The organism is Muricoccus nepalensis (assembly GCF_006438825.1).
GTDB classification, from domain to species: Bacteria; Pseudomonadota; Alphaproteobacteria; order Acetobacterales; family Acetobacteraceae; genus Roseomonas; species Roseomonas nepalensis.
This window is the reverse complement of record NZ_RCZP01000034.1, coordinates 1-55,721: the sequence shown is the minus strand read 5'-3', so window position 1 is coordinate 55,721 and position 55,721 is coordinate 1. Positions and strand designations below refer to the sequence as shown.

The 55,721-nt window shown below is 71.9% G+C and carries 51 protein-coding genes and 1 pseudogene; 34 read left to right on the top strand and 18 right to left on the bottom strand.

Annotation, left to right across the window (positions count from 1 at the left end; all coding sequences use genetic code 11):
* Nucleotides 1–788 precede the first annotated feature (788 nt).
* From infB to EAH89_RS23495, 5 genes are all read left to right on the top strand, one after another.
* Nucleotides 789–2,708, top strand: a complete 1,920-nt coding sequence (gene infB / locus EAH89_RS23515) for a translation initiation factor IF-2 (protein ID WP_408906317.1) — start codon at nt 789–791, stop codon at nt 2,706–2,708.
* Between the two features lie 108 nt (nt 2,709–2,816).
* Entirely contained in the window at nt 2,817–3,257 is a 441-nt protein-coding gene (gene rbfA, locus EAH89_RS23510) for a 30S ribosome-binding factor RbfA (protein ID WP_140886145.1), read from the top strand.
* 23 nt (nt 3,258–3,280) lie between these two features.
* Nucleotides 3,281–3,649 carry an acyl-CoA thioesterase gene (locus EAH89_RS23505; protein ID WP_140886154.1) on the top strand — a complete coding sequence of 123 codons (369 nt, stop codon included), beginning with the start codon at nt 3,281–3,283 and terminating at the stop codon, nt 3,647–3,649.
* A 46-nt stretch (nt 3,650–3,695) separates the two neighbouring features.
* Nucleotides 3,696–4,715, top strand: a complete 1,020-nt coding sequence (locus EAH89_RS23500) for an apurinic/apyrimidinic endonuclease family protein (RefSeq protein WP_140886144.1) — start codon at nt 3,696–3,698, stop codon at nt 4,713–4,715.
* Nucleotides 4,716–4,802: 87 nt separating this feature from the next.
* Entirely contained in the window at nt 4,803–5,306 is a 504-nt protein-coding gene (locus EAH89_RS23495; RefSeq protein WP_206667657.1) for a hypothetical protein, read from the top strand.
* 3 nt (nt 5,307–5,309) lie between these two features.
* Here the strand turns inward: EAH89_RS23495 and EAH89_RS23490 are convergent, their stop codons facing one another.
* The 4 genes from EAH89_RS23490 to sppA all read right to left on the bottom strand — a co-directional run bounded on the left by EAH89_RS23490 (nt 5,310) and on the right by sppA (nt 8,320).
* Nucleotides 5,310–6,500: a fumarylacetoacetate hydrolase family protein gene (locus EAH89_RS23490; protein ID WP_140886143.1), complete on the bottom strand. Its 1,191-nt coding sequence runs from the start codon at nt 6,498–6,500 to the stop codon at nt 5,310–5,312.
* A gap of 10 nt (nt 6,501–6,510) precedes the next feature.
* Nucleotides 6,511–6,870 (bottom strand): lipopolysaccharide assembly protein LapA domain-containing protein, encoded by a 360-nt coding sequence (locus EAH89_RS23485; RefSeq protein WP_140886142.1) that lies wholly within the window; start codon nt 6,868–6,870, stop codon nt 6,511–6,513.
* Between the two features lie 64 nt (nt 6,871–6,934).
* Entirely contained in the window at nt 6,935–7,255 is a 321-nt protein-coding gene (gene ihfB, locus EAH89_RS23480) for an integration host factor subunit beta (RefSeq protein ID WP_140886141.1), read from the bottom strand.
* 45 nt (nt 7,256–7,300) lie between these two features.
* Complete coding sequence (sppA, locus tag EAH89_RS23475) at nt 7,301–8,320, bottom strand: signal peptide peptidase SppA (RefSeq protein WP_140886140.1); 1,020 nt, start codon at nt 8,318–8,320, stop codon at nt 7,301–7,303.
* A 160-nt stretch (nt 8,321–8,480) separates the two neighbouring features.
* Between sppA and EAH89_RS23470 the strand changes: the two genes are divergently transcribed.
* Nucleotides 8,481–8,924: a hypothetical protein gene (locus tag EAH89_RS23470; RefSeq protein ID WP_140886139.1), complete on the top strand. Its 444-nt coding sequence runs from the start codon at nt 8,481–8,483 to the stop codon at nt 8,922–8,924.
* Nucleotides 8,925–9,033: 109 nt separating this feature from the next.
* Here the strand turns inward: EAH89_RS23470 and rpsO are convergent, their stop codons facing one another.
* Together rpsO and truB are read right to left on the bottom strand one after the other, a co-directional pair.
* Nucleotides 9,034–9,300, bottom strand: coding sequence for a 30S ribosomal protein S15 (gene rpsO, locus EAH89_RS23465; protein ID WP_456306530.1), 267 nt, complete (start codon nt 9,298–9,300; stop codon nt 9,034–9,036).
* A gap of 29 nt (nt 9,301–9,329) precedes the next feature.
* Nucleotides 9,330–10,415 (bottom strand): tRNA pseudouridine(55) synthase TruB, encoded by a 1,086-nt coding sequence (gene truB, locus EAH89_RS23460; protein ID WP_194152362.1) that lies wholly within the window; start codon nt 10,413–10,415, stop codon nt 9,330–9,332.
* A 227-nt stretch (nt 10,416–10,642) separates the two neighbouring features.
* Here truB and EAH89_RS23455 point away from each other — a divergent pair, with 227 nt between their 5' ends.
* The 6 genes from EAH89_RS23455 (at nt 10,643) to EAH89_RS23425 (ending at nt 16,690) form a co-directional block, all read left to right on the top strand.
* The gene (locus EAH89_RS23455; RefSeq protein ID WP_140886137.1) at nt 10,643–12,982 is read left to right on the top strand and encodes a mechanosensitive ion channel domain-containing protein; all 2,340 of its coding nucleotides are present in this window, start codon (nt 10,643–10,645) and stop codon (nt 12,980–12,982) included.
* A gap of 219 nt (nt 12,983–13,201) precedes the next feature.
* Nucleotides 13,202–13,519, top strand: coding sequence for a hypothetical protein (locus EAH89_RS23450; protein ID WP_241667174.1), 318 nt, complete (start codon nt 13,202–13,204; stop codon nt 13,517–13,519).
* Nucleotides 13,520–13,606: 87 nt separating this feature from the next.
* Nucleotides 13,607–15,202, top strand: coding sequence for a cytochrome ubiquinol oxidase subunit I (locus EAH89_RS32740; RefSeq protein WP_241667173.1), 1,596 nt, complete (start codon nt 13,607–13,609; stop codon nt 15,200–15,202).
* 4 nt (nt 15,203–15,206) lie between these two features.
* Nucleotides 15,207–16,259: a cytochrome d ubiquinol oxidase subunit II gene (gene cydB, locus EAH89_RS23435; RefSeq protein WP_277753884.1), complete on the top strand. Its 1,053-nt coding sequence runs from the start codon at nt 15,207–15,209 to the stop codon at nt 16,257–16,259.
* Nucleotides 16,260–16,275: 16 nt separating this feature from the next.
* Nucleotides 16,276–16,380 (top strand): DUF2474 family protein, encoded by a 105-nt coding sequence (locus EAH89_RS23430; protein ID WP_140886136.1) that lies wholly within the window; start codon nt 16,276–16,278, stop codon nt 16,378–16,380.
* Between the two features lie 100 nt (nt 16,381–16,480).
* Entirely contained in the window at nt 16,481–16,690 is a 210-nt protein-coding gene (locus EAH89_RS23425; RefSeq protein WP_140886135.1) for a DUF4287 domain-containing protein, read from the top strand.
* A gap of 105 nt (nt 16,691–16,795) precedes the next feature.
* Here EAH89_RS23425 and EAH89_RS23420 read toward each other — a convergent pair whose 3' ends face one another.
* Nucleotides 16,796–17,587 carry a helix-turn-helix domain-containing protein gene (locus tag EAH89_RS23420; protein ID WP_140886134.1) on the bottom strand — a complete coding sequence of 264 codons (792 nt, stop codon included), beginning with the start codon at nt 17,585–17,587 and terminating at the stop codon, nt 16,796–16,798.
* 54 nt (nt 17,588–17,641) lie between these two features.
* Between EAH89_RS23420 and EAH89_RS23415 the strand changes: the two genes are divergently transcribed.
* Entirely contained in the window at nt 17,642–18,880 is a 1,239-nt protein-coding gene (locus EAH89_RS23415; protein ID WP_140886133.1) for an MFS transporter, read from the top strand.
* A gap of 24 nt (nt 18,881–18,904) precedes the next feature.
* Here the strand turns inward: EAH89_RS23415 and EAH89_RS23410 are convergent, their stop codons facing one another.
* Nucleotides 18,905–21,433: a polysaccharide biosynthesis/export family protein gene (locus EAH89_RS23410; protein WP_140886132.1), complete on the bottom strand. Its 2,529-nt coding sequence runs from the start codon at nt 21,431–21,433 to the stop codon at nt 18,905–18,907.
* Between the two features lie 1,022 nt (nt 21,434–22,455).
* On the opposite strand from EAH89_RS23410, the pseudogene EAH89_RS23405 reads away from it, so the two are divergent.
* Both EAH89_RS23405 and EAH89_RS33775 read left to right on the top strand, forming a co-directional pair.
* Nucleotides 22,456–23,423, top strand: a pseudogene (locus tag EAH89_RS23405) (ISNCY family transposase); the annotation flags it as partial.
* Between the two features lie 13 nt (nt 23,424–23,436).
* Nucleotides 23,437–23,766 carry a hypothetical protein gene (locus tag EAH89_RS33775; RefSeq protein WP_456306531.1) on the top strand — a complete coding sequence of 110 codons (330 nt, stop codon included), beginning with the start codon at nt 23,437–23,439 and terminating at the stop codon, nt 23,764–23,766.
* Nucleotides 23,767–23,815: 49 nt separating this feature from the next.
* Here EAH89_RS33775 and EAH89_RS32735 read toward each other — a convergent pair whose 3' ends face one another.
* From EAH89_RS32735 to EAH89_RS23380, 4 genes are read right to left on the bottom strand one after another with little or no spacing between them, the layout of a single operon-like run.
* A complete protein-coding gene (locus tag EAH89_RS32735; RefSeq protein WP_241667172.1) occupies nt 23,816–27,529 on the bottom strand; it encodes a hydantoinase B/oxoprolinase family protein in 3,714 nt (1,237 codons plus the stop codon).
* 60 nt (nt 27,530–27,589) lie between these two features.
* On the bottom strand, nt 27,590–28,954 hold the full coding sequence (locus EAH89_RS23390) for a TRAP transporter large permease (protein WP_140886131.1): 1,365 nt from the start codon (nt 28,952–28,954) through the stop codon (nt 27,590–27,592).
* Nucleotides 28,951–29,571: a TRAP transporter small permease subunit gene (locus EAH89_RS23385; RefSeq protein WP_140886130.1), complete on the bottom strand. Its 621-nt coding sequence runs from the start codon at nt 29,569–29,571 to the stop codon at nt 28,951–28,953. The genes EAH89_RS23390 and EAH89_RS23385 overlap by 4 nt, the downstream gene beginning before the upstream one ends.
* Entirely contained in the window at nt 29,568–30,668 is a 1,101-nt protein-coding gene (locus tag EAH89_RS23380) for a TRAP transporter substrate-binding protein (RefSeq protein ID WP_161993723.1), read from the bottom strand. Before EAH89_RS23380 ends, EAH89_RS23385 begins: the two co-directional genes overlap by 4 nt.
* A gap of 724 nt (nt 30,669–31,392) precedes the next feature.
* Here EAH89_RS23380 and EAH89_RS23375 point away from each other — a divergent pair.
* The 8 genes from EAH89_RS23375 (at nt 31,393) to EAH89_RS23340 (ending at nt 41,654) form a co-directional block, all read left to right on the top strand.
* Entirely contained in the window at nt 31,393–32,889 is a 1,497-nt protein-coding gene (locus EAH89_RS23375; RefSeq protein ID WP_140886128.1) for a CYTH and CHAD domain-containing protein, read from the top strand.
* A 155-nt stretch (nt 32,890–33,044) separates the two neighbouring features.
* Nucleotides 33,045–34,583: a phosphoric/sulfuric ester hydrolase PehA gene (gene pehA, locus EAH89_RS23370; RefSeq protein WP_140886127.1), complete on the top strand. Its 1,539-nt coding sequence runs from the start codon at nt 33,045–33,047 to the stop codon at nt 34,581–34,583.
* Entirely contained in the window at nt 34,580–36,208 is a 1,629-nt protein-coding gene (locus tag EAH89_RS23365) for an ABC transporter substrate-binding protein (protein ID WP_140886126.1), read from the top strand. The genes pehA and EAH89_RS23365 overlap by 4 nt, the downstream gene beginning before the upstream one ends.
* Nucleotides 36,208–37,839, top strand: a complete 1,632-nt coding sequence (locus tag EAH89_RS23360) for an ABC transporter substrate-binding protein (RefSeq protein WP_140886125.1) — start codon at nt 36,208–36,210, stop codon at nt 37,837–37,839. The genes EAH89_RS23365 and EAH89_RS23360 overlap by 1 nt, the downstream gene beginning before the upstream one ends.
* On the top strand, nt 37,839–38,819 hold the full coding sequence (locus EAH89_RS23355; RefSeq protein WP_140886124.1) for an ABC transporter ATP-binding protein: 981 nt from the start codon (nt 37,839–37,841) through the stop codon (nt 38,817–38,819). Before EAH89_RS23360 ends, EAH89_RS23355 begins: the two co-directional genes overlap by 1 nt.
* On the top strand, nt 38,816–39,838 hold the full coding sequence (locus EAH89_RS23350; protein WP_140886123.1) for an ABC transporter ATP-binding protein: 1,023 nt from the start codon (nt 38,816–38,818) through the stop codon (nt 39,836–39,838). Before EAH89_RS23355 ends, EAH89_RS23350 begins: the two co-directional genes overlap by 4 nt.
* The gene (locus tag EAH89_RS23345; RefSeq protein ID WP_161993722.1) at nt 39,838–40,773 is read left to right on the top strand and encodes an ABC transporter permease; all 936 of its coding nucleotides are present in this window, start codon (nt 39,838–39,840) and stop codon (nt 40,771–40,773) included. The genes EAH89_RS23350 and EAH89_RS23345 overlap by 1 nt, the downstream gene beginning before the upstream one ends.
* The gene (locus EAH89_RS23340) at nt 40,773–41,654 is read left to right on the top strand and encodes an ABC transporter permease (RefSeq protein WP_140886121.1); all 882 of its coding nucleotides are present in this window, start codon (nt 40,773–40,775) and stop codon (nt 41,652–41,654) included. Before EAH89_RS23345 ends, EAH89_RS23340 begins: the two co-directional genes overlap by 1 nt.
* A 47-nt stretch (nt 41,655–41,701) precedes the next feature.
* Here EAH89_RS23340 and EAH89_RS23335 read toward each other — a convergent pair whose 3' ends face one another.
* Together EAH89_RS23335 and EAH89_RS23330 are read right to left on the bottom strand one after the other, a co-directional pair.
* Nucleotides 41,702–43,147: an alkaline phosphatase family protein gene (locus EAH89_RS23335; protein ID WP_140886120.1), complete on the bottom strand. Its 1,446-nt coding sequence runs from the start codon at nt 43,145–43,147 to the stop codon at nt 41,702–41,704.
* A gap of 23 nt (nt 43,148–43,170) precedes the next feature.
* On the bottom strand, nt 43,171–43,845 hold the full coding sequence (locus EAH89_RS23330) for an LbetaH domain-containing protein (RefSeq protein WP_241667171.1): 675 nt from the start codon (nt 43,843–43,845) through the stop codon (nt 43,171–43,173).
* Nucleotides 43,846–44,101: 256 nt separating this feature from the next.
* Here EAH89_RS23330 and phnF point away from each other — a divergent pair, with 256 nt between their 5' ends.
* From phnF to phnN, 9 genes are read left to right on the top strand one after another with little or no spacing between them, the layout of a single operon-like run.
* A complete protein-coding gene (phnF, locus tag EAH89_RS23325) occupies nt 44,102–44,878 on the top strand; it encodes a phosphonate metabolism transcriptional regulator PhnF (protein ID WP_206667656.1) in 777 nt (258 codons plus the stop codon).
* Nucleotides 44,865–46,031 (top strand): alpha-D-ribose 1-methylphosphonate 5-triphosphate diphosphatase, encoded by a 1,167-nt coding sequence (locus tag EAH89_RS23320; RefSeq protein WP_140886118.1) that lies wholly within the window; start codon nt 44,865–44,867, stop codon nt 46,029–46,031. The genes phnF and EAH89_RS23320 overlap by 14 nt, the downstream gene beginning before the upstream one ends.
* Nucleotides 46,028–46,498, top strand: a complete 471-nt coding sequence (phnG, locus tag EAH89_RS23315; protein WP_241667170.1) for a phosphonate C-P lyase system protein PhnG — start codon at nt 46,028–46,030, stop codon at nt 46,496–46,498. Before EAH89_RS23320 ends, phnG begins: the two co-directional genes overlap by 4 nt.
* Nucleotides 46,495–47,070 carry a phosphonate C-P lyase system protein PhnH gene (gene phnH, locus EAH89_RS23310; RefSeq protein WP_140886117.1) on the top strand — a complete coding sequence of 192 codons (576 nt, stop codon included), beginning with the start codon at nt 46,495–46,497 and terminating at the stop codon, nt 47,068–47,070. The genes phnG and phnH overlap by 4 nt, the downstream gene beginning before the upstream one ends.
* A gap of 4 nt (nt 47,071–47,074) precedes the next feature.
* Nucleotides 47,075–48,193 (top strand): carbon-phosphorus lyase complex subunit PhnI, encoded by a 1,119-nt coding sequence (locus EAH89_RS23305; protein ID WP_140886116.1) that lies wholly within the window; start codon nt 47,075–47,077, stop codon nt 48,191–48,193.
* Nucleotides 48,190–49,035, top strand: coding sequence for an alpha-D-ribose 1-methylphosphonate 5-phosphate C-P-lyase PhnJ (locus EAH89_RS23300; protein ID WP_140886115.1), 846 nt, complete (start codon nt 48,190–48,192; stop codon nt 49,033–49,035). The genes EAH89_RS23305 and EAH89_RS23300 overlap by 4 nt, the downstream gene beginning before the upstream one ends.
* Complete coding sequence (gene phnK / locus EAH89_RS23295; protein WP_140886114.1) at nt 49,032–49,808, top strand: phosphonate C-P lyase system protein PhnK; 777 nt, start codon at nt 49,032–49,034, stop codon at nt 49,806–49,808. The genes EAH89_RS23300 and phnK overlap by 4 nt, the downstream gene beginning before the upstream one ends.
* Complete coding sequence (phnL, locus tag EAH89_RS23290; protein WP_140886113.1) at nt 49,805–50,506, top strand: phosphonate C-P lyase system protein PhnL; 702 nt, start codon at nt 49,805–49,807, stop codon at nt 50,504–50,506. The genes phnK and phnL overlap by 4 nt, the downstream gene beginning before the upstream one ends.
* The gene (phnN, locus tag EAH89_RS23285) at nt 50,503–51,051 is read left to right on the top strand and encodes a phosphonate metabolism protein/1,5-bisphosphokinase (PRPP-forming) PhnN (RefSeq protein ID WP_140886112.1); all 549 of its coding nucleotides are present in this window, start codon (nt 50,503–50,505) and stop codon (nt 51,049–51,051) included. Before phnL ends, phnN begins: the two co-directional genes overlap by 4 nt.
* 9 nt (nt 51,052–51,060) lie before the next feature.
* Here phnN and phnE (EAH89_RS23280) read toward each other — a convergent pair whose 3' ends face one another.
* The 4 genes from phnE (EAH89_RS23280) to phnC all read right to left on the bottom strand — a co-directional run bounded on the left by phnE (EAH89_RS23280) (nt 51,061) and on the right by phnC (nt 54,634).
* Entirely contained in the window at nt 51,061–51,924 is an 864-nt protein-coding gene (gene phnE / locus EAH89_RS23280) for a phosphonate ABC transporter, permease protein PhnE (protein WP_140886111.1), read from the bottom strand.
* On the bottom strand, nt 51,921–52,763 hold the full coding sequence (gene phnE / locus EAH89_RS23275; RefSeq protein WP_277753885.1) for a phosphonate ABC transporter, permease protein PhnE: 843 nt from the start codon (nt 52,761–52,763) through the stop codon (nt 51,921–51,923). The genes phnE (EAH89_RS23280) and phnE (EAH89_RS23275) overlap by 4 nt, the downstream gene beginning before the upstream one ends.
* Before the next feature lie 109 nt (nt 52,764–52,872).
* Nucleotides 52,873–53,790, bottom strand: a complete 918-nt coding sequence (gene phnD, locus EAH89_RS23270; protein ID WP_140886109.1) for a phosphonate ABC transporter substrate-binding protein — start codon at nt 53,788–53,790, stop codon at nt 52,873–52,875.
* A 37-nt stretch (nt 53,791–53,827) separates the two neighbouring features.
* Nucleotides 53,828–54,634 carry a phosphonate ABC transporter ATP-binding protein gene (gene phnC, locus EAH89_RS23265; RefSeq protein WP_140886108.1) on the bottom strand — a complete coding sequence of 269 codons (807 nt, stop codon included), beginning with the start codon at nt 54,632–54,634 and terminating at the stop codon, nt 53,828–53,830.
* A gap of 491 nt (nt 54,635–55,125) precedes the next feature.
* Here phnC and EAH89_RS23260 point away from each other — a divergent pair, with 491 nt between their 5' ends.
* Entirely contained in the window at nt 55,126–55,440 is a 315-nt protein-coding gene (locus EAH89_RS23260) for a nucleotidyltransferase domain-containing protein (protein ID WP_140886107.1), read from the top strand.
* A 49-nt stretch (nt 55,441–55,489) separates the two neighbouring features.
* The coding region (locus EAH89_RS23255; protein WP_140886106.1) for a transposase at nt 55,490–55,721 on the top strand (232 nt) is incomplete at its 3' end.

Genomic DNA, 55,721 nt, shown 5'->3' with positions numbered 1-55,721 from the left:
AAGCGCGCGTGCGCCATGCCGAGCACGCGGAGGATGCCGGGCGTGGTCACCGCGCGGTGGCCGATCTCGTTCACCTTGCCGCGGACGATGTAGCCGAAGCCGTCCGGGCACTCGCCCTCGTAGAGGTCCGCCCACATGCCCTCGGTGCAGGCGGCGACCGCTCCTACGTGCAGCGTCCGGCGGCCCCGAGCGGCGACCGCGGCTACGTGCAGCCGCGCCCGCCCGCGGCCCCGTCCGGCGACCGCTCCTACGTGCAGCGCCCGGCCGCCCCGAGCGGTGACCGCGGCTACGTGCAGCCGCGCCCGCCCGCCGGCCCGTCCGGCGACCGCGGCTACGTGCAGCGCCCGGCGGCCGGTCCGTCCGGCGACCGTGGCTACGCGCCGCGCCCGGCCGGTGGCCCGGGTGGCGACCGCGGCTATGCGCCGCGCCCGGCCGGTGGTCCCGGCGGTGATCGCGGCTACGCCCCGCGTCCGGCCGGTGGCCCGGGCGGGGACCGCGGCTACGCGCCGCGCCCGGCCGGTGGTGCCGGCGGCTACCCGCCGCGGGCCGGCGGCCCCGGCGGCTTCGGCCCCGGTGCCGGCGCGCCGCTGGCGGCCCGCCGCCCCGGCCCCGTGCCGAGCAGCCTGCCCGCCGGCGGCCCCAAGCTGACGCTGCGCCCGCGCGGCCCCAGCGAGGGCCCGCAGCCCGGGAGCATGGAGGACGAGAACCGTCGTCCGCCGCCGCGGCGCCTCGGCGGGCCCAGCCCGCTCGCGGCCCGCAAGCCCGTTCCCGCCCCCGCGAAGAAGGGCATGAACCCCTCTGACCGGAAGCGCGAGGGGCGGATCGACGTCCAGGCGGCGATCGAGGGCGATGACGACCGCGGCCGCAGCCTCGCCTCCGTCCGCCGCGCCCGCGAGCGCGAGCGGCGCCAGGCGGAGCTTGCCCGGCTGCGCTCGGGCCAGGAGCGCGTCGTCCGCGACGTGATCATCCCCGACGTCATCACCGTGCAGGAGCTGGCGAACCGCATGGCCGCCCGCGCCGGCGAGGTGGTGAAGGCCCTGTTCCGCATGGGCGTGATGGCGACCATCACCCAGTCCATCGACGCCGACACGGCGGAGCTGGTCGCGACCGAGTTCGGCCACCGCGTGCGCCGCATCTCCGAGAGCGACGTGGAGCAGGGGCTCGAGGGCGAGGCCGACACCGAGGAGGCGCTGGAGCCGCGCCCGCCGGTCGTCACGATCATGGGCCACGTCGACCACGGCAAGACCAGCCTGCTGGACGCGCTGCGGAAGACCGACGTGGCGGGCCGGGAGGCGGGTGGCATCACCCAGCACATCGGCGCCTACATGATCCAGATCCCCAGCGGGGACCGGGTCACCTTCATCGACACGCCGGGCCACGAGGCCTTCACCTCCATGCGCGCCCGCGGCGCGTCGGTGACGGACATGGTGGTGCTGGTGGTGGCCGCCGACGACGGCGTGATGCCGCAGACGATCGAGGCCATCCGCCACGCCCGCGCGGCGGCGGTGCCGATGATCGTGGCGGTCAACAAGATCGACAAGCAGGGCGTGAACCTCGACCGCGTGCGGCAGGAGCTGCTGCAGCACGAGGTGGTCGTGGAGTCCCTGGGCGGCGACGTCCAGGAGATCCAGGTCTCGGCGACGAAGGGCACCAACCTCGACAAGCTGCTCGAGGCGATCATCCTTCAGGCCGAGATCCTCGACCTGAAGGCGAACCCGAACCGCGCCGCCGAGGGCACGGTGCTGGAAAGCAAGCTCGACAAGGGGCGCGGCCCGGTGGCCACGGTTCTCGTGCAGAAGGGCACGCTCAACCAGGGCGACATCGTCGTGGCCGGCGCCGAGTGGGGCCGGGTGCGCGCGATCATCGACGACATGGGCATCCCGCTGACCGGCGCGGAGCCCTCGGAGCCGGTGGAGATCCTCGGCCTGTCCGGCGTGCCGGGCGCGGGCGAGACCTTCGTCGCCGTCGAGGACGAGACGCGGGCGCGCGAGATCACCGAGTTCCGCCAGCGCAAGGCGCGGGAGAAGGTGACGGCCGCGGCCGGCGCCGCGCGCGGCACGCTGAACGACATGCTGGCGCGCATCCAGGCGGGCGAGCAGAAGGAGGTGGCCGTCGTCGTCAAGGCGGACGTGCAGGGCTCCTCCGAGGCGCTCGGCGTCACGCTCGGCAAGCTGTCGCGCGACGAGGTCAAGGTGCGGGTGCTGCACTCGGCGGTCGGCCAGATCACCGAGAGCGACATCCAGCTCGCCAAGGCCTCCAACGCGGTGGTCGTCGCCTTCAACGTCCGCGCCACGGTGCAGGCGCGGGAGCTGGCGGTGCGGGACGGCGTCGAGATCCGCTACTACTCGATCATCTACGAGGTGGCCGACGACATCGAGAAGCTGGTCCGCGGCAAGCTCGCCCCGATCCAGCGCGAGAAGTTCCTCGGCTACGCGCAGATCCTGCAGGTCTTCGAGGTCAAGAAGCTCGGCAACATCGCGGGCTGCCGCGTGACCGAGGGCGTGGTCAAGCGCGGCGCGGGCGTCCGCCTGCTCCGCAACGGCGTGGTCATCCACCAGGGCACGCTCTCCACGCTGCGTCGCTTCAAGGATGACGTGAAGGAGGTCGCGAACGGCTACGAGTGCGGCATGTCCTTCGCGAACTACAACGACATCCGCGTCGACGACCAGATCGAGTGCTACGAGACGGAGACGGTGGCGGCGGTCTGATCCGCGCCATCCCTTCGGGGTGATCATCTCGCCGCGTCCCTTCGGGACGACCACCCCGCCGCGCCCGGTGAACGCCGGGCGCGGCGGACCCTTTTCGAGGCTCCCTCCATGCCGAAGCACATCAGCAAGACCGCGGCGCCCTCCCAGCGGATGCTCCGCGTGGCCGAGGAGGTGCGGCACGCCCTCTCCGGCGTCCTCGCCCGCGGCGACCTGCGCGACCCCGAGCTGGCGGACACGCGGGTGACGGTGACCGAGGTGCGGGCCTCGCCCGACCTCAAGCACATGACCGTCTTCGTCTCCCGCCTCGGGCAGACCGCGGACAAGGCGCTGCTCGACCTGCTGCGGCGGAACCAGCCGGACCTGCGCAAGCAGGTGGCGCGCTCCGTGCGGCTGAAGTTCGCGCCCGAGCTGCACTTCCAGGCGGACACGGCGCTCGACCACGCGATGCACATCGACGCGCTGATGCGCCGCCCGGAGGTCGCGCGCGACCTCGGCCCGCGCGCGCCGGAAGCCGAGGCTGAGGCCGGGCCGGACGACGCCGCGCCGTGAACGAGCCGCACCAGCCGCCCGAGATGGCGCCGATGATCCGCACCATCGCCATGCCCGCCGACACGAACCCGGCGGGCGACATCTTCGGCGGCTGGCTGATGGCGCAGATGGACCTCGCCGCCGGCAACGCGGCCTCCCGCCGGGCGCGCGGGCGCTGCGCGACGGTCGCGGTGGAGGGGATGACCTTCCACCGGCCGGTGCATGTGGGCGACGAGGTGAGCCTCTACGCGCGCATCCTCTCGGTGGGGCGGACCTCGCTGCGCGTGCAGGTGGAGGCCTGGCGGCGGGAGCGGCATTCTGATCTGCGCGAGCGCGTGACGGAGGCGGCCTTCACCTTCGTGGCGCTCGACACCGACGGGCGGCCGCGGCCGCTGCCGGCGGAGGGGAGCTGACCGGCGGGGGGCAAACCTTCCCCTCTCGTCCCCCGTTGGGGTGGTCATGGACACGCCTCGCATCGCCTGGGTCTGCAACTGGCTCGACCCCTCCCTGCCCGTGAAGGAGCAGGCCGCGCTGAACCTGCGCGACACGACCGTGACCGCGCTGCAGCGGCTGGAGCCGACCGCCGCGATCGACAAGCTCATCGGCCTCGTGCGGGTGAACGGGGAGACGCTGCTAGGGCAGGTCTCGCGCACCGCGCAGCTTCCGCCGGGGCAGCGGGCCATGCGGATGGCGAGCAACGTGCTGCCCGCCTACAGCCACCCGGCCATCCGCCCCCTCTACGACGAGCCCGTGCTGCGGCGGCTGGTGGAGACGAGCCTGGCGCCGGCCGGGGAGGCCGCGCGGCGCGGCGGCGTGCGGCTCTCGCTCCACCCCGGGCAGTACACGGTGCTGGCGACGGAGCGCGAGGGAACGCAACGGGCGGCGGTGGCGGACCTCGAGTACCACACGGAGGTGATGCGCCTGCTCGGCCACGCCGGGGGATGGCACCCCCATGGCGCGCACATCAACGTCCACGCGGGCGCGCGGGCGGCGGGGATCGAGGCCTTCCGGGAGGGGCTGAAGCTTCTCTCGGCCGAGGCGCGCGGGCTGCTGACGGTGGAGAACGAGGAGACCGCCTACGGGCTGGAGGACCTCCTGCCGCTGGCGGACGCGCTGCCAATCGTCCTCGACCTGCACCACCACTGGGTGGTGACGGGGGAGTACATCCAGCCGGAGGACCCGCGCGTCGCGCGCGTGATCGAATCCTGGCGCGGCACGCGGCCGGTGCTGCACGTCAGCGCCCCGCGGCCGGAGCTGACGCCGGGGCAGGACCCCGACGTGCTGCCGGACCGGGACGCGCTGATCGCGGCGGGCTGCACCGCGCGGGACCTGCGCGCGCACGCGACACGGCTGTGGAACCGCGCGCACGCCGCCTGGGCCGCGCGGCACCTCGCCTGGGGGGACATCGAGGTGGAGGCGAAGGACAAGAACCTGGCGAGCGCGGAGTTCGCCGGGGTCTGCTTTCCCGTGATGGCCTGAGCGCGGCGCGGCCGAAACCCCGGCCGCGCCGGGCGTGTTTGGAACGCGGGACGTCCGTTGCGACGAACAGAACGCGAGGGAAGCGGCATGGCGGGTGAACAGGACGAGGGCGCGGCCGGGCTGGTGCTGCGGGGGTTGCTCGCGGGGCTGGCCGGCGTCGCCGCCATGACGGCGGCGGAGAAGATCGAGCAGGCCCTCACCGGGCGTCCGAACTCCTACGTGCCCGCGCACACGTTGGAGCGGGTGCTGGGCCTGCCGCACCGTCCCGACCGGGAGCGGCTCGGGCTGAACTGGGCGATGCACTGGGGGCAGGGAATTGCGCTCGGCGTCGCGCGGGCGGTGATGGCCAGGGGCGGGCTGCGGGGGCCGATGGGGTCCTTCCTGTTCCTCAACCTGCGGCTGCTGAACGACCAGTCGCTCGAGAACGCGACGGGCGTGGGGGCGCCGCCCTGGACCTGGCCGGTGGGGGAGCAGGTCGTCGACCTCCTCCACAAGGGGGTCTACGCCTTCGCGGCCGGCGCCGTCGCGGACCGGCTGGTGCAAGGCGGGCGGCACGCCGGCGGGTCCCCGGAGCGGGGACCCTACCGGTAGTCGCTAGCGCGCGGCGCCGAGCAGGCCGCGGCGGGCGAGGGCGCGCATGAGCTGGCCCGCGCCGAAGGTCCAGGGCTCGCACTCGTTCGTCGCGCGCATGCGGTTGATCAGGGCGCCGAGCTCGGGCGCGGCGATGGTCACGCGGTCGCCATGGGCGTGGGTGAAGCCCTTGCCGGGGGCGCCGCGGTCCTCGACGGGGGCGAACATGGTGCCGAGGAAGAGCACGGCGCCGTCCGGATACTGATGGTGCGGCCCGATCATCTGGCCGACGAGGTCGGCGGGGTCGCGGCTGATCCGCGCGATGGAGGAGGAGCCCTCCATCCGGAAGCCGTCGTCGCCCTCCACCACCAGCGTGACGGTCGTCTGGCGGATGGTGTCGAGCGTGAAGGCGCCGTCGAAGAGGCGGAGGAAGGGGCCGAGGACGCAGGCGGCGTTGTTGTCCTTCGCCTTGCCCAGCAGCAGGGCGGAGCGCCCCTCCACGTCGCGAAGGTTCACGTCGTTGCCCAGCGTCGCGCCGACGATGGCGCCGCGCGAGGAGACGGCGAGCGCCACCTCCGGCTCCGGGTTGTTCCAGGAGGAGGCGGGGTGCAGGCCCGCGTCCATGCCGGTGCCGACGGCGGACATGGGGGGCGCCTTGGTGAAGATCTCGGCGTCCGGGCCGATGCCGACCTCCAGGTACTGGCTCCAGGCGCCCTGGGCGACGAGGACCTCCTTCAGCCGCATCGCCTCGGGCGATCCGGGGCGGAGGCGGGAGAGGTCGTCGCCAACGAGGCGCACCACCTCCTCGCGGATGGCCGCGGCGGCGGCGGGGTTGCCGCGGGCGCGCTCCTCGATGACGCGCTCGAGCATGGAGACGGCGAAGGTGACGCCGGCGGCCTTGATCGCCTGCAGGTCCAGGGGGGCGAGCAGCCAGGGGCGGGCGGGGTCACGCGCGTCGGGCGGCGTGTTGGCGAGGAGGTCGGCGAGGGTGCCGACGCGCTCGCCATCCGCCGCGGCGAGGGCGGCGGCAGGGTCGGCCTCCTCGCAGAGGGCGGAGACGGTGAGGAAGCGGGGGGTGACGTCGATGACGTCCTCGCCGCGAAGGGCCACGACGGCGGGGCCCTCGTGCTCGGGGCGCCAGGCGCGGCCGACGAGGGCGGCGCGGGCGTGGTCGGCGGGAAGGACGCGGGCGGGATCGAGCCGGACGGCGGGCATGGGGCGGCCCCTAGCCGGCGACGCGGACGGCGCGGCTGCCGGTGCCGGAATACATGGCCTCGTCGCGGGCGACGGTCTCGGCCTCCACGCGGCGCGCCTCGCGGGCGCGGAGGGTGTTGAGCTCGGCCTGGGCGATCTCGCCCTCCCGGATGCGGGCCCGCGCCCGGGCGCGACCCCGCCCGCCGGCCGCCCAGGAAACGAGGGCGCCGAGGAGGAAGGCGAGGGCCGCGAAGAGAAGCACCACGGTGGCGAGCGGCGCCTGCCAGGTGAGGTCGAAGGGCCAGAGGGAGACCCCGGCCGGCTGCTGGTTGGACAGCGCGAAGAGGATCAGCACGACGAGGAGCGGCAGGATCAGCAGCCAGCGCAGCATGGGGTCTCTCCCAAGGTGAGGGCCGCCGCTGGCGGCGGGTGGTGGCCGCCGCGGTCGGCGGGTGTCAGTCGCGCGCCGCGGCGGTGCGGCGGGATTGCTGGAGGGGGCCGCCGTTGACCCGCTCGCGCAGCTCCTTGCCGGGCTTGAAGTAGGGAACGGCCTTGCCGGAGACCGCAACGGACTCGCCGGTGCGGGGGTTGCGGCCGGTGCGGGGGTCGCGCTTCTTGGCGGAGAAGGCGCCGAAGCCGCGCAGCTCCACGCGGTCGCCGCGGGAGAGGGCGGCGGTGATCTCCTCGAAGATCGTCGCCACGATCAGCTCCACGTCGGGCTGGCGCAGGTGCGGGTTGGCGGCCGCGAGCGCCGCGATGAGTTCCGACTTCGTCATCCAGGCCTGGTCATCACACGGTTTCTCCCGGCCCGGATCGGGGGCTCAGCGGCCGGAAGGCTGCCAAACCGCCCGGGCGCCGTCAACGCCAAGTCCTTCTGAAACCACGCTTTTCAGGACTTGGCCGAGCGCTGTGGCCAGGCTGGCGCCGAGCGCCTCCCCGAAGGTCGCGCCGAAGGCCCGCTCGCGCAGGTCGCGGGCGCGGAGGTCGCGCACCGGCATGTCCGCCGGGATGTTGTGGGCGGCGGCGAGGTGGGCGCGGGCCTCGGGCTCGCCGCCGATGGCGTCCACGAGGCCGGCGGCGACGGCTTGGCGGCCGGTCATGATGCGGCCGTCGGCGAGGGCGCGGACGCGGTCCTCGGGCAGGCGGCGGCCCTCGGCGACCATGCGGATGAACATGGCGTGCAGGTCCGACACCACGGCCGTGAGGGCGGCGCGGCCCTCCTCGCTCAGCGGGCGGAAGGGGCTGGGCTGGTCCTTCAGCGGGCCGGAGGCGATGGTCTCGGCGCGGACGCCGAGGCGCTCCAGGATTTCGTGGGCGTCGAAGGACTGCAGCAGCACGCCGATCGAGCCGGTGACGCTGCTCTCCCGCGCCAGGATGCGCTCGGCGGGCATGGCGATCATGTAGCCGGCCGAGGCCGCGGTGCCGCCGAAGAGGGCGACCACGGGCTTGCCGGCGTCGCGGAAGCGGGTGAGGGCGGCGTGCAGCGATTCGCCGCCGGCCACGGTGCCGCCGGGGCTGTCCACCGCGAGCAGCATGCCGCGGACCGAGGCGGACTTCGCCGCCCGGTCGATCGCCTCCAGCAGGGGGCGGTCGTCGGTGATGGTGCCGGAGACCGTCAGGCGCAGGAGATGGGGGCCGCCGAGGCCGAGCCCGGCCAGGGCCGGGGGGGTGTCGTCCCGCGTGCCGGCGAAGGCGAGGGCGCCGGCGGCGAGCACCACGAGGACCGCGAGCGCCCGCCAGAGGCCGCGGCTGCGCTTGAGGCGCCGGCGGTCGAGCAGGAGGTCCGCCTCCAGCCCGCCGGGGGACGCGGCGGGGGCGGGGGTGGGAAGGGGATCGGCCATCCGCCGCGTATGCGCGACCTCGGGCACGGGCGCCAGGGGCGTTGCGGGCCGGGGTTCGACGGGGGGGATTGTTGCGTGACGGGAGCGGGCCGCGGCCCTAGGATGCGCTCTCTTTCCCGCGAGCCGCCCCGCGCGCCGGCGAAGCCAACGGAACCCCCCGATGCGTCCCTCTCTCCCCCTCCTGGCCGCCCTGGTGCTGGCCGCCCCCGGCGTCCTGGCGCAGGGCACGGGCCCGACACCGGGCGGTGCCCAGCTTCGCTCGCGCGCGATCGCCAACGCGGTGACGCCGCCCTCCACGGGGAACGCGACCTGCGACGACGCGGTGGCGGCCTGGCGGGCCTGCATCGCCGCCTCGCCCAAGGCGCCGGCGGACCGGGCGCAGGCGAACACCGAGGTGGACAAGTTCGTGCGCGACGTCTTCGACGCGCGGGGCTCGGCGCGGGACGATCTCGTCCGGGCCTGCGGGCCGACGGCCTCGGGCTACCGGCAGATGGTGGAGAACGGAACCTGTGGCGCGAACATCACGGGCGCGCGGGACGACCAGGCGACGCGGGTGGGGGCGCCGGCCGCGGCGGTCGCGGCGCAGCGGCGGGCGCAGCGCTGAGGCGGCGGCACCCGGGCGGCGAACAGGGCAGCGGCCGGGCGTGAAAAGCCGGGCATGAAAAAAGGGAGGGCACCGCCCTCCCCCTTTCAGTCCGATTCGGCGCGTGGCCTCAGCGGCGCAGGCCGAGGCGCCCGATGAGGCTCTCGTAGCGCTGGTGGTTCTTGCGCTTGACGTAGTCCAGCAGCCCGCGGCGCTGGCCGACGAGCACGAGGAGGCCGCGGCGCGAGTGGAAGTCCTTCGGGTGGGCCTTCATGTGCTCGGTGAGCGAGGTGATGCGCTCGGAGAGCAGGGCGACCTGGACCTCGGGCGAGCCGGTGTCGCCGGGGACGGTCGCGTATTCCTTGATGAGCGCCGTGCGGCGCTCGGGGGAGATCATCGACATCGGGATATCCTAGGTACGGGGCTTCAGGATCCGCCGCGGGCGAGCCAACGCTCGGGATGGAGCAATCCATCCCCGAGCCTGCACAGTCCCATCAGGCGCTCCCCCACCAACACGCGAACGAGGCCACCATCGGGCCGGGCCGCCTGAGGAACCCGGCCCATGAATTCCACCAGGGAGATCTCCTGGCCGAACGAGAGACGGGCGGCTTCGGCGTCGGTGACGGCCAGGGCCGGGATGTCGTCCAGCGCGGTCGTCACCGGCAGCAGAAGCGCCGGGGAAGGGGGCGGGGTATCCCCCGTAACGATGAGGCTGTCCAGCGGAATCGCGTGCTCCTCGCGGAAGGGGCCGACCCGCAGCCGCCGGAGGGCGGCGATGTGGCCCACCGTGCCGGCGGCGCGGGCGAGGTCGCGGGCGAGACTCCGCATGTAGACGCCCTTGCCGCTCTCGACGTGGAAGACCGCGGTGTCGTCGTCCAGGCGCTCGACCAGCTCGAAGCGATCAACGCGCGCGGGGCGGGCGGCGAGCTCCACCGCCTGGCCCTCCCGCGCGAGGTCGTAGGCGCGCTCGCCGGCGACCTTGATGGCGGAGTAGATGGGCGGGACCTGCATGATGTCGCCGCGGAAGGCGGGCAGGGCCGCCTCGATCTGCTCGTTCGTCGGGCGGTAGGCGGAGGTCGCGATGGTGCGGCCGTCGGCGTCGTCCGAATCGCGCTCGTCGCCCATGCGCAGCGTGAAGCGGTAGATCTTCGTGCTGTCCATCACGTAGGGCACGGCCTTGGTGGCGGCGCCGAAGGCGATGGGCAGCAGGCCGGTGGCCAGCGGGTCCAGCGTGCCGCCGTGGCCGACCTTCTGGGCGTCGAAGGCGCGCTTGAGCTTCGTGACGACGTCGGTGGAGCCCATGCCCGTGGGCTTGTCGATGATCAGCCAGCCGTCCAGCGGGCGGCCCTTGGGGACGCGGTTGCGCCCGCGCGGGCCACCCTTGGGCCCTCGGGGGCCGCCGCCCTTCGGGCCCTTGCCGCCGCCCTTGCCGCGATCACCGCCGCTTCCCGGGGCGAAGCCGTGGCGCCCGCCGTTCCCCGCACCGTCCTTCGCCGCATCCCCGCCCGTCATGCGCGACCTGCCCCTTCCGTCATTCGGACCGGCGCGAACGCGGCCACCACCCTGTCTCCCCGGCCGGGGAGGGCGGCCCTCTAGCACCGGGCGCGGCCGGGCGCACGCGGCGATGCGCGCGGGAGAGGGTTGCGCGCGGCGGCCCGGCCGGGGGCGGGCCCTGTCCGGGGCGCGGTAACGTCACGGAACTTGACCTCGGTGGTTGCGCTGGGGTCCAAACCCGGCCCATGCGCTTCCCCTCCCTGATCCTGCTCGCCCTCCTCCTCGGCGGGCCGGCCCTCGCGCAGGCGCCGGCCCGGCCTGCCTCGGTTCCTGCTCCGGCCGCGGCCAGCCCGGCGGAGGCGGAACGGCTGCTCGGCCTGCTGCGGGACGATGCCCGGCGGGGGGAGCTGATCCGGAACCTCGAGGCCCTCTCGGCCGCCTCGCGCGCGGCGCCGGCGGGGGCCCCGGCGGCCGCGCCCGCCGCGGCGGAGGCGGGGGGCGGCACGGCCGCGGCCCCCACGCCGGCGGCCGCGGGCGCCCCGACCGCCCCGGCGGAGGCGCCGGCCGAGGCCGGGATCCTCGCGCCCAACACGCTCGGCGCGCAGCTCATGATGGGGGCCTCGCAGCGGCTGGCGCTGCTGTCGGACCAGGTCGTCTCGGGCGTGCAGGCGGTGACGGACCTGCCGAACATCGTCTCCTGGGCCTCGGGCGTCGCGCGGGACCCGGTGACGCAGGCGCGGGTGGTGGATGCCTCCTGGAAGCTCGTGCTGCTCTTCGGGCTCGGGCTGCTGGCGGAATGGCTCGTCTGGCGGGGGCTCTCGCGCTGGCGGGACCGGCTGGACGCGCGGGCGCCGGACGCGCCCAAGCCCGGCCGCGCGACGGTGTGGAACTGGCTGCGGCGCTTCCCCTTCGTGCTCGCGCGGCTCGCGCTCGACCTGCTGCCCGTCGGCGCCTTCGCGGTGATCTCCTACGGGCTGATCCGCGCGGTGCAGCCGCTGCCGACGACGGAGCTCGTGCTGCTGCTGGCGAACAACGCCTACATCGCCATCCGCGCGGTGATGCTGGCGTCCCGCATGCTGTTCTCGCCCAACTCCGCGCACCTGCGGCTCGTGCCGATGCACGACGAGACGGCGGCCTACATCACGGTCTGGCTGCGCCGCATCGTGGCGGTGCTGGTGGTGGGCTGGGCGGTGGCGGAGGCCGGGCTGCTGTTCGGCGTGCCCTGGGCCGTCTACGACGCGATCACGCGGCTCTCGCTGCTCATCGTGTCGCTGTTCCTCATCATCGTGGTCATGCAGAACCGGCACGTGGTGGCCGACAAGCTGCGCGCGCCGGACCTGAAGCCGGGGGACCATCCCGACCGCTCGCGCCGGATGTTCCGGGCGCTGCGGGACCGGCTGGCGGAGATCTGGCACGTGCTCGCCATCCTCTACCTCCTCGCGCTCTGGGGGGTCTGGGCGCTGGAGGTGCGGGACGGCTTCCCCCGCCTGCTGAAGGCGAGCGCGGTGACGCTGGCCGTGCTCGGCGTCGCCAAGCTGGTGGACGAGGGGCTGCGGCGGCTGCTGCACCGGGGCTTCCGCATCACGCCGGACCTGGCCAAGCGCTACCCGGGGCTGGAGGGGCGGGCGAACCGCTACCTGCCGGTGCTGAAGGGCGTCGTCTCGACCGTGGTGACGCTGGTGGCCTTCCTCTTCCTGCTGGAGACCTGGGGGATCGACGCCTTCGCCTGGTTCCGGCGCGGGCAGCTCGGCGCCCGGCTGATCGGCAGCCTGGTTTCCATCGGGCTGACGGTGCTGGCGGCGGTGACGGTGTGGGAGGTGGCGAACGCGGCCATCCAGCGGCGGCTGACGAAGCTTTCCCGCGACACCCAGGCCGCGCGCTCGGCCCGCATCCGCACGCTGCTGCCGATGCTCCGCACCGCGCTGCTGATCGTCATCATGATCTTCGTGGCGCTGAACATCCTCAGCGAGATCGGGGTGAACGTGGCGCCGCTGATCGCCGGCGCCGGCGTGGTCGGCGTCGCCATCGGCTTCGGCTCGCAGACGCTGGTGAAGGACGTCATCACCGGCATGTTCCTGCTGCTGGAGGACGCGGTCGCGGTCGGTGACACCGTGCAGATCGCGACGATGACGGGGGTGGTGGAGCAGCTCTCGATCCGCAGCATCCGGCTGCGCGCGCTCGACGGGTCGCTGCACATCATTCCCTTCAGCACCGTCACCTCGGTGACGAACATGACGCGCGACTTCGCCTTTGCGGTGGTCGAGCTCTCGCTCGCCTACGGCGAGGACACGGACCGGGTGGTGCGCGTGCTGAAGGAGATCTCGGCCGAGATGCGGGCGGAGCCGCGCTGGGGCGGGGTGGTGCGCGACGACATCGACGTGATGGGCGTGGACAAGCTGCTCGAGACCGGCGTGGTGATGCGGGCGCGGATGAAGACCGATCCCTCCCAGCGCAACCCGGTGGCGCGGGAGCTCTACCGCCGCATCCAGGCGCGCTTCGACGCGGAGGGCATCCAGATCAACTCGCCCTGGCGGAAGGCGCCGGAGGCGACGCCGGAGGAGGACGCGGCGGCGATCGCGGCGTGAGGGCGGGCCGCGCCGCGCGCATGGCTGCCCCCCGGATGGGCGCTTGCGTTCGGCCGCGCCTGCCATAGGGTTCCTCCCATGACCTTCTTCCGAATGCAGGGGGGGCGCCCGATGCCCCGAATTACCCTCCCGGTCGCCTGACCGGCACGCGGGCGTTGCCCCGCGTCGCGGGCGGGCGGCCGGGCCAGAGCCCCCGCCCCTCCCTCGGAAGACACCCCCATGTTCGATGCCGTTCCCGGCGCCCTTCTCGCGGCGACCGTTCCCTCCGACGACACGGGGGAGCGCGTGCTGGCCGTCCGCTACCTCCTGCGGGCCGAGCCCTCGCCCGGGCTGCTGCCGCGCCTGCTGCAGCCGCTCGCCAAGCGCGACGTGACGCCCGAGCGCTTCCGCGCGGCGCGCGAGGGGGAGGCGATGCGGGTGGAGATCGCGGTGGCGGTGCCCGAGGGCATGGTGCACCTTGTCGCGGGCAACCTGCGCTCGGTCATCGGCGTGACGCGGCTGGAGGTGGAGCACGGGAGGGTGCGGCCACTGGGCTGAGGAGGGCCGGAGGGGGCCAAGCGGGGCGCAAAACCGCTTGTGTGCGGCGCAGCAATGCCCATTTCCCGTCATGGAAGGTGTACCCCCATGATCGACGCCCTGCTGCCCAGCGCCCTCGACCTCGCGCGCTTCCAGTTCGCCTTCACGGTCGTCTGGCACTTCCTCTTTCCCGCCTTCACCATCGGGCTGGCCAGCTACCTGGCCGTGCTGGAGGGGCTGTGGCTGTGGACGGGCAAGGCCGTCTACCTCGACACCTTCCGCTACTGGCTGAAGATCTTCGCGGTGGCCTTCGCCATGGGCGTCGTGTCGGGGATCGTGATGTCCTACCAGTTCGGCACGAACTGGGCGGTGCTGTCGGACAAGGCGGGGGCGGTGATCGGGCCGCTGATGGGCTACGAGGTGCTGACGGCCTTCTTCCTCGAGGCCGGCTTCCTCGGCGTGATGCTGTTCGGCATGGACCGGGTGGGCAAGGGGCTGCACATGCTGGCCACCGCGCTGGTGGCGACGGGCACCTTCTTCTCGGCCTTCTGGATCCTCTCGGCGAATTCCTGGCTGCACACGCCGGCCGGCTACGCGCTGCTGCCGGACGGGCGCTTCGTGCCCGAGGACTGGTGGGCGGTGATCTTCAACCCCTCCTTCCCCTACCGGCTCGCGCACACCGTCACGGGCGCCTACCTGACGACGGCGCTGATCGTCGGCGCGGTGGGCGCCTGGCACCTGCTGCGGGAGCGCCAGGGGCGGCTCGCGGTGCGGGACGCGGGAATGGAGAGCGCCTCCTCCGCCCGGCGGGGCGCGGCCTTCACCTCGGAGGACGCGGTGGACGGCGAGGCGGCGGCGGTGCGGCCCGCGCCCGGCAGCGCCGGCGCCGAGCGCGGGGCCGAGGCGAGCGAGACGGGGCCCAACCCGCGCGCGCGGCTGATGTTCTCGATGGCGATGTGGATGCTGCTCATCGTCGCGCCCATCCAGGCCGTGCTGGGCGACCTGCACGGGGGCAACACCCACGAGCACCAGCCCGCCAAGGTGGCGGCGATGGAGGGGCACTTCCCGACCGAGCGCGGCGCGCCCGCCATCCTGTTCGGCCTGCCCGACGCGGCGGCCGGCGAGACGCGGATGCAGGTGGCGATCCCGAACCTCGCCAGCCTCTACCTCACGCATGACTGGAACGGCGAGGTGCGCGGGCTGAACGACATCCCGCGCGACCAGTGGCCGACGAACATCCCGCTGGTGTTCTGGTCCTTCCGGGTGATGGTGGGGCTCGGGCTGCTGATGATCACGCTCGGCGTCGCGGGCGGCGTGATGCGGTGGCGCGGGCGGCTCGACAGCACGCCCTGGCTGCTGCGCGCCGCGATCGCGATGGGGCCCGCGGGGCTGGTGGCCGTGACGGCCGGCTGGATCGTCACCGAGGCGGGGCGGCAGCCCTTCACGATCTACGGGATGCTGCGCACGGCCGACAGCGCCTCGCCGGTCGCGCTGCCGGCGGTCGCGACCTCGCTTGCGGCCTTCGTGGTGGTCTACTTCGTCGTCTTCGGGGCGGGCATCTGGTACCTGTTCAAGCTGTTCCAGCAGACGCCGCGCCCGCAGGAGGGCGCGCCGCCGCAGGGCCAGCCGATCCGCACCGCGGGGATCACGCCGATCTCCTCCTCCAAGCCGGGCGCCGCGCCCGAGCTGCAGCCGGCGGAGTAGGGCGATGGACCCGATGCTGCTCACCGGCTGGGCCTTCTGGCTGCCGCTGATCTGGGCGGTGCTGATTGCGCTGGCCGTGTTCCTCTACGTCTGCATGGACGGCTTCGACCTCGGCATCGGGATCCTGTTCCCCTTCCTGCCGGAGAAGGCGGAGCGGGACGTCGCCGTGAACACGGTGGCGCCCGTCTGGGACGGCAACGAGACCTGGCTGGTGCTGGGCGGCGGCGGGCTGCTGGCGGTGTTCCCGCTGGCCTACGCCGTGGTGCTGCCCGCGCTCTACATGCCGCTCATCCTCATGCTGCTCGCGCTCGTGTTCCGGGGCGTCGCTTTCGAGATGCGCTTCCGGGCGGAGAACGGGACGCAGCAGCTCTGGTGGGACCGGGCCTTCTCCTGGGGGTCGATGGTCGCGGCCTTCACGCAGGGGATCGCGCTCGGCGCCTTCGTGCAGGGGATCGAGGTGAGCGGCCGCTCCTATGCCGGGGGGTGGTGGGACTGGCTCTCGCCCTTCTCGGTGCTGACGGGCGGGGCGCTCATGGCGGGCTACGCGCTGCTCGGCGCCTGCTGGCTGCTGTGGAAGACGGAGGGGCCGCTGCACGCGCGCGCGGCCACGCTTGCCTGGCGCTTCGCGCTGGCGACGGTGGCGGCGATCGCGCTCGTCTCCGCCATCATGCCCTTCCTGCAGCCGGCCTTCGCGGCACGTTGGCTGACCTTCCCGAACCTGTTGTTCGCGGCGCCCGTGCCCGTGCTGGTGGCCTTCCTCATCTGGCGCTTCTTCCACGCGCTGGCGGAGGACACGGGGCATGGCGGGATGGTAGACGCGCGGCCTTTCCTGCTCGCGCTCGGGCTCTTCGCCCTGTCCTATGCCGGGCTCGGCGTGTCGATGTGGCCGATGATCGTGCCGCCGGCCTTCAGCATCTGGGAGGCCGCGGCGCCGCCGGCCTCGCAGGGCTTCCTGCTGGTGGGCGCGGCGGTGCTGATCCCGGTGATCCTCGCCTACACGGGCTACGTCTACTGGCTGTTCCGCGGCAAGGTCACGCACGAGAGCGGCTACCATTAGAGGATGGGGCACTAAGATGTGGGGGCGGCGGCTGCTCTGGTTCGTGGGGATCTGGGCCGCGAGCATCCTCGCGCTCGGGGTGGTCGCGATGATCCTGCGGGCGGTGCTGAAGGGGGTCTGATCTCCCCTCGGGACCGGCCCCCGCACGCTCCGTCCTTGCCGGGCCCCGGGGAACGAGGCAACCCTGGCGCCGACGCGAACAACAGGGACCGGCACCCGCCATGGCCGACGAACGAACCCGGGGGCCGGCCTCCTACTTCCCGTCGATCGAGAAGGCCTACGGGAAGCCCATTTCCGTCTGGCAGGACCTGATCCGCCAGCGGCTGCCGGCCCGGCACATGGAGCTGGTGGCCATGCTGAAGGCGGAGCACGGGATGGGGCACGGCCACGCCAACGCGCTCGTGGCGCATACCCTGGCAACCGGCCGCTAGACCGGTCGGCCCGGAAGGGGGCCGGGGCTGCATCCTCGCCCCGGCGATAGTTCCGCAACACGCGGGGCCGCCCGGCATGGAGGAGGCGACACCGTCGAGGCGGCCCTAGCGCCGCCCGGCGGTGGCCGGCGTGACCCCGAAGGCCGCGCGGAAGGCCGCCCCGAAGGCGGGGGCGGAGGCGTAGCCCACCGCGGCGCCGGCGCGCGCCGGGGGCACGCCCTGGGCGAGGAGGGCGGCGGCTTCCGCGAGGCGCAGCGCCTGGCGCCAGGCGCCGAAGGAGAGGCCGGTCTCGGCCCGGAACAGGCGGGACAGGCTGCGCGGCGAGGCGCCGATGCGCGCCGCCCAGTCCTCGAGCGAGAGGGGGCAGGCGGGGTCCTGCCGCAGGGCCGCGGCCAGGCGGGCCAAGCGGGGCTCGCGCGGCTCGGGCACGCCGAAGGGCAGGGCGGGGGCGCGGCGGATCTCCTCGATCAGCAGGGCCGCGAGATGGCCGCCGCGGCCGCGCTCGTCCCATTCCAGCGGTTCTTCGCAGGCCGCGAGGATGAGCTCCCGCAGCAGGGGCGAGGCGGCCATGACGGTGACCTCCGCCGGGCCCGCGCGCGCCGCGTCCTCCCGCAGGAAGAGCGCGCGCATCTGCACGAGCCCCGCGATGAGGACGCTGTGCGGCTCGCCGGCGGGCACCCAGAGGGCGCGGCCGGGCGGGACGACGAAGCTGGCGCCGTCGGTTAGGACGCGCATGACGCCGCGGAGCGAGAAGAGGAGCTGCGCGCGGGCGTGGCTGTGGCGCCCCGTCGATTCGCCGTCCCGGTAGTCGCGCCGGAAGGCGGCGAGCGGGCGGTCCACGGCGTCCTGCGGCAGGGGCAGGCGGGGGCTGGGGCTTTGGCCGGTTCGCGACAGCATATGGCCGAACGTCTCCTTCCGGCCAGGATAGGCTGGAGTCCAGGGAGAACGCCAATGCCCCATGACCCCGCCACGCGGCAGATCTGGTTCATCAACGCCGCGCATGTCGTGTGCCACTACACGCTGCTGATCCTGGCCACCGCCGTGCTCGGCATGGTGCTGCACGACGGCGCCACCTTCGGCGCGGAGTACGGGCCGGTGCTCGCGCTCGGCACGGGGATGTTCGTGCTCTACGGCGCGGGGTCGCTGCCGATGGGGTGGTTGGCGGAGAAGGTGGGGCGGCACGCGCTGATGGGGGCCTTCTTCCTCGGCGTCGGCGGGTCGCTCGTGCTGGCGGGCGCGGTGTCGGGGCCCTGGGGGCTGGCGGCGGCGCTGGCGATGGCCGGGCTGTTCAACGCCATCTACCACCCGATCGGGACTGCGATGCTGGTGGAGGCCGCCGGCGACCGCGTGGGCCGCGCGATGGGCAATAACGGCGTCTTCGGCAACATGGGCGTGTCCTTCGCGCCGATCCTGACGGCGGTGCTGGTGGCGCAGGGGGGGTGGCGCTGGGCCTTCATCGTGCCGGGGCTGGCGGCCATCGGCCTGGGCGTCCTCTGGCTGCGCGAGGCGCCCTACGACGCGCGGCTTCACGCGCGGGGCGCGAAGCCCTTTCCCGAGATCCCGCGCGCGGTGGTGCGGCAGGCCGTGGTGTCGCTGCTGCTGATGGCGGTCTCCTCCGGCTTCGTCTTCAACGCCTTCACGCTGCTCGTGCCGAAGCTCATGCAGGAGCGGATGGCGGACAGCCCGGGGCTGCTGCCGCTGGTGGGCGCGCTGGCTTTCGCGGCGACGCTGTTCGGGGGGCTCACGCAGTTCACGGTGGGGCGGATGGTGGACCGCATGACGCTCAAGCGCGTCTTCATGCCGCTGGCCATCGCGCTGGTGCCGGCGCTGCTCGCGCTGTCCTTCCTGCAGGGCTGGGTGGTGCTGCCGGTGGCGGCGGTGGCGGCGGCCGCGATCTTCGGCCAGGTGACGGTGAACGAGACGATGACGGCGCGCTACGTGGCGCCGGCGCTGCGGGCGAAGCTCTACTCCGTGCGGTTCTTCGTGGGCTTCCTAGGCGCCGCGGCGGCGTCCCCGGTCATCGGGTACCTCCACGACGCCTCCGGCAACCTCGGCGTGGTGATGGTCGTGCTGGCGGCCTTCGGGGCGATCACCCTCGTCTGCGCGCTGCTCTTCCCGAACCGGCCGGAGGAGCTGCGGCCGGAGCTCTGGTCGCGGGAGGCCGCGCCCGTGGCGGTGGCGGCGGAGTAGCCGCCCCGCTCCTCGCGGCCCGCCCTACCGGCCCTGGCGCGCGATGACGGCGAGCGCCGCGGAGCTGATCGAGAGCTGGCCGAGCACGCCCGCGAGGTCGCGGATGAGGCCCCAGGTCTCGTAGGGCGAGGGGTCCTGCGGCACGACGACGAGGCTGCCGGGCGGGATGGGCGGGCCGCCCGCCTGCCAGCTGCCGAGGCCGGCCGGGACGGTCTGGCCGTTGGGCAGCACGATGAAGGCGCGGGAGATGTCGGCGAAGCGCTGCTCGCCGCCCGCCGCGCGCACATACTGGATGGCGCGCCAGCCGCTCGCGAACTGCAGGCTGCCCGGGTTCAGCACGGCGCCGACCACCGTCACCTCGTTCGGACGCTTGGGCACCACCAGCAGGTCGCCGGGCTCGAGCAGCACGTCGAGGTCGGGGCGGGAGGCGAGGACGACGGGGTTGGCCTCCACAACCATGCGCCCGGCCGCGCGGGCCTCGCGCAGCGATCCGGCCAGGGCCTGGCCGGCGTTGATGGCGCCGCCGATGTCGAGGTTCCCCGCGCGGCTGCCGGCCACCGCCTGGCCGGCCGCGACCTGGATGAGGCTCGTCTCCAGTTCGCGCGCGGTGCGCTGGAAGCCCTCCTGCTGGCGCTGGCGCACGCTCTCGCGCGTGAAGACGGCGCCGTAGGGGTAGGCCTGGGCGGTGAGGCCGCCGGCGCGGGCGAGGAGCTCCGACAGGCGCTCGCCGCGGCGGATGTCGTAGGTGCCGGGGCGCAGGAACTCGCCCACCAGGGCCACGGGGCCGGTGTCGCGGTCGCCGAAGCCGCGGGGGACGCGGACGGCGTCGCGCGGGGAGAGGCGGATCGCCGCGAAGTTGCGAGAGCGGAGGTCGAGCTGCACGCGCGACAGCGGGATGGCGCCCGCGCCCTCCAGCGGCTCGCGCGCGAATTCCACGGCCGAGAGGTCGGCGGTGTCGGCCGTGCCGCCCGCCGCGGCGAGGACCATGTCGAGGCCGGTGTCCTCCAGCACGGGGTAGAGGCCGGGCAGGCGCACCTCGCCCGCCAGCAGCACGGCCTGGTCGAGCAGGAAGGGCAGGAGGGTGGGGTAGTCGACGAAGAGCTGCGGGCAGCCGCCGGGCCCGAGGTCGGGGAAGCCGGCGCTGCGGGCATGGGCGAAGCGGAGCGGGCTGGAGCGCGCGGCGACGGCGAGCGCGGTCAGCGCCGGGCAGTCGCCGGCCGCCGCGCCCGCCGGGGCCAGGGGGGGAGTCGAGGCCGCGGGCGTGGCCCCGGCCGGCGCGTTGGCTTGGGCCAGCGCCGCCTGGGTGGCGGGCGCGCCCGGGAGGCCGGCGGGCGGCGGCGGCGCCAGCGGCGCGGGCGACAGCTCGCCGCGAAGCGCGCGCTGCACGGGCGGGGAGGCGAGCCAGAGCACGTCGGCCTGGGAGAGGAGAATGACCTCGTCGCCCTCCTGCAGCGGCAGCTCCGCCTGGCCCTGCATGACGCGGCCGAGGTCGAAGGCGATGAAGCGGCGCACGCGCGTGCGCTCGTCCATCCGCCAGGCGACGCCCAGGCGCACATAGGGGTCCGGGCGGATCACGCGGGGGTCGGAGAGAAGGGCGCGCAGCCCGGCCCCGCGCGGGCCGACGCCGCGCGTGACGGGGGCGACGACGTGGCCCGTAAGGCGCAGCCCGCCCGCCATGGCGTCGACGCCGGGGAGGACGACCACCGCGTCGCCCCGCCGCACGGTGGAGCGGGGCGAGAGCTCCGACATGGCGCGGCGCCCGCCGGCGTCGGTGCCGGTCGAGAGAAAGCGGTTGCCCGCCGGGCGGAGGGCGCCGCCGGCGAGGGCGAGCAGGGCCGGGAGGGGGGCGTTGGCGGCCCCGGCCGGCAGCTCGTAGATGCCGGGTCGCGTGACGTCGCCGCCGATCGCGACGACGGCGCCGAGCGGCGGGACCACGACGCGCTCGCCCTCGCGCAGCGAGAGGTTGGGGTTGCCGGGCGCGCCGGCGATGGCGGCGTAGAGGTCCACCATGCGGGTGCCCTCCGGGCCCTCCACCCGGATGGCGCGGAGGCTGCCGCTGCGCCGGATGCCGCCCGCGGAGCCAAGGGCGTCGAGGAGGGAGGCCAGCGCCGGAAGGGGCACGAGGCCGGGGCGCAGGACCTCGCCGGCGACGAAGATGCCGATCTGGCGGGTCTGGCCGAGGGAGACGAAGGCCTCGGAGCCGCCGAGCTCCCGCGCGACCCGTGCCTCGATGTCGGCGCGCAGGTCGCGCAGCGTGCGGCCGGCGGCCGCGAAGGGCGGCAGGTCGGGGAGCGCGATCATGCCGTCCCGCCCGACGCGGAGCGAGACGGACTGGCGGGAGCGGCCCCGGATGGAGATGACGACCTCGTCGTCGCGGCCGAGCACGTAGCTGTCGGGCAGGGCGCCGACGACCGCGGAGGGGCCGCCCCCGCTCGGGGCGAGGTTACGGAAGGTGTCGTAGCCGAACTGGCGGAGCGGCGGCTGCTGGTCGGGCAGGCGGGCTGGATTCGAACAATCCAGCGTGTACCTAGCAAATAACGATGTACCTAACAAAAAGGCTTATACTCAGACTCGAAACGGTTTTTATTCCTTTGAATGTGACAGGGCTGTACCGCACAAATTAAAAGGTAAGGACAAAACCTCCTAATCTGGCGCAGGCAGATGACGGCGCAGGCGAGGGTTCTCAGGGCGTATTCCGAGACAATTATTACGCTTTTGCCGTTTTAAACCTTTCGCTCAGTTGCAACATCTTTAGCTAGTCGAATAGCCGTCTTTGTGGCGGAAGCCAGGCGGGACGGTGAGGTGCGGTTTGTCGGGGAGATCCCCAACGAGCTGGCGGCGTTGGACAAGTTGGTGGTCCGGCTCGGCCGGGGAGGTCGAACCCTGCGCGTTACGTATGAGGCCGGACCATGCGGCTACGGGGTCAATCGGCACCTCCGTAACTGCGGCCACGACTGTGTGGTGGTCGCACCGAGTCTGATCCCGCGCAAGCCGGGCGAGCGGATCAAGATGGAACGGCGGGACGCGACAGCATTTGCCCGCCTGCACTGCACCGGCGAGTTGACGCCGGTCTGGATGCGGGACCCTGAGCCATGAAGCCATGCGAGACCTGGTCAGGGCGCGAGCCGACATGGTGGAGGCGCTCAGCAAGGCACGGCAGCGGCTTATAAGGTTCCTGCTCCGGCATAGACGGAGTTACGACCCCAAGCGTTGGACCTGGCCGCACCGGAAATGGCTGATGGAGCAGACTTTCCTGCACCCGGCCCAGCAGGTGGCCTGCCAGGATGGTCCCTGCGAAAAAACCCGTTACCAACCAAAGAAATCCCGCACCAACTAAAGAAAGTCTGCACCAAATTTCGGCGTGAGATTGCCTCGTTGCGCAATGCGGGCGAGAGTCGCGGTCCAGCAGTCTTTTTTTCTAGGCCAGCAAAGTTAGCTGGTGTGAGGCGTTGCTGGAGAGTTCCTTTGATGAGCTCTGGAGGCGCGGGATGGCCAGGCTGTTAGCGCGAGCGCAGCCCGCACGGGAGCGGGTGCTGGTTCCCCTCCGGCAGGACTGCCCGGGCTGTGGCGGGCACATGCGACTGCGCTACGAGAACCGCCGGACCCTGGTGACGCTGTCGGGGCCGGTAAGGCTGCGGCTGAAGATCCGCCGCTGCGAGCGCGAGGGCTGTGCGCGTCATCGTGTGCCGTACCGCCCCGAGGCGGAGGGCGCGGTGGCGCTGCCCCAGCACGAGTTCGGCCTGGACGTGGTGGCGCTGGTAGGGGTGCTGCGTCACCAGGAACACCGCAGCGTGCCGGAGATCCATGCCGTCCTGCTTGGGCGCGGGGTGGAGATCGCCGAGCGCAGCGTCACCAACCTGCTGGACCGCTACGACGAGTTGCTGGCCACCTCGCTGACCGATGCCCGGCGGCTGCGTCGGGTGCTGGCCCGGCAAGGGCGGGCGATCCTGGCGCTGGACGGCATGCAGCCGGACGTGGGCCATGAGGTGCTCTGGGTGGTGCGCGAGTGCCTCTCGGGCGAGGTACTGCTGGCGCGTAGCCTGCTGTCGGGCACGGCCGAGGACCTGGCGCCCTTGCTGGCCGAGGTGGCGCAGGCGATCGGGGTGCCGGTGGAGGGGGTGATCAGCGACGGGCAGACCTCGATCCGGCGGGCGGTGGAACGGGCTCTGCCGGGCGTGCCGCACCAGCTCTGCCAGTTCCACTTCCTGCGGGAGGCAGCCAACCCGGTCTACGAGGCCGACCGGCACGCCAAGAAGGGGCTCAAGAAAGGGGTGCGCGGGGTGCGGCGGATCGAGCGCTCGGTGGAGGGAGGCCAGGACGTCGGCGCGGAGGTGGCGCTGGGCTACTGCGCGGCGGTACGCAGCGCCATCACGGACGACGGCCGCACACCGCTCGCCGCCCCTGGCCTGAAGCTCAAGGGGCGGCTGGAGGCGGTGGCGAGCAGCTTGGACCGGGTTCTGGAAAAGGGGGCTCGCCCGCGCCGCTCGCGCGGCTCCGGCAGCTGATCGGCCGCGGCCTGGAGGGCACGGCGCCGCTCTGGCCGGCATTGCTACGGCGTGCCCGGCCTGCCCAGAACCAACAACGATCTCGAGCAGCTGTTCGGATCCCAGCGCTACCACGAGCGGCGTGCCACGGGACGCAAGGCGGCCTCGCCAGCCGTCGTGCTGCGCGGCGAGGTGCGCCTGATCGCCGCCATTGCGACGCGGCGACACCCACCCGCTGCACGCGACCTTGGCCGCGTCAGCCGCGAGCGCTGGCGCGAACTCCGCCGCCGTCTTGAACAACGCCGCCACGCACGGACACTCCGAACCCGGTTCCGCCGCAACCCGCAGGCCTACCTAGCCGAGCTGGAACAAGCTGCACGCCAGCTAACTTTGCTGGCGTAGTTTTTTTGTCTCTATTGGCTTGTATGGCCGATTTTAGGCCGCCGATGTCCTATGGTGCGCTGGTGTCGGATGCTTCCGTGCTCACCTGGACATAACGCAAAGCGGCATCGCGTGCTGTCGCCTCGGGGGTGCGCGCCGCCACCGGTCCGAAGCCACCGCCGCCTGACGTCTCCAACCGCACCACGTCGCCGCGACAGAGCAGCAAGCCATCGGTTTTCGGCGGAATCGGCGTTTCCACCCCATTCCGGACGAGAAGCAGGCGGCCGACCGTGGCCGGGCCGCCGCCCGCCAGCCCGTAGGGGGCGTGGTGGAAGCGGTCCATGTTGGTGGTGAGGATGCAGCTCTCGGAATTCACCCGCCATTCGCGGAACAGGCCGAGCCCGCCACGTTGCTGCCCCAGCCCGCCGGAACCGGGCAGCAAGCCATAGGCGGCGATGGTCAGCGGCATGCCGCTTTCCACCATCTCCACGGGGATGTTGCTGTTGTTGTGCATGCCGGACGCATAGGCATTCACCCCGTCCTTACAGGGATGCGCGCCGGAGCCACCAATCTCGATCTCCACCAGCACCTCCCGAGATCCATCCGCCGCTATCGTCTGGAAGGTGCAAACATAGGAGTTGCCGTAATAGGCGGCAGGAATGCGATCCGGCACGGCACCATGAAGCGCGCCATGCACCGCATTCAGCAGACGGTGGCTGACAGCGACGCGATGCGCCACTGGTGCGGGATGGCGGGCGTTCACGCAGAGGCCTTCCGGCGCGATGATGCGCACGGGGCGGTAGCAGCCAGCATTGGCCGCAAGCGGCTCGTCGCTCGCTGACATCACGGCGAAGAGCACCGCAGCGGCGGAGGAGGCGAGGGTAGCATTCACCGGTCCCTTCGCCTGTGGCGAGCAGCCCGAGAGATCGGCGGTGATGGTGTCGCCCGCGATCTCGAGCCGCACATGCAGACGCAGTGGCTGGTCCAGGACCACGCCGTCATCGTCCAGAAAGTCTTCGAACTCGTAAAGGCCATCCGGCATGCGCCCGATCGCGGCGCGCATCGTCGCCTCGCTGGCATCCAGGATGCGCTGCCCGGCCTCGATCATCCCCGCGGCGCCATAGCGGGTGGCAAGGCGGCGGATGGCGGCGGCGCCAACATCGAGGCTAGCGAGCTGCGAGGCGAGGTCGCCCAGGACGAGCGCGGGCTTGCGGACATTCTGCCGGATCATCGCCCAGACGCCCGCATTGGGCTTTCCGTTCTCGACGAGCTTGATTGGCGGGATGCGGAGGCCTTCCTGGAAGATCTCGGTCGCGGTCGCCGCATAGGAGCCGGCGGCAAGGCCGCCCATATCAATATGGTGGCAGAGCGTTCCGACGAAGGCGATGCGCCGATCCCCATGGAAGACAGGCTTGTAAGTGACGATGTCCGGCAGGTGCTGGCCGCCGCAATAGGGGTCGTTGGTGGCGACCACATCGTCCGGACCCCAGCTGTTCACGTCCACATGTTTGTCCAGCAGCTCGCGCAGCAGGTGGCTCATGGAGTTCAGATGTCCGGGGATGCGCGCGGACTGGGCGAGATTGTTGCCGTCGGCATCGAAGACGGCAGTGGAGTAGTCGAGAAGCTCGCGCACGATCGTCGAGCGGCTGGTGCGCCAGACGGTGACGTCCATCTCCGCCGCAGCGGCGGTGAGGGCGTTGCGGATCACCTCAATCTCAACGGGTCCCAACGCTGCCGCGCTAGTCGCCGGTGCGGCCTCCACCTTGCGCCGCGCGACGAGCGCGCCGGCGGGACCAAGCGTCGCGGCCCAGCCACGGCCGATCCAATGAGTCGCGAAGCTCTCCTCGATCAGTGCCGGGCCCTGGACGCGGTCCGCGGCCGTTAGCGCCTCGCGATCCCAGACCGGGATGTCGCGCCAGGCGCCGCTCTCCCAGCTCAGCCGCGTGCCCTTGCGGGCCGGGCGATCGGCGATCGGCGCTTCGGCCGCGCTGCGGCGCGGCAGACGGCCGATGGCGGAGACGCGAAGGGTGACGATCTCGGCGGGCTCCGCCTCATCGGCGTAGGAGAAGCGGCGGCGATGCATGTCGTGGAAGGCGGAGAGGAGTTGGCCGAGTTCTGCCTCGTCCGGGACGGAGATGTCACCCCAGGGGATCAGCAGCTCGAAGGCTTGGCCGCGGTAGCGCATATCGGCCGAGACCTCGATCGCGCGGTCCTGCGGCGCGACGCCATCGGCGGCTAGGCGGTCCTCCGCCTGCTTCCGCAGCTCCGCGATCAGCGCCGAGAGCGGCGCGATGCCCTCCGGCGAGGCGGGAATGACGCGTGTCCGGGAGATGTCCTGCACAAGGTCGCCGAAGAGGATGCCATAGGCGGAGAGCGTGCCGGGTTCCCGTGGGAAGGCGACCTCGCGGATGCCGACCTCCTCCGCCACCGCCGTGGCGTGCAGACCGCCGGCGCCGCCGAAGGAGAGCAACGTGAAGTCGCGTGGGTCGAGCCCCTTCTCGAAGAGGGAGAGGCGCACGGCGGCACCGAGCGCGCTGTCGGTAACACGCAGAATGCCCTCGGCCGCTTCCTCCTCGCCGAGGTTGAGCGGAGCGGCGATGCGCTCAGCGATGGCGCGGCGGGTGGCGTCCATGTCGAGCGCCATGGTGCCGCCGAGGAAATAGTCGGGGTCCAGCCGGCCGAGCGCCAGGTTGGCGTCCGTCACCGTCGGTTCCGTGCCGCCGCGACCATAGGCCACTGGCCCCGGGCGCGCGCCGGCCGAGCGCGGGCCGACGGTGAGCCGACCACCGGAATCCACCGCGGCGATGGAGCCGCCGCCGGCGCCGATGGTCCGCATCTCCACCATGGGCAGGCGCACCGGCAGCCGGTCCACCTCACCCTGGGTGACCACCGAGACGCGGCCGCCCAGCACGACCGACACGTCGTAGGAGGTCCCGCCCATATCAACGGCGACGAGGTCGGGCCGATCCAGCAACTGGGCCAGCCGCTCCGCCGCCAGCGCGCCGCCGCTGGGGCCGGAGAGGAGGAGGCGTGCTGGCTGCTCGGCCGCGCGCCGCAGCCCGCAGACGCCACCATTGGACTGCACGAGGAAGACGGTGGGCGCGAAGCCATCCTCACCCAGCCGCCGCTCCAGTCGTTCGAGATAAGCGCGCACCACGGGCACGAGGAGCGCGTTGAGGACGGTGGTGGAGGTGCGCTCGTACTCGCGGATCTCCGGGCTGATGTCGCTGGAGAGAGAGAGGGCGAGGTGCGGCCGCGCGGCGAGCAGAAGGTCCCGTAGGCGCTGCTCGTGCACCGGGTTAGCATAGGCGTGCAGGAGGCTGATGGCGACGCAGTCCACCTCCAGCGCATCCAGCCGCTGCAGCAGGGCGGGCAGGGCGGATTCGTCGAGGACCTGCTCGACGCTGCCATCGGCGCGCACCCGCTCGGGCACGCCTAGGCGGCGGTCGCGCGGGACCAGCACGGGAAAGGGATCGGGATCAAGCGCGTAGAGCTCGCGGCGATAGTGGCGCGTGATCTCCAGCACGTCTTCAAAGCCCGCGGTGGTCAGCAACGCTCCGCAGCCGAGCTTGCGTTCCAGCACCGCGTTCGTGGCGATGGTGGTACCGTGCAGCAGCAGTCCGACATCGGACAGGGCAAAGCCGAAGCGGGACGCGGCCTCCCGCACGCCGAGTAGTAGGCCTTCGGAAGGATCGAGCGGCGTGGTCGGCGTCTTCCAGGCGCGAACGGAGCCGTCGCGCGCATCAAGCACCTGCAGGTCAGTAAAGGTGCCGCCGATATCCACGGCGATGCGGACGGGCCGCGTTGAGTCAGCCACGTGCAGAATTCCGGTTTTCTTGGGGGATCAATTCACGACGCCCGGCAGCCACAGAGCGATGCCGGGCCAAGCGAGCATCAGCGCCACGGCGATGAGATAGGCCGCGAGGAAGGGCAGCACTCCGGTGAAGACATCGCCGATCGGCCCGGGCGGGCGACGCATGCCCTGTAGCACATACATCACCGTGCCGTCGGGCGGGCTGATCTGGGCAATCTCCACCAGCATGGTGACGATGACGCCGAACCAGATTGGGTCGTAGCCGAGCGCTACCACAATGGGGAACACCACCGGTACGGTGGTAATGATCATGGAGAAGCCCTCCATGAAGGTGCCAAGGGCGAAATACAGCATCATGATCGCGGCCATGATTGCCCAGGGCGGCAGGGGCAGGCCGCCAATCATCCCAGCCATCGCCTGCGGCACGCCAATGGCTGTAAGGACGTAATTCAGCAGATAGGCGCCGAAGAGGATAAGGCCGAGCAGCGCTGTGTTGCGCGCCGTCGCCTCGGCCGAAGCGTGTAGCATACGCCAGTTCAGCTTACCGTCCAGCGCCGCGAAGCCGGCCGCGCCAACCACGCCAAGCGCCGCCGCCTCGGTGGGCGTGGCGAGGCCACCATAGATGCTGCCGAGCACGAGGAGGATGAGCGCCATGGTGGGGCCGAGATCGGCCAGCCCGCGTAGCTTGTCGCGCAGTGACACGGGCGGCCCCTTCTCCATTGGGTGCCGCAGCCCGTGGATGAGGATGACGCCGAGGAAGAGGCCGGTGACCAGCAGCGAGGGGATCAGCGCCGCGATGTAGAGGGCGCCGACCGACGTCTCCGTGATCAGCCCGTAGATGATGAAGGTGATGCCGGGCGGGATGAGGTTACCGAGCGCACCCCCCGCCGCGAGCGATCCCAGCACCATCCGCTGGCTGTAGCGCGTGCCGGAGAACCAGGGCAGGGCCACGGAGCCCATGGTGGCAGCCGTCGCCACCGAGGAACCGGAAATAGCGGAGAAAACCGCACAGGCGACGATGTTGGTGTGCAGTAGTCCGCCGGGTAGGCGGCCGAGCCAGAGGTTCAGCGCCTTGTACAGCCGATCCGACAGGCCCGCCCGCAGCAGTATTTCACCCATCAGCAGAAACAGCGGCACGGCCACGAGGACGAAGTTGCTGGAAGGAGACCAGAGGGTCTGCCCGGCGAACAGCCACCAGGGCCGGTCGGAGAAGGCGAGGCCGACGAGGATGCCCAGCAGCCCCAGCACCGCAGCCACATAAACGCCCGCACCGAAGAAGACGAGGAAGACGCCGATCAGCGCCAGGATCTCGACCACCGGTATGGCCTGGCCGCCGCTGGCGGCGGCGAAGACGGCAGCGCCGAGCAGCAGGATGAGGAAGAGGACGGCGATCATCGCGCAGTGTCTTCCTGGCGGGCCATGGCAACAGCCTCTAACGCCTCCTCTGTCTCATCCTCCAACCCGCGCGGGCCGAGCAGCGCATCCACAGCCGCCGGGCCTTCCAGCATGAGGCCGATGATGGATTCCAGCATCAGGACGGCGACCATCACGCAGAAGGCGGCGAGGCCGAACACCCAGATACCCTGTGGAATGGCAAGCGGCAGGTGGAGCGCGCTGTTGTCATGCGCGTCGAACAGCAAGCTTTCATCCAGCAGCGACCAGCCAGCCCAGGCGCAGAAGCCGGCGAAGACGCCAAGCAGGGCGAGCGCGAGGATGTGCAGCACGGCGCGCGGCCGAGGCGGCAGACGGTTCACCAGCGCATCCACCCGGATGTGCGCACGGCGAGCCAGGGTATGCGCCAGCCCCCAAGCGATGCCGCCGGCCAGCATATAGCCCGTGATCTCGATGGTGGCGGCGGAAGAAACGCCGAGGATACTGCGGCCAAGCACATCGGCGGTGATGAAGACGGCGCAGGCCACGTAATTCCAGCCGGCGACATGCGCCATGACAGATGCGACGCGCGCTGTGCCGCCCGAGAGGCCCCGCGCAGCACGCAGCAGGAGGTGCGTCATCCGCCGAAGCGGACGCCGCTGATCGGTGCGACCACCTGGTTGTAGATCTCGCCACAGCGCGCGCCACAGCGGCCAACCCAGTTCGGCAGGACGGTGCGTTCGAAGATGCTGCGTAGACGGGCGGCTTCCTCGGGCGTGCTCTTCACCTCGGTCATCGGGCGAGGGGCAAGCTGGTTCAGGCGGCAGCCCTCGCGGTTGCCAGTGTTGCAGTCGATGCCGTCGCGCGTGCCTTCATCACCGAGTTGCCAGAGCTTGTCCGACATCTCATGGAACGTGGCCTCGAGATGGGCGCGCACGGCGGGGTCCAGCCGATTCCACCAGGCGAGGTTCACCATGTAGCCTGCCACCGCCCAGGAGAGCGGCAGGTCGGAAATGTGGGAGGAGACCTCCGGCCAGCGCGCCGCGGCGCCGCTGCCCGTGCCGGTGATGGCGCAATCCACCACGCCGCGTTCGAGGGCAGAGTACACCTCTGGGAAGCCGATGGAGACGGGCTGCGCGCCGAGCGAGCCGACGAGATCGACCAACGAGGCGCCGAACGTGCGGATCTTGCGGCCGCGCAGCTCCTCCAGTGAGCGGAAGGCGGAGCGGCAGAATAGCACCTGGGCAGGGAAGGGATACATGATCACCAGTCGTACCCCGAAGCGCTCAAGATCACGGTTGGCTACGGGCATCAGCCCCTCGGTGATGCGGCGCGCGTCGGCGATGCGGGGCGCCATACCGGAGAGGTCCACGCCATCGAGGATGGGTACATCGCCCGATAGGGTAGAGAGGGTTCCGGCGCCGATCTCCGCCTGTCCGGAGCGCACAAGGCGTACGATTTCCGCGCCGCCAAGATTACGCTCCGCATGTGAGGCGAGGGTCACGTTGAGGCGCCCGCCGGTCCGAGCGGCCATGTCGCGCAGATAGGGCACGTCCACCAGGGTGAACTGCGTGTTGGTCGGCACAGGCTGGGTGATGGCGACGATGTTCACCCGCGGGCCTGGCGGGACGGGCGGCGCGGCCGTCGGCTGGGCGAAGGCGGATGTGGCCGACAGAGCCCCCATAAGGGCGAAGCTCGGAAGCAGCCCAGGCAGCTTGGCGAGAGATTTCAGCATCATCGTCGTCTCCGCGGCGGATTCAAGATAGCTTGACGCCGTGTCGAGAGCGGTCAAGCGGCTACGGCGGTGACTCGAAGCCAGAAGCGAAGCGCCGGGTGCTAAGCCCGCCCACGCGGAAGGCATCTCGCCTAGGATCGCGCCAGGGGCGCATTGTCATATTGTTTGGCCGCGAGGTGAGTTGGAGTGGGTGGCGAATCTGGCGCAACCTCACGCCGTCGTTTGGACGCACCTCTCCCGATTCCAAGCCTGGACGACGTTGTCACAAGCACGGCGGTACTCGCCGGAAGTTATTAGACCAGATGTCCGTCTGAGGCGGGCCACCCCGCCTCAGACGGACATCTGGTCTAGCCGGCCCGCCATATGCTCGGCCGTTACCCAGCCTGGGACCAGAGGCCAGCGGGTACAGCGCCAAGCTGCCTTGCTGCAGGCGGATGCCCCGGACCGTGCTGGTGTGAACTCCCGCTGCTTGCCAATGCGAGCGATGTCCCTCGGCCTCCAGAACGGGGACGATCTCCTTGTCATGCATGCCGAGGAAATCGGGAGGACATCACCCCGACCGTTCGGGATAACTGGACGATTCGCCAAGCCATCTATATTAGCTTGGCCAAGATCACCGACGCGGCCCATCCTTGCGAAGCAAGCTTTGGCGATCTGACAATGACGCTTTCATGACAACTTCAGTGCTCTAGGCAACAGAGTCACAGACGCGGCGTTCGGGCGCACTATGATTGCTCCTGAGCCTGCCGAGATTGAGATCAAGTTCCTCTTGCCGGAGGGCAGTGCTGCCGCTTTCGAGGATCATTCGGTGCTGCGCGGCGGTGAGGCGGCGTCGCCCTTGCACACGACGACGACCTATTATGACACGGTCGATCGTGCCTTCGCACGCGCCGGTGCCAGCCTCCGCCTTCGCCGTGCGGGTAGCCAATGGGTGCAAACACTCAAGCTTCGTGACGGTAGTGGGCCTTTCGGTCGCGGCGAATGGGAATGGACGGCGAAGGGGACCCGGCTAGATCCGCGGCATTTGGCGGAGACGCCCCTCGCCGGCTTAGGAGAGGAAGAACTAATCCCCGTCTTCACGGTTGAGGTGGTCCGCCGCACGCGAAGCCTTCGGCACGAGGGTGCCACGATCGAGATTGTGGTGGACGAGGGAACTATCCGCGCTGGTGACCGGATCGAAACCGTCCGCGAGGCCGAACTGGAGCTGAAGGAGGGCAGTCCGGCTGCCCTTTGCCACCTTGCGGCAATTCTGCAGGCCGACCTCTCCCTCGTTCTCGGCGCCGAGAGCAAGTCCGATCGCGGCTGGCGCCTACTCACGGGGGAGCCGCTCAAGGGGGGCAAGGCGCGGGACATCGACCTGCCGCGTGACGTCGTCGCGGCCGAGGCATTCCGGCGGATCGTCGCATCCCTCCTTGCGTCTCTCCTCGCACATCAACCCGCGGCCGCGGTGGGCCGGATGGAGGCGGTGCACGGAATGCGCATCGCGACCCGCCGCCTGCGGGCCCTCCTTGCGCTGTTCGGCCCCTGTTTGGCCGCGGTGCCTGGGGCGGCTTTCACGGCGGGCCTGCGGGACCTCGCGGCGGTGCTGGGTGAGGCACGCGACTGGGACGTGTTCGTCACCGAGACCCTGCCGCGCGCAGATGGTGCGGGAACCAGCCTTCTGCGCCCCTTGGCTGAGGCCGAGCGTCGCATGGCCCATCGCCGGGTGGCGGAGGAACTCGGCGGCCCTGCCGTGTCGCGCCTCGTGCTCGGCCTCGCGGCCTGGACTGAAGATCTGGCCGCACTGGCCGGCGAGGCAGGGGGCGGCGCCTTGGGCCAACCTTTGCTGGACCTCGCGCCTGACCTGCTGGCGCGGCTTGATCGGAAAGCCCGGCGGCGCGGCCGGCGTATCCGGCGCCGCTCGGAGACTGAGCTGCACGATCTCCGCAAGGCGCTGAAGAAGCTTCGCTACGGAGTCGAGTTCCTCTCTCCATTGCACAAGCCCAAGAGGCTGTCGGCTTACCTGCACCAGACTAGGCGGCTGCAGGAAACGCTGGGGGTGATCAACGACGCGGCCGTGGCCACTGCCCTGGCCGCGCGCCTGGTCGAGCACGACGCCGCCTTGGCCCCAGGAGCGCTGGCGCTGCGTGCCTGGGCCGATCTGCGACAGGAGGAGGCCCACAACGCTCTCCGCAAGGCCTGGCGCGCGTTCCGGGACGCCCACCTCCCGCGCCCGATCCGCTGAGACCGGCCGGAGCCGCACTCGCCGCGCGTCGGGACCTTGTCGCACCGCACGGCCGATGAACCGCCGCTGACACGGAACTGACATCCAGGTATCGTCGCCCTGTCTCGGATCAGCGGCTAGAGCGCGCTCGCCCACAAGGAGCGACCGCGCCGCCAATGCCGTCCGGCCACCCACGCAACGTCCTGCTAGTCGTCGTCGACCAGTGGCGCGCCGACTTCGTGCCCGCGCTCGGCGCGGATTTCCTGATGACGCCGAACCTCGACAGGCTCTGCCGGGAAGGCGTGACCTTCCGCAACCACGTCACCAACACGGTGCCCTGTGGCCCGGCCCGCGCCAGCCTGCTGACCGGCCTCTACCTGATGAATCACCGGGCCGTGCAGAACACGGTGCCGCTTGACGCGCGGCACAGCAACCTGGCGAAGGAGCTGCGCCGCCTCGGCTACGACCCGGCGCTCATCGGCTACACCACCACCACTCCGGACCCGCGCGGCACGGGCCCGAAGGACCCACGCTTCACGACGCTCGGCGACCTCATGGAAGGCTTTCGTGCGGTCGGGGCCTTTGAGCCGAGCATGGACGGCTATTTCGGCTGGCTGGCGCAGAAGGGCTACGAGCTGCCCCCCAACCGCGAGGACATCTGGCTGCCCGAAGGCGAGGAGCATCTTCCCGGCGTGACAGCGCGGCCGAGCCGCATTCCCGTCGATTGCTCCGACACCGCCTACTTTACCGAGCGCGCCCTCACCTACCTCAAGGGACGCAACGGCAAGCCCTGGTTCCTGCATCTGGGATACTACCGCCCGCACCCGCCTTTCATCGCGCCCGCGCCCTACCACGCGATGTACCGCCCCGAGGACATGCCGCCGCTGCATCGCGCGGCCAGCTGGCAGGAGGAAGCGGCGCAGCACCCGCTGCTCGACTTCTACCTTCGCGGCATCAGCCAGGGTTCCTTCTTCCACGGCGCCGGCGGTGCCGCGACGGAGCTGGAGGCTGGCTCCGTCGCCCAGATGCGCGCGACCTACAGCGGCATGATCTCGGAAGTGGACGCAGCCCTCGGCCAGGTCATCGCGCATCTCGACGCGACCGGGCAGTGGAAGGACACGCTGGTCATCTTCACCTCGGACCACGGCGAGCAGCTCGGCGATTACTACCTGCTCGGCAAGGTCGGCTACCACGACGAGAGCTTCCGCATCCCGCTGGTGATCAAGGACCCCGATTCGCCGGAGGCGGCAGGGCGCATCGAGAGCGCCTTCACGGAGAGCGTGGACGTGATGCCGACGATCCTCGAATGGCTAGGCGGGGAGGCGCCGCGCGCCTGCGACGGCCGTTCCCTGCTGCCGCTCGTCGCCGGCGAGACGCCGGCGAACTGGCGCCGGCACCTGTTCTACGAGTACGACTTCCGCGACGTCTTCTACTCCCGCCCCGAGGACGACCTCGGGCTCTCGATGGACGACTGCTCGCTCTGCGTCGTGCAGGACGGACGGTGGAAGTACGTTCATTTCGCGGCCCTCCCGCCGCTTCTCTTCGACCTGCGGGACGATCCGCACTGCTTCACCGACCTCGCTGGCGATCCCGCCCATGCGGCGGTGGTCCGGGACTACGCGCAGCGCGCGCTGTCGCACCGCATGTCCCATGCCGAGCGGACGCTGACCCACTTCCGTGCCACCCCCCAAGGCCTCGAGGAACGCCCGTCATGACCGTCTCCCGCCGCAGCCTGCTTCTCGGCGCCGCCTCCGCAGCCTCGCTGCCCCGCTTCGCCATCGCGCAGGCCGACCAGCGGCCCTTCATCTCGATCGCCGTGCAGAAGATCTCGAATAGCAACACGCTGGAGGTGCTGCGTGAGCAGTCCAACGTGGGCGAACGCATCTTCTTCTCCTCCCTCTGGGAGCCGCTGATCGGCCGGGACTGGCTCAACGAGCTGAAGACCGTGCCGGCCCTCGCCACCGGCTGGCGCCGCATCTCCGACAGCGTGGTCGAGCTGACGCTCCGCGACGGCGTGCGCTTCCACAACGGCGACGTCATGACGGCGGAGGACGTGGCTTTCTCCTTCGGGCGGGAGCGCATGTTCGGCAACACGCAGCCCACCGCGCAGGGCCGCACCATCTCCATTCGCGGCGACGTCATCCCGTCGCCCGCCCAGCGGGAGCTGCCGGCGGAGGTGACCGGCGTCGCCCGCCGGTCCTGGCCGGCGCTGGAGCGCGTGGAGGTGGTGGACGCGCGCACCGTGCGCTTCCACAACGCGACCCCGGATGTCACGCTGGAAGGCCGCCTCTCCCGCTTCGGCAGCGAGGTGATCTCCCGTCGCGCCTTCCAAGAGGCCTCGGGCTGGTTCGACTGGGCGCGCAAGCCCGTCCTGACCGGTCCCTACAAGGTCGTGGAGTTCCGACCCGATCACTCCCTGACCCTCGCGTCCCATGACGAGTACTGGGGCGGCCGCCCGCCGCTGCGCGGGATCCGCTTCCTCGAAGTGCCGGAGGTGGCGGCGCGCATCAACATGCTTCGCACAGGCGAGGTGGGGTTCGCCTGCGACATCCCGCCCGACCAGATCGGCGGCATCGAGCACGACCGCGCCTACGAGGTGCAGGGCGGCACGATCCTGAACCACCGACTGACCTGCTTCGACAAGAGCCACCCGCAGCTGCGCGACGCCCGCGTGCGCCGGGCCTTCACCCACGCTATCGACCGCCAGGCGATCGTGGACAGCCTCTGGGGCGGCCGCACCATCGTGCCGCGCGGCCTGCAGTTCGATTACTACGGCGATATGCTCGTCTCCGACTGGGAGGTGCCGCGCTACGACCCGGCGGAGGCGCGCCGCCTGCTGCGCGAGGCGGGCTACCGCGGGGCGCCGATCCCCTACCGGCTGCTCAACAACTACTACACGAACCAGACGCCCACCGCGCAGGTCCTCGTGGAGATGTGGCGGCAGGTGGGGCTGAACGTCTCCATCGACATGAAGGAGAACTGGTCCCAGATCCTCGAGCGCGGCGACACGCGCGCGGTGCGGGACTGGTCCAACTCCGCGCCCTTCAACGACCCCGTGTCATCGCTCGTCGCGCAGCACGGGCCGAACGGCCAGCAGCAGCAGGTGGGGGAATACAGCAATGACGAGCTGAACCGCCTCTCTGTCGAGCTGGAGACCGGGACGGATCGCGCGCGCCGCAAGGCCGTCTTCCGCCGCATGCTGGAGATCGCCGAGCGCGAGGACCCCGCCTACACCGTGCTGCACCAGAACGCGACCTTCACGGCCAAGCGGCGGGACATCCGCTGGCGGGCGGCGCCGGCCTTCGCCATGGACTTCCGCCAGGGCAACTGGGGCGGGTGATGACGCGCCTTTCCCGTCGCGCGGCACTCGCCTCCACCGGCGCGTCGCTCGTCCTGCCGCGCTTCGCGATCGCGCAGGCGGACCAGCGCCCCTCGATCACCGTCGCCGTGCAGAAGATCGCTAACAGCAACACGCTGGAGACCCTGCGCGAGCAGTCCAACGTGGGCAGCCGCCACGGCGGCTCTTACGGCGAGGCATTGATCGAGCAGGACTGGCTGGGCGACCTCCGCCTCCGGCCGGGGCTTGCCACCGCCTGGCGGCGCCTGGACGACCGCACGCTGGAGATGGACCTGCGCCCCGGCGTGCGCTTCCACGACGGGCGCGAGATGACGGTGGAGGACGTGGTCTTCTCCTTCGGGCCGGAGCGGATGTGGGGGGCGGACTCACCGGCCTCCCGGAACCTCTTCGGCAACGTTCCCGGCCGTGCCCAGGGCAAGGTCCCGCCGGCGGAGGCCGCCGCCATCGCCCGCCGCACCTACCCGGGCTTCGAGCGGATCGAGGTGGTGGACGCGCGCACCGTGCGCTTCGTCAACAAGGTGGCGGATCCCGCGCTGGAGGGCCGGCTCTCTCGCATGACGGGAATGGTGCTCTCGGGCGCGGGGTTCGAACAGGCCTCCTCCTGGCTCGACTGGGCGCGGCGGCCGGTCGGCACCGGGCCCTACAAGGTGGCCGAGTTCCGGCCGGACCAGTCCCTCACGCTCCTTGCGCATGATGACCACTGGCGGGGCCGCCCGCCGCTGCGCCAGCTTCGCTTCGTCGAGGTGCCGGAGGTCGCGAGCCGCATCAACATGATCCTCTCGGGCGAGGCGGACTTCGCCTGCGACATCCCGCCCGACCAGATCGGCGCCTTCGACCGCTCCGCGCGCCACGAGGTGGTGGGTGGCCCCATCATGAACCACCGCATCACGGTGTTCGACAAGAACCACCCGTCGTTGCGCGACGCCCGCGTTCGCCGTGCCTTCACCCACGCGATCGACCGCCGGGCGATCGTGGACGCGCTCTGGGCCGGGCAGGCGGCCATTCCGCGCGGGGAGCAGTTCGACTTCTACGGCCCCATGCTGCTGACGGACTGGGAAGCCCCTCGGCACGACCCGGCCGAAGCCCGCCGGCTGCTGCGCGAGGCCGGCTACAAGGGCGAGCCGATCCCCTACCGGTTGCTAAGCAACTACTACACGGCCCAGGTTGCCACCGCGCAGATCCTCGTCGAGGGCTGGCGCGAGGTCGGGCTGAACGTGGTGATCGAGATGAAGGAGAACTTCCCCCAACTCCTCTCGAGCCAGGGCGCGGGCACGGCGGCGGGCCGCGGGGTGCGTGACTGGTCGAATTCCGCGAGCTTCAACGATCCCGTCTCCTCCCTCACCGCCGCGCACGGTCCCGAGGGGCAGCAGTGGCAGATCAACGAGTGGCGCAACGAGGAGTTCGGGCGGCTCTCCGCCCTGCTGGAGGGCTCGATGAACCTCGACGAGCGCCGCCGCGCCTTCCGCCGGATGCTCGAGATCATCGAGCGCGAGGACCCCGGCTACACCGTGCTGCACCAGACCCTGAACTTTACGGCCAAGCGCCGGGACCTGCCCTGGAAGCCGGGCGGGTCCTTCTTCATGGACTTCTCGGCGCGGAACTGGGGCGCCTGATGCCGCCGCTGGTCGAGATCACCGGACTCACCGCCGCCTTCGACGGGGTGCCCGCGCTGCGCAGCGTGGACCTTTCCGTCGGGCGCGGCGAAGCGGTCGCGCTCGTGGGGGAATCCGGCTGCGGCAAGTCCGTCACCTGGCTTGCGGCCCTCGGCCTGCTGCCGGGCAAGGCGCGGGTCGGCGGCAGCGTGCGGCTGGACGGGCAAGAAATCCTCGGCGCGCCGCCGGCCACGCTGGATGCCGTGCGCGGCGGGCGCGTGGCCATGATCTTCCAGGACCCCGCCAGCAGTCTCAACCCCGTCCACCGGATCGGGCGACAGATCACCGAGGCGCTGGCCCTGCATCGCGGGACCACCGGCGCCGCGGCTCGGGAGGAGGCGCGGCGCCTGCTGGACCGCGTGGGCATGCCTGACGCGCGGCGGCGGCTGGACGCCTACCCGCACGAGCTCTCGGGCGGGCAGAACCAGCGCGTGATGATCGCCATGGCGCTGGCCGGCGCGCCGGAGCTGCTGGTGGCCGACGAGCCCACCACGGCGCTCGACGTAACGATCCAGGCGCAGATCCTGGAGTTGCTGGCGGAGATCCGGCGGGACACGGGCATGGCGCTGGTCCTCATCTCCCACGACCTCGGCGTCGTCGCGGAGACCTGCGAGCGGGTCTGCGTGATGTATGCCGGGCGGATCGTGGAGGAGACGGCGGCGGCCGACCTCTTCGCCGCGCCCGCCCATCCCTACGCCGCCGGGCTGCTGGCCGCGCTGCCGCCGATCGACGGGGCGCGCCGGCCGCTGGCCGCCATTCCCGGCGGCGTGCCCGAGCCCTGGGCCATGCCGCCGGGCTGCGCCTACGCGCCGCGCTGCCCGCGCCGCGTGGCGGCCTGTGAGGAGGCGGTGCCGCGGCTCTCCACCGTCGCCCCGGCCCATCGGGCCGCCTGCATCCGGCCGCTGCCCCAGGGCGCCGCGCGGGAGCTGATGAGCGCATGAGCGTGAACGACGAACCCCTCCTGCACGCGCAGGACCTCGTGCGCCGCTACGCGATGCGCCGCGGGATGTTCGGGCGCCCCGCGGAGGTGCGGGCGGTGGACGGCGTCTCCCTCACGCTGCGCCGCGGGCAGACGCTGGGGCTGGTCGGCGAATCCGGCTGCGGCAAGTCCACGACCGGGCGCATGGTGCTGGGCCTCGAGGTGCCGGACTCCGGCGGCGTCGCCTTCGCCAACGAGCGCATGCCGGCCCCCGGCACGCCGGCGTGGCGCCGCCTCCGGGCGCGCATGGCGATGGTCTACCAGGACCCGCTGGGAGCGCTGGACCGCCGGCTCGACATCGGGACGCAGGTGGCGGAGCCGCTGGAGATCCACGGCATCGGCACCCGCGCGGACCGCCCGGTGCGGGTGACGGCGCTGCTGCGCAGCGTCGGCCTGCGACCGGACCACGCGCGGAGCTTCCCACACGAGCTTTCCGGCGGCCAGCGCCAGCGCGCCGTCCTCGCGCGCGCCCTGGCCACCTCGCCAGACCTGCTCGTCTGCGACGAGCCGATCAGCGCGCTCGACGTCTCAATCCAGGCGCAGGTGATGAACCTTCTCGCGGAGGTGCAGGCGCGCACGGGGGTCGCGATGCTCTTCATCAGCCACGACCTGCGCGCGGTGCGGCAGATGAGCCACCGCGTGGCCGTCATGTATCTCGGCCGCGTGGTGGAGGAGGGCGAGCCCGACGACGTGCTGCACGCCCCCGCGCACCCCTACGCGCAGGCGCTCGTCTCGGCGATCCCCCATCCGGGGCGGCGCGGCGGGCGCATCGTGCTGAAGGGTGACCCGCCAAACCCCGCCGCGCGCCCCCCGGGCTGCGCCTTCCACCCCCGCTGCGCCCTCGCCGCCGCGCTCTGCGCGCGGGAGGTGCCGGTGCTGAAGCCGCGGGCTTCCGACCGGCGACTGGTGGCCTGCCACGTGGCGCAGGGAGAGGTCGCGCCGGGCGCCGGCCTGCCGCAGCCGGCGATGGAGGCCGCCTGATGCTTCGCTTCCTCGGCCTTCGCCTCGCCCGCGCGCTGCTGACGCTCGTGCTGGTGGTCACCTTCGCCTTCGTCGTGCTGCGGCTGTCGGGCGATCCCGCGCTGCTGATCCTGTCCGCCGACGCCCCGCCGGAGGCCGTCGCGGCCTTTCGCCAGGCTTGGGGGCTGAACGACCCGATCTGGCAGCAGTATCTCCGCTACTTCGCGGCGATCTTCCGGGGCGATCTCGGCCAATCCATGCGGGACGGCCGGCCCGCGGTCGAGCTGGTGGCGGAGCGCATCCCCGCCACCCTCGCGCTCACCCTGCCGGCGCTCTTGATGAAGCTCGGCATCGGCATCCCCGCCGGGATCTACGCCGCCCTGCACCGCAACTCGTTCGCGGACCGCGCGGTGATGCTGCTGGCGGTGGCGGGCTTCACCGTGCCCTCCTTCGTGCTGGGCCTCGTGCTCGTGCTCGTCTTCGCGGTGCAGCTCGGCTGGCTGCCGTCCGGCGGGCAGGAGAACTGGCGGCACGCGGTGCTGCCCGTCCTCACCCTGGGCATCGGCGGCGCGGCGGTGCTCGCGCGCTTCACCCGTTCCGCCATGCTGGAGGTGCTGGGACAGCCCTACATGCGCACCGCCCTTGCCAAGGGCGTGCCCTGGGCGCGGGCGGTGCGGCGCCACGGCCTGCCCAACGCGGCCATCCCGACCGTCACCATCGTCGGCTTCATGGTGGGCAGCCTTCTCGCCGGCGCGGTGGTGGTGGAGAGCGTCTTCTCCTGGCCGGGCGTGGGGCGCCTGTTGGTGGTGGCGGTGGCGAACCGCGACCTGGCGGTGGTGCAGTGCATCCTCCTCCTCGTCGCGACGACCATGGTGAGCGCGAACCTGGTGGTGGACCTTCTCTACGGCGTGCTCGACCCGCGCCTCCGCGCCGCCCCCCGGGAGGCGACCGCCTGATGTCCGACGTCTCCTTCGACGCCGCGGCCGCGGTCTCGGCGCCGCGCACGCGGCGGCGGGCGCGTCTCCCCGTGCCGGTGGTCCTCGCCCTCGGCTGGCTGGCGCTGATGCTGCTGGTCGCCGTCGCGGCGGACCTTCTCAGCCCCTTTCCCTACACGGCGCTGGACCTGCGCAACCGCCTCTCGCCGCCGGTGGGCATGGGTGGTGCCTGGCTGCACGCGCTGGGAACGGACGAGCTGGGGCGCGACGTCCTCTCGCGCCTGATCACCTCCATCCGGATGAGCCTGCTGATCGCCTTCGGCGCCACCGCCATCTCGGCCGTGCTCGGCGTGACGCTGGGCTTCCTCGCCGCGCATTTCCGCGGGCTTGTGGAGCAGGCGGTGCTGGCGCTGGTGGACTTCCAGGCCGCCATGCCCTTCCTCATCCTCGCGCTGGCCGTGCTCGCCTTCTTCGGCAACTCTCTGCCGCTCTTCATCTGCCTGCTCGGGCTGAACGGTTGGGAGCGGTACGCGCGCATCGCGCGGGGGCTCGCGGTCAGCGCGGGCTCGCAGGGCTATGCGGCGGCGGTGAAGGGGCTCGGCGCCTCGCCGTGGCGCGTCTACGGCCGCCACGTGCTGCCGAACATCGCCTCCACGCTCATCGTCTCGATGACCCTCGCCTTTCCCGAGATCATCCTGCTGGAGAGCGGCCTCTCCTTCCTCGGCCTCGGCGTGCAGCCGCCGATGACGTCGCTGGGCAACATGGTCGGCTACGGGCGGGAGTACCTGACGCGGGCGCCCTGGATCCTGCTCGCGCCCTCCTCGGTGATCGTGCTGACGACGCTCTCGGTGAGCCTCGTCGGCGACTGGCTGCGGGACCGGCTGGACCCCACGCTGCGCTGAGGCCCCGGCGGGAGGGCAGCGTCCCGCCGGAAGCCCCGCGCCGGCCGCTAGAGGCGCCCCCCGTCGCGCACGATGCTGCCGCGCCCCTCGCCGGCGACGGCCAGGTATTGCCGGTACTCGCCCCGGCCAGTCGTCAGCACCCGCGCCTCCCGTGCTGGAGCCCAGAGCGGCCGGCCCGGCAGCGGCGCCACGGGGGCCACGTCCAGGAGGGACAGCAGCGTCGGGGCCACGTCCACCAGCCCGACCGGGGAGGCGTCGTCGCCGGACGGCAGGCCGGGCGCGGAGAGGGCCATGAGGTTCGCCATCTCCCGCCGGTGCAGCCCGCCATGCATGCCGCCGCCGGGCGGGAAGTCCTTGCCAACAATGGGGCTGCGGCCGGGAAGGCCATAGGGATCGTCCTCGGGCCCGCCGCGCATCTGGAGCAGCAGCGGGGCGGCGCGCGCGTGGTCGGCATTCACCAGGGCGAGGTCGAAGGTTCCGGGGAAGGGGCCCTCCACCCCGTCGCCGCCGGCGGCCAGCAACGCCCCACACCAGGGCCGTTCCTGCAGCGCGGCCGCCAGCCGGCTAAGCCGCGCCGCATCGGGCGCGCGCGGCCAGAGCCAGCACATGGTGCCCGCGGCCACCGAGACATCCGCGCCCGGCCGGTCCAGGGACGCCTCGACGTCGAGGAGGGCGAGTTCGGTCACGAGGTCGAAGCGCCCGGTGGTGCCGACATGCCCGTGGTCGGACATGGCGATTACGGCCATCCGCTCCTCCACGGGCAGGCGCGAGGCCGCTTCCAGCACCAGGGCGAAGGCCCGGTCCGCGGCCAGCATGGCCTCGCGGGTCTCGGGCGCGTCCATGCCGCGGTAGTGGAAGGACCAGTCCGGCTCGGTCAGCCAGAGCAGCGCGACGTCCGGTTGCAGCTCGGGCAGCACCACCTCGGCCATGGCGCGACTGGCATATTCCACGAGCGGGATCCGGTCGGGCGGTGCCGCGGGCGGCGGGCCGAGGCGGGCCACGACCTTGTCCCAGGCCTCGGGCGTCTCGGTGGCGTCCCGCCCGGAGAGGCTGAGGACGAAGGAGCCGTTCGCCTTCGCGCGCGGGTCAAGCAGGTAGGCGCCGCCGGCCGAGCCGCTGTGGACGAGGGCGAAGCGGCGGCCGGCGGCGGCCAGCGCATCCGCGAAGCGGGGCGTCGCGACGAAGCCCGGCCCGTGCAGGGCGGTGCCGCGGCGCATGTCCCCGGCGGAGGAGGTGTCCAGGAAGCGTCCCTCCCGCGCCGCCGGATCCGGGAAGGCGTTGTTGACGATCCCCGTGACGGCCGGCGGCTGCCCCGTGCCGATGGTCGTCGCGCAGACGCGGGTGAGGGAGGGAAAGACCGAGGAGGATTCCGTGAAGCGCCGCGCACCGTTCAGGAAAGCGGCAAGAGCGGGCATGCGCTCCGGCGTCGCCATGTCCGGGCGGAGCCCGTCGAAGAGCACGATGAGGACGCGGCTGGCGGTGATGGATGGCAAGGTGTGGCTCCGGTGGGGGCGCGTCAGGCGCCGGGGTCGTGCTTCGCGCAGAAGGCCTCGGCGCTCAGGTGGCGGAAGTCCCGCATCGCCTCGCCCAATCGCGCGTGCGGCCAGTTCCACCAGCCGATGCGCTGGAGGGCCGCAACGATCTCGGGCGGGAAGCGGTGGCGCAGCACGCGGCCGGGAACGCCGACGACGATGGCGAAGTCCGGCACGTCCTTCGATACCACCGCGCCCGCGCCGATCGCGGCGCCGGTGCCGATGGTCACGCCAGGCAGGACCACCGCCCCGTGCCCGATCCAGACGTCATGCCCCATCGTCACCCGGTGGGAGCGGCGCCAGTCGAAGAAGGCCGCGTCGTCCTCCCCCAGGCCGTAGGCGGAGGAGCGGTAGGTGAAGTGGTTCAGGGCCACGCGCTCGAGCGGGTGGTTGCCCGGGTTGATCCGCACCCCCGCCGCGACGGAGCAGAAGCGGCCCATTTCCGTGTAGATGATGTCGCTGTCGCGCGCGACGTAGCTGTAGTCGCCGAAGACGCTCTCGGCGACGCGGGTGCCCGCGCCCACCTCGCAGAAGCGGCCAAAGTGGGTGTCCCGGACCTGGGCCGTGGGGTGGATCGAGGGCTGCTCGTTGAGGGACTTGCCGGCCGTGTCGGGATCCGGGGGCATCGTGGCCGCGGGTGGCTGCGCTTCCTCGATCATCGTCAACGTCCTCTTGCTCGTGCCGGGCACGGCTGGCGAGGCGACCACCCTCCCGGATGGATCGCCGAGCCATCGTATGCCGCGGCTGCTCTGCCCATCCGTCCGGAACAGGCAGGCGTCGGTTCGGTGAAGATTTGGCGACGCCGGCGAGGAGCACCTAATCGCTCGCCGCCGGTCGTGGAAAGCGACGCCGATTTTTCATCCAGCCGTCACCATGAAGTCGTTCGAACGAGTGGTAAGGAGCGCTCCGGAAACGATGACGAAGACCTCCCTTCCTGCCGACTGGCGCACGGTGGAGACCTGCCTGACGGCAGAGATCCGTAATGGACGCCTGAGCCCGGGCGAGCAACTGCCGCCGGAACCCGCGCTGATGGCGCGGTTCGCCGTGGGCCGGCACAGCGTGCGCCGTGCCTTGGCCGCCCTACAGACGCGGGGCCTTGTTCAAACCCTTCAGGGAAGCGGGACTTACGTCCGCCGGACGGAGTTGCTCGGCTACCGGCTGTCCGAGCGCACGCGCTTCTCGCGCAACCTCCTCGACCAGGGGCGCGAGCCCTCCGCGCGGTTCCTGCGCGGGGCCGAGCTGGTCGCGCCGCCCGAGGTGGCGGAGGTGCTGGACCTGCCGCCGGGGGCACGCGCCTACAACATCCTCCGCCTCGGCTTCGCGGATGCCGTCCCGATCAACCTCTCGAACGCCTGGTACCCAGCGCGTCGCTTCCCCGGGCTGCTGGAGGCCTGCCAGGCCGGGGGCGGCGCCAGCGAGGTGCTCGCCGCCCATGGGGTGGACGACTACCTCCGGCTGCGAAGCACCATCGTGACGCGGCTGCCCACGGCCGACGAGGCCTCGTGGCTCGACCAGCCCGCGACGCACCCGGTGCTGGTTGTCCGAAAGGTGGACGCCGACCTGTCGGGCGTCCCGATCACCTGTTCCGAAACCGTCTGGGCCGGGGAGCGCGTGCAGCTCCTGGTCGACAACGAGCGCCCGCCCGAAAGCAAGGGCCGCGCGCACCAGGAGATGACCGATGTGGATCGCTGACCTCCGGATTGTCCTGCCCGACCGCGTGCTGCCCCGCGGCGCGGTACGCGTTGAGGACGGATGCATCGTCGAGGTGATCGAGGTGCCGAGCTTCGGCAAGCGGCCGGTGCTGACACTCATCCCCGGCCTAGTCGACCTGCACGGCGACATGATCGAGAAGGAGGTGGAGCCGCGCCCCGATTGCGGCTTCCCGCTCGAGGTCGCAGTCAGCAACCTCGACTCGCGACTGGCCGCCTCGGGCGTCACCACGGCCTTCGCCGGGGTCTCCTTCGCCGAGGGCAAGCGCGGGTTGCGGAGCGAGGAGATGGCCCGCGCGGTCGTGGAGGCGATCGCGGGGATGCGCGGGCAGGCCCGCACCGATCTCCGCGTCCATGCGCGCTTCGAGATCACCAACGACCGCGCCGAACCGGTGCTGCGCGACCTCCTGTCCCGCCGGATGGTGGACATGGTCTCGCTGACCGACCACACGCCCGGCCAGGGGCAGTACCGCGACGTGGAGCAGTATGTCGCCTACTCCGCCCGGGCGCACGGCCACGCGCCCGAGGAAGCGGAGGCCCGCGCCCGTGCCCGCATGGCGGCGCCCGCAGCCTGGGACGTGGCGCGCGCTGTCACAGAGCTGGCCCGCGCCCAGGGCCTGCCGATCTCCTCTCACGACGACGACACGCCGGCCAAGGTCAGGCTGATGCGCGACCTCGGCGCCACCATCTCGGAGTTCCCCGTCACGCTGGAGGCGGCGCGCGCCGCGCGCGAGGCCGGGATGGCGACGCTGATGGGCGCGCCGAACGCGCTGCGCGGCCGCTCCATGACCGGCAACATCACGGCGGCGACCGTGCTGGAGGCCGGGCTCCTGGACGCGCTGGCGGCCGACTACCACCAGGGCGCGATGCTGCCCGCCGCCTTGGGCTGGGTGCGGGAGGGACGGCTGCCGCTGCACGCCGCCATCGCCCTGCTGACCGCGAACCCGGCGCGCGCCGCGGGGCTCGGGGATCGCGGCGTCATCGCGCCCGGCCGTCGCGCGGACCTCGTGCTGCTGGACGTCTCCGAGGCCCCCGGCGCCCCGCCGCCGCGCGTGCGTGCCGTTTGGCGTGACGGGCGGATGATCCATTCCGACGGATGGACGGGCACGGCCGAGGCGGTGGCGGAGGCCGCATGAGCGTGGACGTGGAGCAGGAGCGTCGCCCCGCGGACGACGAACGTCGCCGCTGGATGGGCGTAATCGCCCGTGCCGGTGCCGCGGGAATCGCGGCGCGGCTGGCAGATGCCCCGCCGCTGCCGCCGCACACGCGCCTGCGGGGACCGGAGACGGGCCTCGTCATGGTGCGCGGCCGCGCGGGCGGGGACGGCGCGCCCTTCAACCTCGGCGAGATGACGGTGACCCGCTGCGCGGTGCGGCTGGGGGACGGCACCGTTGGCCACGCCTATCTCGCCGGCCGCGACCACCGCGGAGCCGAGCTGGCCGCCGCCCTGGACGCGGCCCTGCAGCACCCCCCCCGCCGCGCCGCGCTGCTAGCCGCGGTGGTCGAGCCGCTGGCGGCCGAGCAGGCGGAGGCGCGCGCCGCGACCGCGCGAAAGGCCGCCGCCACCCGCGTGCGCTTCCTGGCCATGGAGACGACCCGGTGAGCGGCCTTCTGCCCGGCTTTGCCGATCCGGTGGCGGACGCGCAATCAGCCTTCCGCGCCGTGCTGGAGGCCGTGGCGAGGCCCGGTCGCGTTCAGCGCCTGCCCCGCTCTCCGGCCCCGCCCGCGCCGCTCTCGCCCGCCGCCGGCGCCGTGCTGCTGGCGCTGGTGGATGCCGAGACGCCGCTCTGGCTCGACGCCGGCGTGACGGCGGCGGAATGGGCGGTGTTCCACGCGGGCTGCCCCCTGGTGGCGGCGCCCGGCGACGCCGCCTTCGTCCTGGCCACCGGCGCGCCGCCCGCACTCGCGGTGCTGGACCCGGGCACAGACGAGGAGCCGCAGCGCGCCGCGACCCTCATCCTGCAGGTCGCCACGCTGGAGGAGGGTCACGGGTGGCACTTGGCCGGCCCCGGGATCGAGCGCGAGCACCGGTTGCGGGTGGCGGGCGCGCCCGATGGCTTCGTCGACGCCTGGGCGGCGAGCCGCGCGCGCTTCCCGCTTGGCGTGGACGTCGTCCTCTGCGCGGGCGATCGCATCGCCGCCCTGCCGCGCAGCGTCACCATCCGGGAGGGCTGAGCCGATGTACGTCGCGGTGAAGGGCGGCGAGGCCGCCATCGCCAACGCCCATGCCTGGCTCGCGGAGGAGCGGCGCGGCGACGCGCGCGTGCCGGAGATCGGCACCGATGCCATCCGGGAGCAGCTCACCCTCGCCGTGGACCGCGTGATGGCGGAGGGCTCCCTCTACGACCCTGGCCTCGCCGCGCTGGCGATCAAGCAGGCGCGCGGCGACCTCATCGAGGCGATCTTCCTCCTCCGCGCCTACCGCACCACGCTGCCGCGCTTGGGTGCCTCCACCCCGCTGGACACGGGCGCGATGACCGTGCGGCGGCGTGTCTCCGCCGCCTACAAGGACCTGCCGGGCGGGCAGGTGCTGGGGCCGACCTTCGACTACACCCACCGCCTGCTCGATTTCGCCCTCGCGGCCGAGGGCTTGGCGCCGCCGGCGACGGCCGAAGCCGATCCGGGCGAGGACGCGGCCCCGCCGCGGGTCACAGGACTGCTGGCGGCTGAGGGGCTGATGGCCGCCGAGGACGCCTCCGACGCCGAGCCCGGCGACCTCACCCGCACGCCGGTCGCCTTCCCCGCCGGAAGGGCGCTGCGGCTGCAGAACCTGGCACGCGGCGACGAGGGCTTCCTCCTCTCCATGGCCTATTCCACCCAGCGCGGCTACGGCAACAACCATCCCTTCGTGGGCGAGCTGCGCCAGGGCGAGGTCGCCGTGTCCCTCACGCCGCCGGAGCTCGGCTTTGAGATCGAGATCGGCGACCTCATGGTCACCGAGTGCCAGATGGTGAACCAGTTCCACGGCTCGCGCACGGAACCCCCGCAGTTCACCCGGGGCTACGGCCTCGTCTTCGGCCGGACGGAGCGCCGGGCCATGGCCATGGCGCTGATGGACCGGGCGCTGCGCGGCGCGGAGCTGGGCGAGACGGCGGAGGCGCCCGCGCAGGACGAGGAGTTCGTCCTCTCGCACTCGGACAACGTCGAGGCGACGGGCTTCCTCGAGCACTTGAAGCTGCCCCACTACGTCGATTTCCAGAGCGAGCTCGAGGCCGTGCGCGCCATGCGGGCGGCGGTGGAGGCGGAGCGCTCGCGCCGCGCCGCGACGCAGCCCGAGATGGAGGGGCCTGAGGGATGAGCGGCTACAACTTCGCCTATCTCGACGAGGCGACGAAGCGGATGATCCGTCGTGCCCTGCTGAAGGCGGTGGCGGTGCCCGGGCACCAAGTGCCCTTCGGCTCGCGCGAAATGCCGCTGCCCTATGGCTGGGGCACCGGCGGCATCCAGGTGACCGCGAGCGTGATCGGCGCGGAGGACACACTGAAAGTCATCGACCAGGGCGCCGACGACACCACCAACGCCGTCTCCATCCGCCGCTTCTTTGCCCGCGTGGCGCCGGGGCTCGCCACCACCGAGCGGACCGCCGAAGCGACGGTGATCCAGACGCGCCACCGCATCCCGGAGACGCCGCTGCGGGAGGGGCAGGTTCTGGTCTATCAGGTGCCGCAGCCCGAGCCGCTCTTTCGCCTGGAGCCGCGGCGGTCCGAGACGCGGCGCCTGCACGCGCTAGCCGATTACGGGCTTATGCAGGTGAAGCTCTACGAGGACATCGCGCGGCACGGCCGCGTCGGCTCCTCCTACGACCACCCGGTCATGGTGAACGGGCGCTACCTGATGTCGCCCTCGCCTATCCCCTCCTTCGACAACCCGAAGATGCACCGCTCCCCCGCCCTTCAGCTCTTCGGTGCCGGGCGGGAGCGGCGGCTCTACGCCGTGCCGCCCTACACCGAGGTGCGAAGCCTCGACTTCGAGGACCATCCCTTCGTGCCGCTGCGGGCCAGAGGACGTTGCAGCCTCTGCGGGGCGGGAGACAGCTATCTCGACGAGGTGGTGACGGACGACAGGGGCGGGCGGCTCTTCGTCTGCTCGGACACGGATTTCTGCGGGGAGCGGCAGGCGATGCGCGAGGCGGCGGAATGAGCGACGGGCCCATTCTCTCGGCCAGCGACCTGTCGCTCGCCTTCGGAGCCGTGCGGGCGGTCGGCGGCGTCTCGCTCGAGCTCTGGCCGGGCGAGGTCCTCGCCATCGTCGGCGAGTCCGGCTCGGGCAAGTCCACCCTGCTGCGGCTGCTGGCGGGGGACGTCCGGCCCGACGCGGGGACAGTGCTCTACCGCGACCCCTCGGGTGCGGCCCAGGACGTCCACGGCATGGGGGAGCCCGCACGGCGCCGCTTGGCGCGTACCGAATGGGGCTTCGTCCACCAGGACGCGCGAGACGGCCTCCGCATGGCGGTCTCGGCGGGCGGCAACGTGGGGGAGCGGCTGATGGCGAGCGGCGCGCGCCATTACGGCGACATCCGCGCAGAGGCCGCGCGCTGGCTGGAGCGGGTGGAGATCCCAGCCGCGCGGATCGACGACGCGCCCCGGCTGTTCTCGGGTGGCATGCGGCAGCGGCTGCAGATCGCGCGCACCCTCGTCACCCGTCCGCGCCTTGTCTTCATGGACGAGCCGACGGGCGGGCTCGACGTCTCGGTCCAGGCCCGGCTGCTCGACATGATCCGCGCGCTGGTAGCCGATCTCGGCATCGCAGTGATCCTGGTCACGCACGACATCGCCGCGGCGCGGCTGCTGGCGCATCGGCTCATCGTCATGCGGCATGGCCGAGTGGTGGAGGAAGGGCTAACCGACCGCGTGCTGGACGACCCGCGCCACCCCTACACCCAGCTTCTCGTCTCCTCGGTGCTCGCGGCATGAGCTGGACGCTGAAGGCCGAGGGGCTGGCCAAGGACTTCACCCTGCACCTGCAGGACGGCGTCGGCATCCCCGTGCTGCGCGACGTGGCGATCGAGGTGGGGCCCGGCGAGTGCGTGGCACTCTCCGGCCCCTCCGGCGCCGGCAAGTCCACCCTGATGCGGCTGCTGCAGGGGAACTACGGCGCGGATGCGGGGTGCATCCTCGTGCGGCGCCCCGACGGGAGCGTGGCTGACCTGGCGATCGCCTCGCCCCGCGAGGTGATCGCGCTGCGGCGGGACACAATCGGCCATGTCTCGCAGTTCCTGCGGGTCATTCCCCGCGTTCCCGCGGTGGAGATTGTGGCCGAGCCGCTCGCCGCGCGCGGCGTGCCGCGGGAGGAGGCGCTAGCCCGAGCCAAGGCCCTTCTGCATCGGCTGAGCCTGCCAAGGCGCCTGCACGCGCTTCCGCCCGCCACCTTCTCGGGCGGGGAGCAGCAGCGCGTGAACCTCGCGCGGGGGTTCGTCGCGGCGTTCCCGCTGATGCTGCTCGACGAGCCGACGGCGAGCCTCGACGCGGCAAACCGCGAGGTGGTGATCGCCCTGATCGGCGAGGCCAAGGCCCGCGGCGCGGCCCTCGTTGGCATCTTCCACGACCGGGAGGTGCGCGATCGCGTGGCCGACCGCGTCCTGGAGGTGGCGCCGCTGAGGGATGCCGCGTGAGCGGCGTGCTCGTGGCCGTCGTCGGGCCCTCCGGCGCGGGCAAGGACACCTTGATGGAGGCCGCCCGCGCCGCCCTGGCGCGGGACGACCGTGTCACCTTCCTCCAGCGCACCGTCACCCGCCCGGCGGAGGCCGGCGGGGAGGATCATCGTCCGCTCTCGCGCGAGGCCTTCCTGGCCGAGCGCGACGCGGGTGGCTTCGCCCTCTGGTGGGAGGCCCACGGGCTGCTCTACGGCCTCCCCCGCGCCGCTCTGGAGGCGGCGCTCGCGTCGGGGCGGGTCGCCGTCGCGAACCTCTCCCGGCGGGTTTTGCCGGAGGCGGCCGCACGCCACCCGCTGCGGGTGCTGGAGATCACCGCTCCGCCCGCCATCCTGGCAGCGCGGCTTGCCGCGAGGGGGCGGGAGAGCGCGGCGGACGTCGCCCGCCGGCTTTCCCGCCGGGCGCCCCTGCCGGCCGGGCTTCCCGTCAAGACGGTGGTGAACGACGGCAGCGTCGCGGCAGGCGCGGAACAGGTGGTGCGGGCGTTGCGCGGCCGCCCCGGCTGACGGCCCGGCCTAGCCGGCCAGGCCCGCGCGCAGCCGACCGGAGATCGTGTCGATCACCGCGACGGCCACGAGCACCAGCAGCACAATGAAGGAGACGACGCCCCATTCGAGCGTGCGGATCATCTCCGACAGCATCAGCCCGATGCCGCCGGCTCCGACGATGCCGATGATCGTGGAGGAGCGCGTGTTGCTCTCGAACATGTAGAGCACCTGGCCCGCCATGACCGGCAGGACGGCCGGCAACACGCCGAAGCGGATCCTCGCGAGCCTGCCGCCGCCGGCGGACGTGACACCTTCCACGGCCCGGCGGTCGGTGGCCTCGATCGCCTCGGAGAAGAGCTTGCCGAAGGTGCCGATGTCGCTGGTCATGATGGCCAGCACGCCGGCGAAGGGGCCGAGGCCGACGACGCTCACCCAGATTAGGGCCCAGATCAGCGCGTCCACCCCGCGGATGCTGTCGAGCGCGCGGCGGGAGAGGAAGTGCACCAGCCGCCCGGCCGAGGTGTTCCGCGCCGCAAGGAAGCCGAGCGGGAGCGCGACGGCGGCGGCGAGCAGCGTGCCGAGAAGGGCGATCGCGAGGGTTTCGGCTAGGCCGCGCAGGATCAGGAAGGCGCGCGAGGCGCTGCCAGGGTCGGGCGGCAGCATCATCCCGAGGAAGTGCAGCAACTGGGCCAAGCCGCCCGCGATGCGCCCGGGCGAGAACTCCAGCCGCCACAGGCCGAAGGCGAGAAGCCCGAGAGCCGCGGCGGCGGTGAGCGAGGTCCCGAGGCGCGCGGCCGTGACGCGGCGGAAGACCGCGGGATGGCGGGCTATGAGGCCAGCGCGGTCGGCGAGCGCCGCCTCGTGGAGGGTGAGGACCCGGGCCGGGCTCATGGGCTGCGCTCCATCGCGCCGATCAGGCGGTGGCGCAGCCGCTCCGTGCCGAGATCGATCAGCATGACCGTGACGATGATCAGCACGAGGATGGCGGCGACGTCGTTGTAGTAGAACTTGCGGATGGCCTCGATTAGATCCTGCCCGATCCCGCCTGCCCCGACGAAGCCGAGCACGGAAGCCTGCCGGACATTCACCTCGAAGCGGAGCAGCGCGTAGCTCGCGAAGTTCGGCAGCACCTGTGGGAGCACCGCGAAGCGGAGCATGGCCACCCAGGACGCGCCGGCGGCGGCAGCGCCTTCAACGGGCTTCGAATCGATGTTCTCGATCACCTCGGAGAAGAGCTTGCCGAGCGCGCCGATACTGTGGATCGCGATCGCCAGTACGCCCGGCACCGGGCCGAGACCGAAGGCGATGACGAAGATGAGGGCGAATACGATGTCCGGCACCGTGCGGCAGAACTCGAGGAAGCGCCGTGCCATGCCGCGCGTCCAGGGATTGGCCACGAGGTTCGCGGCCGCGACGAAGGAGAGAAGGAAGCCGCCGAGGGCGCCGAGTGCCGTGCCGGCATAGGCAATGAGCAGGGTGTCGGCGAGCAGCAGGCCCCATTTCCGCCAGCCCCAGAACCACTCCGCCGGATCGGTCCAGACCCGCCCGCCGCCGGCTTCCAGCGCCGTGAGACGGTCGAAATACCCGAAGAAATCGCCGAGATGCCGCCCGAGCCGGGAGAGGTCGACCTCGGCCACGTGGCCGGCCAGCAGGGCGAGCACGGCGATCGTGACGGCGAGAGCCAGCGCGCGGCGCCGCGGCGCGCGACCGGCGGCGCGGTAGCCGTCCAGCAGCTCGGCCAGGCGCGCGTCGGGAAGGAGAGGGAGGGTCGTTGCCAGGGGACCGGCTCTTTCAGGACGAGATGGCCGCCCCGGTGGGATGCCGGGGCGGCCAGGGCGGTCAGCCGCGGCGGCGCAGGTTGTCGACGAAGCGGTTCAGCTCGATGATCGGGTCGTAGGCGGCATTGTCGACGGCCACGAGGGGGCCCTGCTTGCCCTCGTAGATCGCCTCGAAGGCCCGCTTGTCGGTCGTTGCAAGCTCGAGCACGGCGCTACGGATGGCGGTTTTCAGATCGTCCGGAAGGGCGTTGAGATAGGCCATGGGCGAGTTCACGATCTGCTCGGACTTGAAGATGATGCGGAAGTCCTCCGCCTTCACCATGCCCTTGCGCGCCATGCGCAGGAGATTGCTCTCCTGCTCGTCGTTCCACCAATTCGCGCACATCTCGACGGTGCCCTGGTTAAGCGCGATCACCGCGTTCTCGTGGCTGCCGGTGTAGACGACGCGGCCGAAGAAGTCCTCTGGCTTGATGTTCATCTTGTTCAGCGCAAAGCGCGGCACGTTGTTGCCGGAGGTGGAGTTGGGGTCCACGAGGCCTAGGTTTTTGCCCCGGAGGTCCTCGACGCGCTGGTAGGGGCTGTCCTTCTTCACATAGAAGACGGAGTAGTAGCCCTTCGTTCCGTCAAGGTTCGTCTCGATCGCGAAGGCGGTGATCTGCGCGCCCGTCATCAGCGCGCGCGCGAAGGAGGAGGGGCCGTAAGAGGCGATGTGCACGTTGCCCGACCGCTGGCCCTCGATCACGGCCGCGTAGTCGTTGGCGATGCGCAGCGTCACCTTCGTGCCGAGACGGCGCGACAGGTAGTCGATGAAGGGGCCGTAGCGCTCCGTCACGCCCGAAGCGTTCTCAGAGGGAATGATCGCGAAGACCAGCTCCTGGTAGCGCGCTGCCCAAGCAGCGTTCCCCTGGGCACGAAGGACGGAGGGTGCGGCCAGCAGGCCGGCCGTGGCGCCTAGAAGGGCGCGTCGATGTATGATCATGAAAACCTCTCTCGTGTCGGTGGGCGCGTGGGGCCCGTCAGGTGTGGGCCAGGAACGGGGAGGGGGCGGGCGAAGCCAAACCTGGTCGCGCCGCGTCCATCACATCCGCGGCCTCCAGTCCGTAGAGCCGGCGCGCCGCGTCGGCGTCGAGCGCGTCCGGCGCCCCGTCGAAGACGAGCCGGCCGGCGGAGAGGCCGACGAGGCGGTCGCAGTAGCTGCGGGCGATGTCGAGCGAGTGCAGATTGCAGAGGACGGTGATGCCGTAGTCGCGGTTGATCCGCGCCAGGGCCTCCATGACCACCCGCGTGTTGCGCGGGTCGAGCGAGGCGATCGGCTCGTCGGCGAGGATGATCTCCGGCTCCTGCACCAGGGCGCGGGCGATGGCCACGCGCTGCTGCTGGCCGCCCGAGAGATGCTCGGCCCGCTGCGCCGCGAGCTCGGCGATGTCGAAGCGCTCGAGAGCGGCGAGGGCGACGGCGCGGTCGGCGTCGGACCAGAGGCACAGCAGCGAGCGGTGCGCGGGCACCTTGTTGAGGCGGCCGACGAGGACGTTGGTGAGCACGTCCAGCCGGCCGGAGAGGTTGAAGCCCTGGAACACCATCGCGCAGCGCGCGCGCCAGTCCCGCAGCGCCCGGCCGCGCAGACCCGTCACCTCGGCGCCGTCCCAGAGGATGCGGCCGGCGCTGGGCTCGGCCAGGCGGTTGACGAGGCGGAGCAGGGTGGACTTGCCCGCGCCGGAACGGCCGATGATGCCGACGAAGGCGCCGCGCGGCACCTCCAGGCAGACGTCGTCCACAGCGACCCGGTCGCCGAAGCGGCGGGTCAGTCCCTCGATGATCAACATGGGGCGCGGCTTAGAGGGCCTTCGCGGATGGCTTGATGATGGGACGATGAAGGAATAGTGACGCAGTCTGTGAGCAAGCCTGTTTGATGAAAGCACGACAACCAATCTCAAGGCAGCTTAACCTCCGCGTGGCCACCTGAGCGGCTGCCACAAGGGCGCCGGGAGGTCACGGCAGCTGCTAAGTGCAGTCTAGTTCTTGATGCGTTTCGTTTGGCGCTGCACCTCTCGGTGATGCCCTGCCCCTCTCGATTCACCCGTTCTCGCCTCTGTGTCTTGCTCGTCGAGGTGTCGCATGGCTGAGCCGGTGGGCGGCATTCCATCGCACCCAACCGATCTGACTACCTGAGCCCGCCCCTGTGGACCTCGGCCTCCTCCGGAGCATCGTCGCCGCATAGGCGGTCTGGCACCCGAAAGTGGAAGCGGGTGTGGACCTACTGGCGGGCGCCCAGACTTGTCCTAGGCGTTGATCCTGTTTTAGGGACGCATCTAAGATGGATCTCACACAGCTTCAAAAAGCCGTTTCAGCCTGGGCAGCAACTTGGCCAGCGATCCGCGCCGTCTGGCTTACGGGTAGCCGAGCAGTTGGCACATACCGTCCCAGCAGCGACGTCGATTTGGTGATCGCGACGGCTTGGCTGCCGATGTTGGGTGGGGAGGCAGTGGACCTCTCCGGTTCTGCTCGCTTCACCAGCCAGAAGGGCCTTCGCGACGAATGGACGAAAGAACTTGGCATCCGGCTTGGCCTTCGCGCGCATATCCGCACCGTGGGTCGCCTTGGCTCGCCCGAGGTTGACGTGCCCCCGTAGAAGCAGTCCGCCGGTTATGTGAACTGGCGGCTGTTTTGAGGAGGCTAGGATGGGTCGGAAGAGGACGCACACGCCGGAAGAGATCGTTGCCAAGCTGCGGCAGGTTGAGGTGCTGACAGCGCAGGGCAAGCCGGTGTCGGAGGCGGTGCGGGCGATCGGGGTAACAGACCAGACCTACTACCGCTGGCGTGCCGAGTTCGGGGGTCTGAAGCTGGACCAGGTCAGGCGGCTGAGGGAGTTGGAGCGGGAGAACGCGCGGCTGCGGAAAGCGGTGTCGGACC

Bases quoted from the DNA above. Each gene is read 5' to 3' on its own strand.
- infB (WP_408906317.1), top strand. From the start codon at position 789: ATGAACCCCTCTGACCGGAAGCGCGAGGGGCGGATCGACGTCCAGGCG.
- rbfA (WP_140886145.1), top strand. From the start codon at position 2,817: ATGCCGAAGCACATCAGCAAGACCGCGGCGCCCTCCCAGCGGATGCTC.
- EAH89_RS23505 (WP_140886154.1), top strand. From the start codon at position 3,281: ATGGCGCCGATGATCCGCACCATCGCCATGCCCGCCGACACGAACCCG.
- EAH89_RS23500 (WP_140886144.1), top strand. From the start codon at position 3,696: ATGGACACGCCTCGCATCGCCTGGGTCTGCAACTGGCTCGACCCCTCC.
- EAH89_RS23495 (WP_206667657.1), top strand. From the start codon at position 4,803: ATGGCGGGTGAACAGGACGAGGGCGCGGCCGGGCTGGTGCTGCGGGGG.
- EAH89_RS23490 (WP_140886143.1), bottom strand. From the start codon at position 6,500: ATGCCCGCCGTCCGGCTCGATCCCGCCCGCGTCCTTCCCGCCGACCAC.
- EAH89_RS23485 (WP_140886142.1), bottom strand. From the start codon at position 6,870: ATGCTGCGCTGGCTGCTGATCCTGCCGCTCCTCGTCGTGCTGATCCTC.
- ihfB (WP_140886141.1), bottom strand. From the start codon at position 7,255: ATGACGAAGTCGGAACTCATCGCGGCGCTCGCGGCCGCCAACCCGCAC.
- sppA (WP_140886140.1), bottom strand. From the start codon at position 8,320: ATGGCCGATCCCCTTCCCACCCCCGCCCCCGCCGCGTCCCCCGGCGGG.
- EAH89_RS23470 (WP_140886139.1), top strand. From the start codon at position 8,481: ATGCGTCCCTCTCTCCCCCTCCTGGCCGCCCTGGTGCTGGCCGCCCCC.
- rpsO (WP_456306530.1), bottom strand. From the start codon at position 9,300: ATGATCTCCCCCGAGCGCCGCACGGCGCTCATCAAGGAATACGCGACC.
- truB (WP_194152362.1), bottom strand. From the start codon at position 10,415: ATGACGGGCGGGGATGCGGCGAAGGACGGTGCGGGGAACGGCGGGCGC.
- EAH89_RS23455 (WP_140886137.1), top strand. From the start codon at position 10,643: ATGCGCTTCCCCTCCCTGATCCTGCTCGCCCTCCTCCTCGGCGGGCCG.
- EAH89_RS23450 (WP_241667174.1), top strand. From the start codon at position 13,202: ATGTTCGATGCCGTTCCCGGCGCCCTTCTCGCGGCGACCGTTCCCTCC.
- EAH89_RS32740 (WP_241667173.1), top strand. From the start codon at position 13,607: ATGATCGACGCCCTGCTGCCCAGCGCCCTCGACCTCGCGCGCTTCCAG.
- cydB (WP_277753884.1), top strand. From the start codon at position 15,207: ATGGACCCGATGCTGCTCACCGGCTGGGCCTTCTGGCTGCCGCTGATC.
- EAH89_RS23430 (WP_140886136.1), top strand. From the start codon at position 16,276: ATGTGGGGGCGGCGGCTGCTCTGGTTCGTGGGGATCTGGGCCGCGAGC.
- EAH89_RS23425 (WP_140886135.1), top strand. From the start codon at position 16,481: ATGGCCGACGAACGAACCCGGGGGCCGGCCTCCTACTTCCCGTCGATC.
- EAH89_RS23420 (WP_140886134.1), bottom strand. From the start codon at position 17,587: ATGCTGTCGCGAACCGGCCAAAGCCCCAGCCCCCGCCTGCCCCTGCCG.
- EAH89_RS23415 (WP_140886133.1), top strand. From the start codon at position 17,642: ATGCCCCATGACCCCGCCACGCGGCAGATCTGGTTCATCAACGCCGCG.
- EAH89_RS23390 (WP_140886131.1), bottom strand. From the start codon at position 28,954: ATGATCGCCGTCCTCTTCCTCATCCTGCTGCTCGGCGCTGCCGTCTTC.
- EAH89_RS23385 (WP_140886130.1), bottom strand. From the start codon at position 29,571: ATGACGCACCTCCTGCTGCGTGCTGCGCGGGGCCTCTCGGGCGGCACA.
- EAH89_RS23380 (WP_161993723.1), bottom strand. From the start codon at position 30,668: ATGATGCTGAAATCTCTCGCCAAGCTGCCTGGGCTGCTTCCGAGCTTC.
- EAH89_RS23375 (WP_140886128.1), top strand. From the start codon at position 31,393: ATGATTGCTCCTGAGCCTGCCGAGATTGAGATCAAGTTCCTCTTGCCG.
- pehA (WP_140886127.1), top strand. From the start codon at position 33,045: ATGCCGTCCGGCCACCCACGCAACGTCCTGCTAGTCGTCGTCGACCAG.
- EAH89_RS23365 (WP_140886126.1), top strand. From the start codon at position 34,580: ATGACCGTCTCCCGCCGCAGCCTGCTTCTCGGCGCCGCCTCCGCAGCC.
- EAH89_RS23360 (WP_140886125.1), top strand. From the start codon at position 36,208: ATGACGCGCCTTTCCCGTCGCGCGGCACTCGCCTCCACCGGCGCGTCG.
- EAH89_RS23355 (WP_140886124.1), top strand. From the start codon at position 37,839: ATGCCGCCGCTGGTCGAGATCACCGGACTCACCGCCGCCTTCGACGGG.
- EAH89_RS23350 (WP_140886123.1), top strand. From the start codon at position 38,816: ATGAGCGTGAACGACGAACCCCTCCTGCACGCGCAGGACCTCGTGCGC.
- EAH89_RS23345 (WP_161993722.1), top strand. From the start codon at position 39,838: ATGCTTCGCTTCCTCGGCCTTCGCCTCGCCCGCGCGCTGCTGACGCTC.
- EAH89_RS23340 (WP_140886121.1), top strand. From the start codon at position 40,773: ATGTCCGACGTCTCCTTCGACGCCGCGGCCGCGGTCTCGGCGCCGCGC.
- EAH89_RS23330 (WP_241667171.1), bottom strand. From the start codon at position 43,845: ATGATCGAGGAAGCGCAGCCACCCGCGGCCACGATGCCCCCGGATCCC.
- phnF (WP_206667656.1), top strand. From the start codon at position 44,102: ATGACGAAGACCTCCCTTCCTGCCGACTGGCGCACGGTGGAGACCTGC.
- EAH89_RS23320 (WP_140886118.1), top strand. From the start codon at position 44,865: ATGTGGATCGCTGACCTCCGGATTGTCCTGCCCGACCGCGTGCTGCCC.
- phnG (WP_241667170.1), top strand. From the start codon at position 46,028: ATGAGCGTGGACGTGGAGCAGGAGCGTCGCCCCGCGGACGACGAACGT.
- EAH89_RS23305 (WP_140886116.1), top strand. From the start codon at position 47,075: ATGTACGTCGCGGTGAAGGGCGGCGAGGCCGCCATCGCCAACGCCCAT.
- EAH89_RS23300 (WP_140886115.1), top strand. From the start codon at position 48,190: ATGAGCGGCTACAACTTCGCCTATCTCGACGAGGCGACGAAGCGGATG.
- phnK (WP_140886114.1), top strand. From the start codon at position 49,032: ATGAGCGACGGGCCCATTCTCTCGGCCAGCGACCTGTCGCTCGCCTTC.
- phnL (WP_140886113.1), top strand. From the start codon at position 49,805: ATGAGCTGGACGCTGAAGGCCGAGGGGCTGGCCAAGGACTTCACCCTG.
- phnE (WP_140886111.1), bottom strand. From the start codon at position 51,924: ATGAGCCCGGCCCGGGTCCTCACCCTCCACGAGGCGGCGCTCGCCGAC.
- phnD (WP_140886109.1), bottom strand. From the start codon at position 53,790: ATGATCATACATCGACGCGCCCTTCTAGGCGCCACGGCCGGCCTGCTG.
- phnC (WP_140886108.1), bottom strand. From the start codon at position 54,634: ATGTTGATCATCGAGGGACTGACCCGCCGCTTCGGCGACCGGGTCGCT.
- EAH89_RS23260 (WP_140886107.1), top strand. From the start codon at position 55,126: ATGGATCTCACACAGCTTCAAAAAGCCGTTTCAGCCTGGGCAGCAACT.